Annotated in this window: 54 protein-coding genes (1 of these 54 running past the window's edge); 34 read left to right on the plus strand and 20 right to left on the minus strand. The window is 61.5% G+C overall.

Translation table 11 applies throughout. The features are described from left to right. Positions 1–33 precede the first annotated feature (33 nt). Complete coding sequence (locus tag FHT70_RS02000; protein WP_183698551.1) at positions 34–1,149, plus strand: ABC transporter ATP-binding protein; 1,116 nt, start codon at positions 34–36, stop codon at positions 1,147–1,149. Between the two features lie 65 nt (positions 1,150–1,214). On the opposite strand, the gene FHT70_RS02005 is transcribed toward FHT70_RS02000, so the two are convergent. The 3 genes from FHT70_RS02005 to FHT70_RS02015 all read right to left on the minus strand — a co-directional run bounded on the left by FHT70_RS02005 (position 1,215) and on the right by FHT70_RS02015 (position 5,676). Continuing rightward, on the minus strand, positions 1,215–3,461 hold the full coding sequence (locus FHT70_RS02005) for a glycoside hydrolase family 2 protein (RefSeq protein WP_183698553.1): 2,247 nt from the start codon (positions 3,459–3,461) through the stop codon (positions 1,215–1,217). A 199-nt stretch (positions 3,462–3,660) separates the two neighbouring features. Further along, positions 3,661–4,659, minus strand: a complete 999-nt coding sequence (locus tag FHT70_RS02010; protein ID WP_097597142.1) for a LacI family DNA-binding transcriptional regulator — start codon at positions 4,657–4,659, stop codon at positions 3,661–3,663. 9 nt (positions 4,660–4,668) lie between these two features. After that, positions 4,669–5,676, minus strand: coding sequence for a Gfo/Idh/MocA family oxidoreductase (locus tag FHT70_RS02015; protein ID WP_097597143.1), 1,008 nt, complete (start codon positions 5,674–5,676; stop codon positions 4,669–4,671). 202 nt (positions 5,677–5,878) lie between these two features. On the opposite strand from FHT70_RS02015, the gene FHT70_RS02020 reads away from it, so the two are divergent. The 5 genes from FHT70_RS02020 (at position 5,879) to FHT70_RS02040 (ending at position 10,907) form a co-directional block, all read left to right on the plus strand. Next, positions 5,879–7,171 carry an extracellular solute-binding protein gene (locus FHT70_RS02020; RefSeq protein WP_183698555.1) on the plus strand — a complete coding sequence of 431 codons (1,293 nt, stop codon included), beginning with the start codon at positions 5,879–5,881 and terminating at the stop codon, positions 7,169–7,171. Between the two features lie 80 nt (positions 7,172–7,251). Next, entirely contained in the window at positions 7,252–8,139 is an 888-nt protein-coding gene (locus tag FHT70_RS02025; protein WP_097597145.1) for a sugar ABC transporter permease, read from the plus strand. Between the two features lies 1 nt (position 8,140). After that, positions 8,141–9,052 (plus strand): carbohydrate ABC transporter permease, encoded by a 912-nt coding sequence (locus FHT70_RS02030; protein ID WP_097597146.1) that lies wholly within the window; start codon positions 8,141–8,143, stop codon positions 9,050–9,052. A gap of 18 nt (positions 9,053–9,070) precedes the next feature. Further along, on the plus strand, positions 9,071–10,153 hold the full coding sequence (gene ugpC / locus FHT70_RS02035) for a sn-glycerol-3-phosphate ABC transporter ATP-binding protein UgpC (RefSeq protein WP_183698557.1): 1,083 nt from the start codon (positions 9,071–9,073) through the stop codon (positions 10,151–10,153). Between the two features lie 16 nt (positions 10,154–10,169). Continuing rightward, complete coding sequence (locus tag FHT70_RS02040; protein ID WP_183698559.1) at positions 10,170–10,907, plus strand: ThuA domain-containing protein; 738 nt, start codon at positions 10,170–10,172, stop codon at positions 10,905–10,907. A 40-nt stretch (positions 10,908–10,947) separates the two neighbouring features. Here the strand turns inward: FHT70_RS02040 and FHT70_RS02045 are convergent, their stop codons facing one another. From FHT70_RS02045 to FHT70_RS02055, 3 genes are all read right to left on the minus strand, one after another. Next, entirely contained in the window at positions 10,948–11,859 is a 912-nt protein-coding gene (locus FHT70_RS02045; RefSeq protein ID WP_183698560.1) for an SMP-30/gluconolactonase/LRE family protein, read from the minus strand. Positions 11,860–11,954: 95 nt separating this feature from the next. Continuing rightward, the gene (locus tag FHT70_RS02050) at positions 11,955–12,776 is read right to left on the minus strand and encodes an SDR family oxidoreductase (RefSeq protein WP_183698562.1); all 822 of its coding nucleotides are present in this window, start codon (positions 12,774–12,776) and stop codon (positions 11,955–11,957) included. Between the two features lie 153 nt (positions 12,777–12,929). After that, on the minus strand, positions 12,930–14,114 hold the full coding sequence (locus tag FHT70_RS02055) for a phytanoyl-CoA dioxygenase family protein (protein WP_183698564.1): 1,185 nt from the start codon (positions 14,112–14,114) through the stop codon (positions 12,930–12,932). A 92-nt stretch (positions 14,115–14,206) separates the two neighbouring features. Between FHT70_RS02055 and FHT70_RS02060 the strand changes: the two genes are divergently transcribed. Beyond that, entirely contained in the window at positions 14,207–15,229 is a 1,023-nt protein-coding gene (locus FHT70_RS02060; RefSeq protein ID WP_183698566.1) for a LacI family DNA-binding transcriptional regulator, read from the plus strand. Positions 15,230–15,293: 64 nt separating this feature from the next. Continuing rightward, positions 15,294–16,511: an adenylate/guanylate cyclase domain-containing protein gene (locus FHT70_RS02065; RefSeq protein WP_183698568.1), complete on the plus strand. Its 1,218-nt coding sequence runs from the start codon at positions 15,294–15,296 to the stop codon at positions 16,509–16,511. A 23-nt stretch (positions 16,512–16,534) separates the two neighbouring features. On the opposite strand, the gene FHT70_RS02070 is transcribed toward FHT70_RS02065, so the two are convergent. The 4 genes from FHT70_RS02070 to FHT70_RS02085 form a co-directional block, all read right to left on the minus strand. Beyond that, complete coding sequence (locus FHT70_RS02070) at positions 16,535–17,314, minus strand: SDR family NAD(P)-dependent oxidoreductase (protein WP_183698571.1); 780 nt, start codon at positions 17,312–17,314, stop codon at positions 16,535–16,537. Positions 17,315–17,390: 76 nt separating this feature from the next. Further along, on the minus strand, positions 17,391–17,786 hold the full coding sequence (locus FHT70_RS02075; protein WP_085779568.1) for a DoxX family protein: 396 nt from the start codon (positions 17,784–17,786) through the stop codon (positions 17,391–17,393). Positions 17,787–17,883: 97 nt separating this feature from the next. Beyond that, positions 17,884–19,032 (minus strand): galactonate dehydratase, encoded by a 1,149-nt coding sequence (gene dgoD / locus FHT70_RS02080; RefSeq protein WP_183698573.1) that lies wholly within the window; start codon positions 19,030–19,032, stop codon positions 17,884–17,886. 64 nt (positions 19,033–19,096) lie between these two features. Next, complete coding sequence (locus FHT70_RS02085) at positions 19,097–19,858, minus strand: FadR/GntR family transcriptional regulator (RefSeq protein WP_183698575.1); 762 nt, start codon at positions 19,856–19,858, stop codon at positions 19,097–19,099. A 201-nt stretch (positions 19,859–20,059) separates the two neighbouring features. On the opposite strand from FHT70_RS02085, the gene FHT70_RS02090 reads away from it, so the two are divergent. The 10 genes from FHT70_RS02090 (at position 20,060) to FHT70_RS02135 (ending at position 33,089) form a co-directional block, all read left to right on the plus strand. Continuing rightward, positions 20,060–21,043 (plus strand): arabinose ABC transporter substrate-binding protein, encoded by a 984-nt coding sequence (locus FHT70_RS02090; RefSeq protein WP_183698577.1) that lies wholly within the window; start codon positions 20,060–20,062, stop codon positions 21,041–21,043. 68 nt (positions 21,044–21,111) lie between these two features. Next, entirely contained in the window at positions 21,112–22,617 is a 1,506-nt protein-coding gene (gene araG, locus FHT70_RS02095) for an L-arabinose ABC transporter ATP-binding protein AraG (protein ID WP_183698964.1), read from the plus strand. A gap of 17 nt (positions 22,618–22,634) precedes the next feature. Then, a complete protein-coding gene (araH, locus tag FHT70_RS02100) occupies positions 22,635–23,585 on the plus strand; it encodes an L-arabinose ABC transporter permease AraH (RefSeq protein ID WP_183698579.1) in 951 nt (316 codons plus the stop codon). Continuing rightward, positions 23,582–24,472: an aldose 1-epimerase gene (locus FHT70_RS02105; RefSeq protein WP_183698581.1), complete on the plus strand. Its 891-nt coding sequence runs from the start codon at positions 23,582–23,584 to the stop codon at positions 24,470–24,472. The genes araH and FHT70_RS02105 overlap by 4 nt, the downstream gene beginning before the upstream one ends. After that, positions 24,473–25,252, plus strand: coding sequence for an SDR family oxidoreductase (locus tag FHT70_RS02110; protein WP_183698583.1), 780 nt, complete (start codon positions 24,473–24,475; stop codon positions 25,250–25,252). Between the two features lie 147 nt (positions 25,253–25,399). Continuing rightward, positions 25,400–25,831, plus strand: a complete 432-nt coding sequence (locus tag FHT70_RS02115) for an OsmC family protein (RefSeq protein ID WP_085779561.1) — start codon at positions 25,400–25,402, stop codon at positions 25,829–25,831. Positions 25,832–26,030: 199 nt separating this feature from the next. Beyond that, entirely contained in the window at positions 26,031–26,639 is a 609-nt protein-coding gene (locus FHT70_RS02120; RefSeq protein WP_097597161.1) for a TetR family transcriptional regulator, read from the plus strand. Between the two features lie 49 nt (positions 26,640–26,688). Further along, positions 26,689–27,828, plus strand: coding sequence for an efflux RND transporter periplasmic adaptor subunit (locus tag FHT70_RS02125; protein WP_097597162.1), 1,140 nt, complete (start codon positions 26,689–26,691; stop codon positions 27,826–27,828). Between the two features lie 26 nt (positions 27,829–27,854). Beyond that, a complete protein-coding gene (locus tag FHT70_RS02130; protein WP_097597163.1) occupies positions 27,855–30,998 on the plus strand; it encodes an efflux RND transporter permease subunit in 3,144 nt (1,047 codons plus the stop codon). A 180-nt stretch (positions 30,999–31,178) separates the two neighbouring features. After that, positions 31,179–33,089, plus strand: coding sequence for a family 20 glycosylhydrolase (locus FHT70_RS02135; RefSeq protein WP_183698585.1), 1,911 nt, complete (start codon positions 31,179–31,181; stop codon positions 33,087–33,089). Here FHT70_RS02135 and FHT70_RS02140 read toward each other — a convergent pair. Then, entirely contained in the window at positions 33,086–34,003 is a 918-nt protein-coding gene (locus FHT70_RS02140; RefSeq protein WP_183698586.1) for an ROK family protein, read from the minus strand. The genes FHT70_RS02135 and FHT70_RS02140 overlap by 4 nt on opposite strands. A gap of 306 nt (positions 34,004–34,309) precedes the next feature. On the opposite strand from FHT70_RS02140, the gene FHT70_RS02145 reads away from it, so the two are divergent. From FHT70_RS02145 to FHT70_RS02185, 9 genes are all read left to right on the plus strand, one after another. Next, a complete protein-coding gene (locus FHT70_RS02145) occupies positions 34,310–34,888 on the plus strand; it encodes an exopolysaccharide biosynthesis protein (RefSeq protein ID WP_176536217.1) in 579 nt (192 codons plus the stop codon). 115 nt (positions 34,889–35,003) lie between these two features. After that, positions 35,004–35,957, plus strand: coding sequence for a sugar-binding transcriptional regulator (locus tag FHT70_RS02150; protein ID WP_183698588.1), 954 nt, complete (start codon positions 35,004–35,006; stop codon positions 35,955–35,957). Positions 35,958–36,102: 145 nt separating this feature from the next. Beyond that, positions 36,103–37,413 carry a sugar ABC transporter substrate-binding protein gene (locus tag FHT70_RS02155; protein ID WP_085779553.1) on the plus strand — a complete coding sequence of 437 codons (1,311 nt, stop codon included), beginning with the start codon at positions 36,103–36,105 and terminating at the stop codon, positions 37,411–37,413. 134 nt (positions 37,414–37,547) lie between these two features. Continuing rightward, the gene (locus FHT70_RS02160) at positions 37,548–38,420 is read left to right on the plus strand and encodes a sugar ABC transporter permease (protein ID WP_085780200.1); all 873 of its coding nucleotides are present in this window, start codon (positions 37,548–37,550) and stop codon (positions 38,418–38,420) included. Position 38,421: 1 nt separating this feature from the next. Then, positions 38,422–39,252, plus strand: coding sequence for a carbohydrate ABC transporter permease (locus tag FHT70_RS02165; protein WP_085779552.1), 831 nt, complete (start codon positions 38,422–38,424; stop codon positions 39,250–39,252). Positions 39,253–39,268: 16 nt separating this feature from the next. After that, complete coding sequence (locus FHT70_RS02170; RefSeq protein WP_183698590.1) at positions 39,269–40,267, plus strand: ABC transporter ATP-binding protein; 999 nt, start codon at positions 39,269–39,271, stop codon at positions 40,265–40,267. An 82-nt stretch (positions 40,268–40,349) separates the two neighbouring features. Continuing rightward, a complete protein-coding gene (locus tag FHT70_RS02175; protein ID WP_183698592.1) occupies positions 40,350–41,831 on the plus strand; it encodes a mannitol dehydrogenase family protein in 1,482 nt (493 codons plus the stop codon). A gap of 100 nt (positions 41,832–41,931) precedes the next feature. Further along, positions 41,932–42,621: an HAD family hydrolase gene (locus FHT70_RS02180; RefSeq protein ID WP_097597432.1), complete on the plus strand. Its 690-nt coding sequence runs from the start codon at positions 41,932–41,934 to the stop codon at positions 42,619–42,621. After that, entirely contained in the window at positions 42,621–44,204 is a 1,584-nt protein-coding gene (locus FHT70_RS02185; RefSeq protein ID WP_183698594.1) for an FGGY-family carbohydrate kinase, read from the plus strand. The genes FHT70_RS02180 and FHT70_RS02185 overlap by 1 nt, the downstream gene beginning before the upstream one ends. A gap of 10 nt (positions 44,205–44,214) precedes the next feature. On the opposite strand, the gene FHT70_RS02190 is transcribed toward FHT70_RS02185, so the two are convergent. Continuing rightward, on the minus strand, positions 44,215–45,069 hold the full coding sequence (locus tag FHT70_RS02190) for a MurR/RpiR family transcriptional regulator (RefSeq protein ID WP_085779547.1): 855 nt from the start codon (positions 45,067–45,069) through the stop codon (positions 44,215–44,217). Positions 45,070–45,303: 234 nt separating this feature from the next. Between FHT70_RS02190 and FHT70_RS02195 the strand changes: the two genes are divergently transcribed. After that, positions 45,304–46,017, plus strand: coding sequence for a sulfate transporter family protein (locus tag FHT70_RS02195; RefSeq protein ID WP_183698596.1), 714 nt, complete (start codon positions 45,304–45,306; stop codon positions 46,015–46,017). Positions 46,018–46,020: 3 nt separating this feature from the next. On the opposite strand, the gene FHT70_RS02200 is transcribed toward FHT70_RS02195, so the two are convergent. Continuing rightward, on the minus strand, positions 46,021–46,446 hold the full coding sequence (locus FHT70_RS02200) for a VOC family protein (RefSeq protein ID WP_183698598.1): 426 nt from the start codon (positions 46,444–46,446) through the stop codon (positions 46,021–46,023). 77 nt (positions 46,447–46,523) lie between these two features. On the opposite strand from FHT70_RS02200, the gene FHT70_RS02205 reads away from it, so the two are divergent. Further along, positions 46,524–47,102 (plus strand): TetR/AcrR family transcriptional regulator, encoded by a 579-nt coding sequence (locus FHT70_RS02205; protein WP_183698600.1) that lies wholly within the window; start codon positions 46,524–46,526, stop codon positions 47,100–47,102. Here the strand turns inward: FHT70_RS02205 and nth are convergent. Then, the gene (nth, locus tag FHT70_RS02210) at positions 47,067–47,864 is read right to left on the minus strand and encodes an endonuclease III (protein WP_183698602.1); all 798 of its coding nucleotides are present in this window, start codon (positions 47,862–47,864) and stop codon (positions 47,067–47,069) included. The genes FHT70_RS02205 and nth overlap by 36 nt on opposite strands. Here nth and FHT70_RS02215 point away from each other — a divergent pair. Both FHT70_RS02215 and FHT70_RS02220 read left to right on the plus strand, forming a co-directional pair. Continuing rightward, on the plus strand, positions 47,863–48,360 hold the full coding sequence (locus FHT70_RS02215; RefSeq protein ID WP_183698966.1) for a DUF2244 domain-containing protein: 498 nt from the start codon (positions 47,863–47,865) through the stop codon (positions 48,358–48,360). The two genes, nth and FHT70_RS02215, sit on opposite strands and share 2 nt — an antisense overlap. 79 nt (positions 48,361–48,439) lie before the next feature. Then, positions 48,440–49,312, plus strand: coding sequence for a bifunctional helix-turn-helix domain-containing protein/methylated-DNA--[protein]-cysteine S-methyltransferase (locus FHT70_RS02220; RefSeq protein WP_183698604.1), 873 nt, complete (start codon positions 48,440–48,442; stop codon positions 49,310–49,312). A gap of 52 nt (positions 49,313–49,364) precedes the next feature. Here the strand turns inward: FHT70_RS02220 and FHT70_RS02225 are convergent, their stop codons facing one another. Beyond that, positions 49,365–50,348, minus strand: a complete 984-nt coding sequence (locus tag FHT70_RS02225; protein ID WP_183698606.1) for a sugar-binding transcriptional regulator — start codon at positions 50,346–50,348, stop codon at positions 49,365–49,367. 426 nt (positions 50,349–50,774) lie between these two features. Between FHT70_RS02225 and tal the strand changes: the two genes are divergently transcribed. The 3 genes from tal to FHT70_RS02240 all read left to right on the plus strand — a co-directional run bounded on the left by tal (position 50,775) and on the right by FHT70_RS02240 (position 53,058). Further along, the gene (gene tal / locus FHT70_RS02230; protein ID WP_085779539.1) at positions 50,775–51,740 is read left to right on the plus strand and encodes a transaldolase; all 966 of its coding nucleotides are present in this window, start codon (positions 50,775–50,777) and stop codon (positions 51,738–51,740) included. Between the two features lie 93 nt (positions 51,741–51,833). Further along, positions 51,834–52,502, plus strand: a complete 669-nt coding sequence (locus tag FHT70_RS02235) for a DUF1345 domain-containing protein (protein ID WP_183698608.1) — start codon at positions 51,834–51,836, stop codon at positions 52,500–52,502. A gap of 109 nt (positions 52,503–52,611) precedes the next feature. Further along, complete coding sequence (locus FHT70_RS02240) at positions 52,612–53,058, plus strand: DoxX family protein (protein ID WP_183698610.1); 447 nt, start codon at positions 52,612–52,614, stop codon at positions 53,056–53,058. 84 nt (positions 53,059–53,142) lie between these two features. On the opposite strand, the gene FHT70_RS02245 is transcribed toward FHT70_RS02240, so the two are convergent. The 5 genes from FHT70_RS02245 to FHT70_RS02265 all read right to left on the minus strand — a co-directional run. Further along, positions 53,143–53,316, minus strand: a complete 174-nt coding sequence (locus FHT70_RS02245; RefSeq protein ID WP_004678026.1) for a DUF1328 domain-containing protein — start codon at positions 53,314–53,316, stop codon at positions 53,143–53,145. Between the two features lie 121 nt (positions 53,317–53,437). Then, on the minus strand, positions 53,438–54,865 hold the full coding sequence (locus FHT70_RS02250) for a gamma-aminobutyraldehyde dehydrogenase (protein ID WP_183698612.1): 1,428 nt from the start codon (positions 54,863–54,865) through the stop codon (positions 53,438–53,440). Between the two features lie 13 nt (positions 54,866–54,878). Next, positions 54,879–55,691 carry an ABC transporter permease gene (locus tag FHT70_RS02255; protein WP_183698614.1) on the minus strand — a complete coding sequence of 271 codons (813 nt, stop codon included), beginning with the start codon at positions 55,689–55,691 and terminating at the stop codon, positions 54,879–54,881. Then, complete coding sequence (locus tag FHT70_RS02260; RefSeq protein ID WP_183698616.1) at positions 55,681–56,643, minus strand: ABC transporter permease; 963 nt, start codon at positions 56,641–56,643, stop codon at positions 55,681–55,683. The genes FHT70_RS02255 and FHT70_RS02260 overlap by 11 nt, the downstream gene beginning before the upstream one ends. Beyond that, positions 56,640–57,059: the 3' end of an ABC transporter ATP-binding protein gene (locus tag FHT70_RS02265; RefSeq protein ID WP_183698618.1), read on the minus strand. 567 nt of this gene lie beyond the right edge of the window; the window shows 420 of its 987 coding nt (coding positions 568–987); its start codon lies off the right edge, out of view; its stop codon occupies positions 56,640–56,642. Before FHT70_RS02265 ends, FHT70_RS02260 begins: the two co-directional genes overlap by 4 nt.

A 57,059-nucleotide genomic window follows, 5' to 3' on the forward strand; every position in this document is an offset into this window, starting at 1 on the left:
GGCCTGATGGCGGGCGCAGTCAAAGGGTAAGTCATGGCCTTCCTGGAAATCTCCGGTCTCAGAAAGCGCTTCGGCGCCGTCGACATCCTCAAGGGCATCGATCTCGAACTCGAAAAGGGCGGCTTCCTCGTGCTGGTCGGCCCGTCCGGCTGCGGCAAGTCGACCCTGCTCAACACCATTGCCGGGCTGGAGACGATCACGTCGGGCGATATCCGCATCGACGGGCGCGCCGTCAACGGCCTGCATCCCTCCAAGCGCGACATCGCCATGGTGTTCCAGTCCTATGCGCTCTATCCGAACATGACGGTGGCGGGCAACATCGCCTTCGGCATGGAGATGCGCGGCGTGCCGCCGGAGGAGCGCAAGCAGGCGATCGACAAGGTCGCCAAGGTGCTGCAGATCGGCCATCTGCTCGACCGCAAGCCGAGCCAGCTGTCGGGCGGCCAGCGCCAGCGCGTCGCCATGGGACGGGCGCTGGTGCGCGATCCCAAGCTCTTCCTGTTCGACGAGCCGCTCTCCAATCTCGACGCGAAACTCCGCGTCGACATGCGCATCGAGATCAAGCGGCTGCATCAGGCGACCGGCAAGACCATCGTCTATGTCACCCACGACCAGATCGAGGCGATGACGCTCGCCACCCGCATCGCCGTGATGAAGGACGGCATCGTCCAGCAGTTCGGCACGCCGGCGGAGATCTACAACAATCCCGCCAACATGTTCGTCGCCGACTTCATGGGCTCGCCGGCGATGAACCTGGTGAAGGCCTCGGTCGAGAACGGCGCCGGCGGCCTTGCGGTCTCGCTCGAGCGGCCGAACGCCGACCCGCTCAAACTTCCCGTCACGACGACCGGCAACGGCCTTTCCTCCTATGCCGGCCGCCAGGTGATCTTCGGCATCCGCCCGGAGGCGCTGACCGACCCCGATGGCGCCGACCGCAATGCCCGTTCGCTCACCGAAGGCGACTGCCTGATCGAGGTCGTGGAACCGGCCGGCTCCGACACCTTCGCCGTCACCAAGCTCGGCGGCAAGGAAGTCGTCGCCCGCCTGCGCGCCGATGCCGGCATCGCACCCGGCCAGCACACACGCCTCGCCTTCAACCTCGACAAGGCTGTCTTCTTCGATCCGGAAACGCAAGCGCGGATCGCATAAGGTGGAGCGCCGTGCGTCCGATAAGACGCGCCAAGGGCGCTCCATCTCGATTTTCGGGTTATGCGTTAGGCGACGGCCGTTAGGTTGAGGGTCACCGGCGCGAAACGTGAGGAGACCGCTTCGACGGTGATTTCTCCCACCAGCCCCGTCGCCTCCAGCCAGAAGCCTGATGTGCCGCCCTGCAGCGGCACATTGGTTGGGCCGACGATCTTTGCGGGGCCATGCACCTTCAGCGAAATGCTGTCGTTCATGAACGGCAGGCGATTACCGCACTGATCGAGGGCACGGATGATGACACGCGTGCTGTCACGTTCGCGGGCTTTCAGCGTGCCGGCGTCGGCCACGATTTCCAGCGTCGTCGGCAAGGGATCGGCCGCCAGCCTCAGGCTGGCCACGGGCGTGCCGTTGATATAGCCGGTGAGGGTGCCGTCGATCCATTCGAGTCCCCAGGTGCCGAGCTCATCTGATGTGAAGTGCCGGTGGTCGAGCACAACAGGCGGATGCGGCAGGTGCGGGTAATTCTCCCGATCCGGACCGATACGTTTGCTGAGCCCGCCATATTGCAGTTCCACCTCGTCGCAATTGGTCAGGATGATCAGCGGCAGCACGCCGCCGATATTGCGCTCGCCGCGCGCCCAGAAGGTAACGGGCTTCATGACGATCTCTTCGGAAGGATCGCATTGGCTGATATAGGCATAGGCCGCGAATTTCGGTTCGCGGAACATGTCCATGACGCCGTGATAGCAAATGCGATCGCCGGAGCCGAAATCCTTGTGGGTATTGTAATCGAACATGCACCAGCCGATGGCGCCGGAAATATCCGGATCGCCGTAGGCGGCATTCAGCACTTCGAGGTGACGGCGCACATGCTCGGCCTGGCGCTGTTCCTGATCGTAGATCTTGGTTGGGTGCATATGACCGTTGAACTCGGTGATGAGGTACGGCACCTTATGTGACAGCCCGGTATTTTCCTCCTGGGTGCGGAGCGCGGTGCGCGGGCGGTTGGAGCCCGGCAGTTCCTCGTTGCCGAGGATGAAGTCGTTCATCGTGTAGACGTCTTCGAGCAGCTCGCTTTCGGTGATGTAACGCACGCCGCCGGTCTGACGGGTGCTGTCGAGCTCACGGGCCAAGCGGTTGGTCTCAACGTAGAAGTCGTGGCTATCCTGCGACTCGTTGATGCGCACGCCCCAGATGATGATCGAGGGATGGTTCCAGTCGCGCTCAATCATGCGGCGGACGTTCTCGATCGATTCCTTCTGCCAGTCGGCATCGCCGATATGCTGCCAGCCGGGGATTTCCTCGAAGGCCAGGAGGCCAATTGTATCGCAACGGTCGAGGAACCATTTTGACTGCGGGTAATGCGAGGTGCGGACGATATTGCACTTCAGCACGCTCTTCATGATGTCGGCGTCGCGTTCCTGGGCGGAACGGCCGGCGGCGTAACCGACATAGGGGAATGCCTGATGGCGGTTGAGGCCGCGCAATTTCAGCGGCTTGCCATTGAGGCGGAAACCTTCGGGGGTGAATTCGGCGGTACGGAAGCCGAAACGGGTAGATAGACGGTCGGAGCCGTGCTCGGTCCTGATTTCGACGGAGATTTCGTAGAGCGCTGGATTGCCAATGTCCCAGAGCGCGATGCCGGTGAGGCTGCCGAAGGAAAGTCGGGTTTGCTCGCCGATCGTTTCGGTTGCGGCGGTGGCGATCACGGCGCCGTCGGCCTGCTTCAGCGTGGCGGTGACCGTTGCAGAGAAATTGCGGCCTTCGGGATTGGCAATATCGACGCGGACGGTCGCGGATTTCTCAGGGGCGAGAACGTCTGATGTTTCGATCTTGAGATTGCGGATCGAGACCGGGTCGGTGACCTTCAGCCAGACGTCGCGGTAGATGCCGGCATAGGTCAGGTAATCGATGCGGCCGCCGAAGGGTGGAATGGCAGGATTTTCGCTGCCGTCGATTTTCACGGTCACGAGGTTTTCGCCCTTGACCAGCCTGCCGGTAAGGCGGGCCTCGAAGGGAGTATAGCCGTCCTTGTGGGCGATGATCTCCTCGCCGTTCAGATAGACGACGCTATCCGCCATCGCGGCGTCGAAGATCAGCGAAACCTCGCGGCCCTCGAATTCCGGCAGCCAGCGCAGCACCTTCTGATAGGTGAAGGCGCGCTGATAGCTCTTTTCATCGAAATAGTTAAAGGGCAGTTCGACGGCGGTGTGGGGCAGGCTGACCGACTTGGCGGCATCGAAGTTTTCGAGCAGGCGCTGGCCGAAGCCCTCGTGGAAACTCCAGCCTTCATTGAAGGAAACGACGGAACGCATATCAGGCTCTCCCGGTCGTGGCATCAGGAGCCGTGCGGCGCCCTTCCGCGCGTGAGAATCGGGTCATCGGATATTCCTCCTTGATGCAATAAGGCGCAACGTTCAGGCGCTTCACGTCGAATCTATTCATGCGATGCGCTTTAGCTTTTTTCGGCGATGCCGTCATCCGGAACCGCCTCATCCGTCCCGATGGCGAGCATCAGGCAGTCGAGCCCCAGCGGGGGGTGCAGGTGAGCGTGATACTGTGCGGGCCTTCGATCCCGGCGTCGTGGCGTTCGATCAGTTCGACCACCGCATCGATGAAAGCGGTGTGGTCGAGGCTCAGCGTCGTGAGGTCGTTGCAATCCCACGCGGCCATGGCGATGCCATCCTGGCCAACGATGGCGATATCATCAGGCGTGATTTTGCCAAGCACGCGGCGCGCGGCATCGCGCGCGCCGATCGCCATGACGTCGTTGCCGCAGATGATGGCGCCGACCTTGTCTCGGTGCATCAGGAGCACGGCTTCCTTGAAGCCGGAATCATAGGAATAATCGCCGACGGCCTGCGCTTCGAAGGCAAGGCCGCGTTTGGCGAGCGCCTCGGCGAACCATCCGCGCCTCAGCTTGTCGATCCAGCTCGAATTGGTGCCGGAGAGATAGGCGAAGCGCTTCTTACCGTCCCGGACGATCTTGTCGATGATTTCGTCGGCGGCGTTGGAGCCGTCGATGCGGATGCTGGAGACGTTTTCGTTTTCGAGCGGCTCGAAGGAGACGATGATCGGTTTCGTCGTGTGGAAAATATCGACGGCATCCTGCATCGACACCATGTCGGAAAAGATGACGACGTGATCGACCTGATAGGTAGAGGCAAGCCGCATCAGCTGCAGCCGGTCGGAATGGTCGGCGCAGCAGAGGATGATCGGCAGCAACTGCCGCGCCTGCAGGCGGTGGACAAGAAGCTGCTGCTCCTCGGCCTCGCAGGGGTTGCCGATGGCGTTGACGACAAGGGCGACGAGACGCGATCGCTGATTGTTCAGCGAACGGGCGATGGCGTTGGGCTGATAGCCATATTCACGGGCGACGGCGAGAATGCGGTCGCGCGTCGCGCGACCGATGCGCGAATCCGGCGAGAAGGCACGGGAGATGGTGGCGGAGGAGACGCCGGCGAGTTTCGCCAGCTCTTTCGAGGTAATCCGCCGTTTGTTCGTTCCGCTCATCTTCGCCTGTCAGGCGGCGATCCTGACGGACGCGCCGCCGGCCGCTGCTGATTCCTTGATTGCATCCCACAGCCTAGCGAATCTAAGGCCCATTTCAACGGAGCCGGAGTTTTCCATTGTCCCCTCGCGAATGGCGAGGAAATTCTTCATGGGATTGCCGAGAATTTCGGCCTCCTCGCGCGGCTCGGCGGTGCGGCCGGCGCTGATCTCGCGCCAGCCGCCCCAGGCATCAATGCGCACGATCGCCTTCGAGTAAAAGAAGGTGATGTGGGAGGCGCAGTTGGGCGGGCCTTCGCCGGCGGCCGTCAGCGTCGCCAGCGCGCCGTTCTTCAACCGGGCGGAGACGGCGGTGGCGATGTCGACCTCTTTGCCGTGATTGTTCATGTAAGCCGAAACTCTGTCGAAGTCGGAATTGGCGAGCAGGCACACGGTGTTCATCATATGGGCGCCGGTGTCGAACATGAAGCCGCCGCCTGATATCTCCGGCTGTTGTTTCCAGTGGCCGGCGTAATTGGACGCCCAGCTTTCCCAGATCATGCCCGATATGGCGATCAACTCCCCGAATTCGCCGGCAAGCGCCCGCCGGCGCGTGTCGAGCACCAGCGGCGACAGCCCGCCCTGGAAGGCGGTGACGATGGTAACGCCGCTTTTTTTCTGCGCGGCGATCAGCCGCTCGGCCTCGGCGACGGTCGTCACCATCGGCTTCTCCAGGAAGAGGTCGAGGCCCGCCTCGGCGACGGCGGTCGCCTGTTCGGCATGGAAGGCGTGGGGGGTGGAGACATAGACAATGTCAAGTTCCTCCCTCATCTCGGTCAGCATCGTCCGGTAGTCCTGAAAGCTTCTCGGCTCGGGCGCGCCAGCCGCGAGACAGACATCGATCAGGCGCTGGCGCGACGTTGCCGTGGTGTCTGCCAGTGCTGCGAACTCGATCTCCGGCATCCGTGCCCAACTCGCGGCATATTCCGCCGCCTTCAACCCGGCGCCGATGACGCCGAGGCGCAATTTTTTCCCAGACATGAAAATTCCTCCCTGAAGTGCCGTGCACACGATTACACAAACTGATCGACAGAGGCAAGCCATGCATATCTGCGTTAAATCAATGGTTTAATGTTTCGATTCGAATCTTTTCAAAATCCACCTTGTCAGTGATTGGAATGCGTGTACATTTCGTGCGGCCGGTGCTGGAGGGCGCCGTGTGCCCAAAAAGGGAGGACTTCCGTTGAAGAAAAGGGTTCTTGGTGGCCTGTGCGCCATTCTGCTGAGCGCGGTTTCTACGCTGGCGCAGGCTGAAACAATCCGCATTGCAAATCATGGTCAGGCCGGCATCGACGCGATGAAGTCGACGGTCGAGCGGATCGAGAAGGAATATGGGGTCACCGTCGAGGTGGTCGAGTATCCGGCCCCCGACAAGGACTACCTGACCAAGCTGCTGACGGAGCTAGGGGCCGGCAATGCGCCCGACCTGTTCTCCATTCCGACGACGGCAGCCGTCGCCGACATGGTGGAGGCCGGCTATCTCGCGCCTGTTACCAAGGAGTTCAAGGCCTGGGAAGGCTACGCCGGCCTCTATGACGTCGCCAAGGCGCTTGCCGTCAGCCCGGATGGCGAAACCTATGTGATGCCTTTCATGCTCGGCATCCAGGAAATCTATTACCGCAAGGATGTTCTCGAGAAGGCCGGCATCTCCACCGAACAGCCGAAAACCTGGCGGGAGCTTCTCGACCGCGCCGCCGAAATCAAGCAGAAGACTGGCGCCTACGGCCTGCTCTTCCCGGCGGGCGTTTCCTGGGGAAGCGGCGCCTTCGACGAGGGCTTCCAGCACCTGCTGGTCGGCTCCAAGACACCGCAGCTTGCCGGTGCCGATGGCAAACTCGATCTCGATGGCGAGGGCATCAAGGATGTCTTCGGCGTCTACAAGGAACTGATCGACAAGGATCTGATGCCGACGCAGCCGCTGCTCGGACCCGAGCCCTGGGTCGTGCCGAAATACCAGATGTTCCCGGAAGGCAAGCTCGCCGCGACCACCTGCGGCTCCTGGTGCTACATTTTTGACTGGGGCCGTGAAAGCAAGAACCCGATCCCCGAGGTGACGAAGGTGGTCGGCACCTGGACGGTTCCCGGCCAGAGCAGCGGCCAGTACGTGCTCGCCAATCTCGCTGCGCCGTGGGCCGTGAATGCCAAATCGGCCAACACCGAGCTTGCGATCAAGGCGCTGATGGAGATCGGCTCCATCGAAACGCAGGTGTCCTATGCCGCCCGCATCGGCAACATTCCGGCTAGCAAGGACGCTGCGAAGAATGCTGACTTCCAGAAGCTGACGGAACTGGTTCCGATCCATGCGGCGGCCGAGAACGGCGTGTTCCTGAAGCAAGCGTCCGGATTCGGCACCGTGGCGGAAGGTGTCGCGCGCGCCACCGAAGCGCTGCTGCGCAAGGAAACCGACGCCGCCGGCGCCCAGAAGATCCTTGTCGACTACGTCAAGGAAACGCTCGGCGACGACATGGTCAAGTAAGGCTCGTCTCTCTGCCTTCTCCCGGGGCGCGGCGTCCATCGCCGCGTTTCGCGGTTCGTTCGATCAGTTTGTGAGCTTCTATGGCCCGAAACTCTCATGAAAATCGCGCCGAGCGGCAATGGCTGCTGATCCTGCTGCCTTCGCTCGTGCTGCTTCTGGCCTTCGTCATCTATCCGGCCATCTATTCCGTCTATCTGAGTTTCACCAACGAGGCGCTGACCGGCGCGGCGGCACTTCGGCCGCGTTTCGTCGGCTTCAGGAACTATGCCAGGCTTTTCAACGACGCGAAGTTCTGGAACGCGCTGTTCGTCACTTTCGTCTTCGTCATCGGGTCGGCCGTCATCGGGCAATTCGTGCTCGGCCTGATCGCGGCAATGGCGCTGCGCCGGCCGATCCGCTTCCGCAGGCTCTTCTCGTCGATCATCCTGCTGCCGAACGCAGCTCCTGAGGTTGTCGCCGGCTTCATGTGGATCTCGATGCTGGCGGGCGGCGACAACGCCACCCTCAGCCGGATCGTCAGCTTCTTCGGCGTCACTCCAGCCGACTGGCTGCAGGTCTTTCCGCTGTCGATGATCATCATCGTCAATACCTGGCGCGGCATCGCCACGGCGATGATCCTGCTGACGGCTGGCCTCAGCACCATTCCGGCCGAGATCTACGAGGCAGCGCGCATGGACGGGGCGACACCCTCGCAGATGTTCCGCCGCATCACGCTGCCGCTGATGATGCCGACGATCCTGCTTTACATGCTGATTTCGGCCGTTTCCACCATCGCCGTCTTCGGCCTCGTCTATGCGCTGACGCGCGGCGGGCCGGGCGGGGCGACCGAGGTCGTCAGCATCTATATCTACAACCAGTCCTTCACGGCGTTCCAGCTGGGATATGGCGCCGCGGTCGCCGTCGTCGCGCTGGTGATCTCGCTGATCCTCGGCATTGCCTATGTCCGGGCCATGAAGGTGGAGGTCTGACATGGCCGTCGTTTCCGCGAGCGAGAGCGCAAACAAGGTCCGTTCCGATCTCATTGCCTACGCGACCTTGTCGCTGATCTCGATCTTCTGCGCCGTGCCGTTCTTCTGGGTGCTGATTGCCTCGTTCGACGGCAATGCGCAGCTTTTTCTCCATTGGCCAGAGCAATGGACCTTCGCCAACTATGTCAGGGTCTTCACCAAGGAGGACGGAGCGAAGTGGTTGTTCAACTCGCTCTTCGTGGTCGGCAGCGCCACTTTGCTCGTCATGGTGCTTTCAGGGCTTGGCGGCTATGCGCTGTCGCGCACCAGGGCCTGGTGGAAGCTGCCTTTCCTCTACGCGATCCTGCTCATTCGGGTGTTGCCGCCGACGGCGCTCGTCGTGCCACTCTACAAGTTCCTGCTGACGCTGAACAATGCCGAAGCGGCGGTGCTACGGCCGATCTTCGGCAGCTATGCCCGCGACATCATGCGCTGGACCGGCTTCATCGACGGTTATCTCGGGCTGATCCTGGTGCTCGCGACGATGCAATTGCCGCTGGCGCTCTGGATCATGAAGACCTTCTTCGACGGGCTGCCCAGGGATTACGAAGAGGCGGCGCTGATGGACGGGGCGACGCTCATTCAGCGCATCCGCCGGGTGCTGATCCCGCTGGCGCTGCCGGGATTGGCGGCCGCAGGGCTCTTCGCCTTCATGTCGGCCTGGGGCGATTTCCTGCTACCGCTGATCTTCCTGTCGTCGCCGGAGCTGCAGACGCTGCCGCTCGGTCTCTTCCGCGCCTTCCTGCGCATCAATGAGATCGACTACGGCCTGCTGACGGCGCTCGGCTTCATCTACCTGCTGCCTGCCGTCGTCGCCTTCGGCTTTGCGCGGCGCTTCCTCGTCCAGACGTTCTCGGGCGGCGTGAAGGGTTGAGATCAGAAAGAGAAACCGATGATCAATCTCAGAAACGTTCGCAAATCCTACGGCGCGCTCGAGGTCATTAAAGGCGTCGACATCACGGTGGAAGACGGGCAATTCGCCGTTTTCGTCGGTCCGTCCGGATGTGGCAAGTCGACGCTGCTGCGCGTGATCGCCGGCCTTGAAGGCATCGACGATGGCGACCTCGTCCTCAACGGCAAGCGCATCAACGACGTGCCGCCGGACAAGCGCGGGATCGCCATGGTATTCCAGTCCTATGCGCTCTATCCGCATATGAGCGTCGCCGAAAACATCGGTTTCTCGCTCAGCCTCAAAAAGGTGCCGGAGGCCGAGATACGCCGGCAGGTTGAGGGGGTGGCTGAGATCCTACAGCTCACCGACTATCTCGACCGCCGCCCGGCTGCCCTTTCCGGCGGCCAGCGCCAGCGCGTGGCGATCGGCCGGGCCATCATCAAGAAGCCGGCGCTGATCCTGTTCGACGAGCCGCTGTCGAACCTCGATTCCGCACTCAGGGTGCAGATGCGCGCCGAGCTGCAGCGCTTGCATCGCGAGCTGAAGGCGACCGTCGTCTACGTCACCCACGATCAGGTGGAGGCGATGACGATGGCCGACCGTATCGTGGTGCTGAACAAGGGTGTCGTCGCCCAGCAGGGCGCGCCGATGGCGCTCTATCATCAGCCGGATAACGAGTTCGTGGCGACCTTCATCGGTTCGCCGAAGATGAATGTGCTGCCGATGACGGCGACGCGCCGGGATGCCGGCAAGGTACATCTGGAAAGCCCGCTCGGCCTCGCGATCGATCTCTCGGATGCGAACGGTTCTGTGCCGCAGGGCGAAGCCAAGCTCGGCATCCGGCCCGAACACCTGAAACTCGCGTCAAATGGGCAGGGCGATTTCTCTGCCGAGGTCGTCATCGTCGAGCGGCTTGGTGTGGAAACCTATCTGACTGTTGGTTCGCAGCAGCAGCCGATCGTCGTGCGGGCCGAGGGCGACATGACGATCCGCCCCGGCGACCGTGTCTCGCTCACAGTCGAGCGCGCGGCCTGCCATCTGTTTGATTCCACCGGTCGGGTCGTCCGTCCGGCCATAGCCTGAAACATCGAGGAATGACATGACGATCAAGGTCACGATCTGGAACGAAGGACGCCACGAGCAGCTTCACAAGGAGGTCCAGGATATCTATCCGGATCGCATCGACGGCGCGATCGCCGCCGGCATCGCCCATCCGGACTTCGCAATCCGCCGCGGCACGCTCGATGATCCTGAAGAAGGACTGTCGGACTCGGTGCTCAACGATACCGACGTGCTGCTCTGGTGGGGGCATATGGCGCATGAGGAGGTCAGCGACGGGCTGATCGACCGTGTGCAGCAGCGCGTGCTAAAGGGCATGGGCCTGCTGGTGCTGCATTCCGGCCACCATTCGAAGCTCTTCCGCCGGCTGATGGGCACCAATGCCAACCTTTCCTGGCGCGAGACGCCGGACGGCGATCTGGAACGCGTCTGGGTGGTCAATCCCTCGCATCCGATCGCCGAGGGCCTGCCGCCCTATTTCGAGGTCAATGCCTCGGAAATGTACGGCGAACCCTTCGACATCCCTCAGCCGGACGAGCTGGTGTTCGTATCCTGGTATTCGGGCGGCGAGGTGTTCCGCAGCGGCTGCACCTTCCAGCGCGGGCGGGGCCGAATCTTCTTCTTCAGCCCCGGCCATGAGACCTACCCGATATATCACGACAAGACCGTTCACAAGGTGATCTCGAACGGCATTCGCTGGGCGCAGCAGAAACACACCGACGGCCGGATCCTGGAGAACTGGCACCGGGCCGAGCCGCTGCATGACCGGCCGCGGTGAAGGCCTAACGCCGCCCGACAGTTCGGCGGCGCGCCGATCCTTACGGATATTGTGCGCCGGTTGTCTTGGTATAGATCGAATAGACCGAGCGCGTCGCGGTGATGAAGAGACGGTTCTTCTTCGGACCGCCGAAGGTGAGATTGGACACCGTCTGCGGCACCAGGATCTTGCCGAGCAAGGTGCCGTCAGGCGAAAAGCAGTGGACGCCGTCGGACGCACTCGTCCACAGATTGCCGCCGACATCGAAGCGAAAGCCGTCGGGATTGCCGGCATCGAGGCTGCAGAAATAGCGGCTGTTTTCGAGCCTTCTGCCATCGATGACGTCGAAAACTCTTATGTGGCGCGGCACTTCATGTTTGGCCGAGCCGGAATCGGCAATGTAGAGCTTCGTCTCGTCGGACGAAAAGGCAAGGCCGTTCGGCTGGATGAAATCCTCCACGACCGCCTCTATCGCGCCGCTTGCCGGGTCGATGCGGTAGACGTTGCGGGTCGGCTGCTCAGGTTCGGCCTTGTGACCCTCGTAGTCCGAGAGAATGCCGTAGGTCGGATCGGTGAACCAGATCCCGCCGTCTGAGTGGACGACTACGTCGTTCGGCGAGTTCAATCTCTTGCCCTTGTAGCTGTCGGCGAGAACGGTGATGCTGCCGTCCATTTCCGTGCGGGTGACCCGGCGGCCGCCATGTTCGCAGGAGATGAGCCGGCCCTGTCTGTCGCGGGTATTGCCGTTGACATAGTTTGAGGGCGAGCGGAAGACGGAGACCGTCCCATCCGGTGTCCAGCGCATCATGCGTTCGTTCGGGATATCGCTCCAGAGAAGGCAGTTCAGGTCGGAAAACCAGACCGGGCCCTCCGTCCAGCGGCAGCCGGAATAAAGCTCATCGAGGGCGGCGCTGCCGATAACCAGAGCGGCGAAACGTTCATCGCGGACCTCATAAAGCGGATTGTCAGCCACGCCAGTTCCTCCCTGAATGCTGCTGTCTTTCTCCTAGCGACAAATCCTCCCAGCGACCAGAGCGCGGCACGGGAAATGTGAGGGCGCGGGTTTTCTCAGAGAGCGGCGACCGGATGCGGCGAGCCGTCGTAAGCACCCCAGATCGATTGATCGAAACAGATGACTGAGCCGGTCATCAGGCCGGATTCCGCCGATGACAGGTAGGCGCAGGCGCGCGCCACCTCGTGTGGATCGACGAGCCGGCCGAAGGGCTGATTCGCCGCTGCCTTCTCCAGCCAGTCGGCAGGTGCATCGTGATATTCGCGCTGGATGCGATCCTCGCCTTCGGAGGCCATCCAGCCGATGTTGAGGCCGTTGACGCGGATGCGGTTGCGCAGCAGCGCATAAGCGGTGTTCTTCGTCAGCGTTTCCAGCGCGCCCTTGGAAGCGCAGTAGGCGGCGATGAAGGGCTGGCCGGCTTTAGCCGACATCGAGCCTATATTGACGATCGTGCCTTCGATCTTTTCGCGGCGCATGACCTTCACTGTTTCCTGCATCAGGAAAAACGGCGCCCGCACATTGACGGCAAACATGGCGTCGAAGAGTTCGGGGCTGGTGTCGAGGATGGTGCCGCGATCGGTAATGGCGGCGGCATTGACCAGCGCGTCGACACGACCGAAGGCCTTGTCGCATGCGTGGACGACGTGGCTCGCATCCTCGACTTTGGCGAGGTCAGCCTTGACGTAAACGACCTTCACGCCGGTCGCAGCCGAAATCTCCGCCGCCCTTGCCTTGCCCTTGGCTTCGTTGCGGCCACAGATGATGATGCCTTCCGCGCCGCGTTCGGCGAAGAGACGGGCAATGGTGGCACCCAAGCCTTGCGTGCCGCCGGTGACGATGGCGATCTTGCCGTCAAGGCGGCCATGATCCGTGCTCATGTAATTCCTCCTTAGTGATGATGTGCGAATGCCTCCCGCGATGCGGGAGGCTCTTAGATTGGTGCCGTGTGGCCCCCTCATCCGCCCTACGGGCACCTTCTACCCTCGGGGAGAAGGTGCCGGCAGGCGGATGAGGGGGCCTCTATTTCTACTTCAGCTCAACTTCTTCCGCGCCTGCTCGGCAAGCGCTACCTTGAAGATCTCGTCGCTCCAGCCTTCCCGCAGCGCCTCATGCATCAGCTGCGCCTGCGTCTTCGGCGCCAGCCCGCCGAGCGGCGGGTCGCGGTCGAGATTGGTGGGGAAGGAATAACCTTCGGCGCAGGCGGCGACGGCGTTCGCGATTTCGTCGGACGAGAGCCGGTCTTGCAATGCCTTCAGGGCGGGGAAGAGCGTGGCGCTCATCCTCTCGCGATTGACGGTCTCCATGGCCCGTCCAAAGGCGGAGGAGACCTGCAGGAGGTTGGCGACACGCTTTATGTCGGCCGAACGGTTGGTGCCAGCGGCGTGGAAGAGGGCGGGATTGAAGAAGACGACGTCGCCTTTTTCGAGCGGCAGCTGGACGTGGTTGGCCTCGAAGTAATCCCGGAACTCCTGGCGCTTCAGCGCCAGATAACCCGGTACATAGGTCTGACTGTGCGGCAGGAAGAGCGTCGGACCGCTTTCGAGCGGCATGTCGCAGTGCGCGACCGCGCCCTGCAGCGTCAGAACAGGCGAGAGCCGGTGAATATGCGCCGGAAACTGCTCGATAACCTTCGATGACTGGAAGCCGAGATGATAGTCGCGATGGGCCGACTGCGCCGCACCGCCCGGATTGACGCGGTTGACCTGCGCCGTCATCTGATAGCTCGGCCCGAGCCAGGCTTCGCTTGCGAGCGTGATAACGGCGTTGCCGTAATATTTGGCGAAATTTTCCGGATCGGCGAGGCAGTGTTTTTCCAGCGAATTCCAGATGCGATCGTTGGCGCCGGGCTTGGCGAAATGATCGCCGCCGCCGGTCGAGGTGCGGTGCTGTTCCTCGATGATGGCATCGAAAATCGCGCTGGCGCGGTCGATGATGCCGATGTCTTGATAAGCATGTTTGAAAACGACGACGCCTGGGCCTTCGCCGAAGGCTTCGCAGATTTCGGCCAGCACGAGGCGTTTGCCTTCGCCGGTTGCCGCCGCCGTTACCTTGCGGCTGTCATAGATCAGCACGTTCTTCTCGACGGCAGACGCTGTGGGGTAATCGGCAAGCGCGGTAGTCTTTTCCGCAAGGCGGCGAAAATCGTCGAGATCGCAGGCATCTTCGCTGAGCCAGACTCGGTCGGCGCGCAGTTTCTGCTGATTGTCGGTCTTCATGATGGCTCCTCCTCTTTCGATGAAGGCACTATACGCTGCGATGCCGGGTGATGTAGATCAGAAATCCATCAAAAAACCATCAAGCGGATTCCATGGCCCATCCCTTTCTCGTCAAGGACATCGCCTTCCAGGCGGGACTGAGCACCGCCACCGTCGACCAGGTGCTGAACGGCCGGCCGGGTGTGCGTCAGCAGACGGCAATGCGGGTGAGGGCGGCGATCGCCGAGCTGGAAAAACAGCAGGCCGGCGCGATGGGCAGTGGGCGAACGCTGGCGATCGATATCGTCATGGAGACGCCGCAGCGGTTCAGCGATGCAGTGCGCGCCGCTTTCGAGGCCGAGATGGCGGCCTTCCTGCCCGGCGTTTTCCGCTGCCGTTTCCATTTTGCCGAGATGATGAAGCCGGCCGAACTGGTGCAGATTCTCGATCGTATCCGGCTGCGCGGCACGCATGGCATCGTACTCAAGGCGCCTGACGTTGCCGAGGTGGCCGCGGCCGTCGCGCGGGCGGATGCGGCCGGCATTCCGGTGGTGACGCTGGTGACCGATCTGCCGAATTCGTCCCGCATCGCTTACGCCGGCGCCGACAACCGGGCTGCGGGAGAGACCGCCGCCTATCTGATCGGCGAATTCCTCGGAACTGCCGGAGGCAAGGTGCTGGTGACGCTGTCGAGCGGGCGGTTCCGCGGCGAGGAGGAGCGCGAAATCGGCTTTCGCCGCGTCATCCGCGCCCATTATCCCGCAATCGGCATTGCCGAAATCAGCGAAGGGCACGGCACCGATACCGCCACGGGAACGCTTGCGGCGGCAGCACTTGCGGCTGATCCAGCCATCAATGCCGTCTATTCGATCGGCGGCGGCAATCGCGCGGTGCTGGCGGCCTTCGATGCGGCAGAGCGTCACGTCCGCGTCTTCATCGCCCACGATCTCGATGCCGATAACCGCGCCCTGCTTGCCGCAGGCCGTATCGGCTTCGTGCTGCATCACGATCTCAGAACCGATGCCCGCTCGGCCTTCAGGGCAATCATGAGGCGGGCACAAGCGGGGCGGGCCGTTCCGGCTTCACTTTCTTCCGTCGAAATCGTCACGCCCTATAATATGCCTATGCCCGGTTGAGCCAATTGACTTCCTTCCACGCTGAGTTCGGGCTACAGCTTCGGAACGGACAAAGGTGAGCGGCATGGATTACAGCGACGTCAGCACGATTGCGGCCTGGGTTACGGAGCAGGGACTGAAGGGCGCTTCGGAAGCGGAGCTCATGACCGGCTTCTGCGCGGCCTGCCGCGATGCCGGCCTGCCGCTCGACCGCGGCATGGCGCTAATGGACACGCTGCACCCCGTGCATGAGGGCAGGGCCTTCCGCTGGGACAGCGTGGAAGAGATCGAAACCGAATTCGAGTATGGCCCGACGGGCTCGGGCGAAGCGGCTGCGACCTGGCAGCGCTCGGCCTTCTATTATCTTTGGTCGGGCAACGAGCGGGAGGTCCGCCGACGCATCGGCTTCGGCGATCCGATCGATTTCACCATGCTCGACAAGATCGCCGAAGCTGGTAACACCGATTTTGTAGCAATGATGCATCGTTTCAGCGAAGCCGGCACGATCGGTGAGATGGATTGCTTCTTTTCGCATTTCGCAACCAAGCATCCCGAGGGTTTCTCGGAGCAGGATATCGCCATTCTGCGCAAGCTCGTGCCGGTTCTCGGACTGGCGATCAAGTGCATTGCGCTCGGGCGCATCGCCCGCACCATCGCGGAAGTCTATCTCGGCGAGGATGCGGCGCGGCAGGTGATGGAAGGCAAGATCAGCCGCGGTAAATCGGAGCGGATTTCGGCTGCGCTGTGGTTTTCCGATCTGTTGAACTACACCAAGATTTCGGATCGCGTGCCGCCGGAGGAAATCATACCGCTGCTCAACGATTACAGCGAGGTAGCGATCTCGGCGATCCATGAGGCGGGCGGCAATGTGCTGAAGCTGATCGGCGATGGTGTACTCGCCATCTTCAAAGGCGAAGTGCCGGCCGAGACCTGCCGGGCGGCGCTGAGGGCGGAATCGCTGCTGCGGGAAAAACTCACTGAGCTGAATGCCGCACGCGCCACCGACGGCCGGCCGACGACCGATGTCTATATCGGTCTGCATATCGGCGACGTCTTCTACGGCAATATCGGCAGCCAGGACCGGCTGGACTTCACCGTCATCGGTCCAGCCGTCAACGAGGTCAGCCGGATTGCCTCCATGTGCCGCTCGGTCGACCTTAACCTGCTGATCTCCTCCGATTTCGCCGCGGCCATACCGGCGGAAGAGCGTGCCGCGCTTGCCTGCGTCGGACGTTATGCGCTGCGCGGCGTGCAGCGTGCGCAGGAACTCTACACGCTCGACAGCGCCCGGCTAAACGACTGACATTTTCACGAAACCTTCGAGGCTTACCGCAACAGGCCCTGGCCGCCGTCGATCCAGATCGGCGTGCCGGTGATGTGCCGGGCGCGATCGGAGGCAAGGAAGAGGATGGTTTCGGCAACATCCTCGCTTTTGCCTGCCTTTCCGCCGGCAATCGGGATATCGCCCTGCGGCCAGATGACCGGCACCTCCGTCTCCTCGCGACGGCGGCTGTCGGTATTGGCGCTGATGTTGGTCTCGATCTCGCCAGGGCAGACGGCATTGACGCGGATGCCGTGCCGGCCGAGTTCCAGGGCGAGCTGCTGCACCATGGCGACCTGGCCGGCCTTGGTTGCCGTGTAGGCGGTGGCACCCGGCGTCGTAAAGGTGCGGGTGCCGTTGATCGAGGAGACGACGACGATCGAACCGCCACGGCGCTTCAGGTGCGGAACCGTCAGGTGCATGGTCAGGTAGGTGCCGCGCAGATTGACGGCGATGGTCTTGTCCCATTCATCCGGCTTCAGATCGTCGATGGGCGCCCAAACCCCATTGATGCCCGCATTGGCAATGACGATGTCGAGGCCGCCGAAGGTGTCGGTGAGCTTCTTCACCGCGGCTCTCATTTGCGCTTCGTCGCTGGTGTCGGCCGTCAAGGCGATCGACTGACCGCCGGCGGCTTTGATCTCGGCGCAGGTTTTTTCGACTTCGTCGGCGGTGCGGCTCAGTGCTGCAATTCTTGCTCCCTCGGCAGCAAGCCTTAACGCAGCCGCTTTGCCGATACCGGAACCGGCACCCGTCACCAGTGCGATCTTTCCCTCAAGCTCCATGGTCGGCCTCCTTTACCTTCTGCCGATAGGCAATGTTCGACGCGACCGTTGGTTCCCGGCAGCAGCGGACGCAGGGCTATCTCAGGAGCGCTTGCCGCAAGGCCCATTTTTCCGGCCCATGGACGGCGGCGAAGAGCAGGCCGGCGAGGAAGGTAAAGTGATCGACGAAGAAGCCGAATTCGGCCTGGTTCTGCTGCCAATGGGACGGTCCGTGGAAGGCGAAGGCAAGGAAGATCACGTAGATGCCTGCCAGCAGGCTCGCCTCGGTGAAAAAGGCACCTGATATGAAGGCAAGGGCCAAGGCGATCTCGAAGAAGGCAGCGACCCAGGTGAGGAAGGTCGCCATCGGAAAGCCGGCGGCAGCGATATAGCCCGCCGTGGCGCCGATATCAGCGAACTTGAAGCCTGCTGCCATGAAGAAAATGAAACTGAAGATGATGCGGGCGACGATGACTGCAATTGCTCTGGCCATTCCGAAATCTCCTCTTTGAGTTTCCATTATGACGGATGAGGCGCCCAATCTCCGACAGGGCGATTAAAAAAGGGCCGCTTGCGTGACCCTTCCACTCTCACCACTCGGCAAAGCTCCCGTCGGCGTGCCGCCAGATCGGGTTGCGCCAGCGATGGCCCTCCTTGGCGCGCTCGATGACATAGGCCTCGTCGACTTCGATGCCGAGGCCCGGCCCCTGCGGGATGGAAACGAACCCATCGGCATATTGGAACACCTCCTTGTTGGAGATGTAGTCGAGGATATCGTTGCCGGTATTGTAATGAATGCCGAGGCTCTGTTCCTGGATGAAGGCATTGTAGCTGACCGCATCGACTTGAAGACAGGCAGCGAGCGCGATCGGGCCAAGCGGGCAATGCGGCGCCAGCGCGACGTCATACGCTTCGGCCATCGCCGCGATCTTGCGGCATTCGGTGATGCCGCCGGCGTGGGAAAGATCCGGCTGGATAATGTCGACATAGCCGTCGGAAAGGACTTGCTTGAAATCCCAGCGCGAATAGAGCCGCTCACCAAGCGCGATCGGTGTCGAGGTATGATTGACGATATCGCGCAGCGCTTCCTTGTTTTCGGACAGCACCGGTTCCTCGATGAACATCAGCTTGTAGGGCTCGAGCTCCTTGGCGAGAATCTTTGCCATCGGTTTGTGGACGCGGCCGTGGAAATCGACGCCGATGCCGATATGCGGGCCGATCGCCTCGCGGATGGCGGCGATGGTCTCGACCGCCCTTTCCACTTTCTCGTTGGTATCGACGATCTGCATTTCCTCGCAGCCGTTGAGCTTGATCGCCTTGAAGCCCCTGGCGACCACGTCTTTGGCGTTGTTGGCAACGTCGGAAGGACGGTCGCCGCCGATCCAGGAGTAAACCTTGATGCGATCGCGCAGCTGGCCGCCGAGCAGCGAATGGATCGGCTGGCCGAGCGCCTTGCCCTTGATGTCCCAGAGCGCCTGGTCGATGCCTGAGATCGCGCTCATATGGGCCGCGCCGCCGCGATAGAAGCCGCCGCGATACATCACCGTCCAGTGGTCCTCGATCAGGAAGGGATTCTTGCCGATCAGATAATCTTCCAGTTCGTGGACGGCGGCCTCGACGGTCAGCGCGCGGCCCTCGACGACCGGTTCGCCCCAGCCGACGATGCCCTCATCGGTCTCGATCTTCAGAAACAGCCAGCGCGGCGGAACGATATAGGTGCTGAGTTTGGTGATCTTCATCTTAGGTCTCAATCTCTTCTCGGATTGGCGATGGGACAGCGTGTCCACGGCCTCTCGTAATCGATCATTTCGTCCTGCCGATCGCCTTCTCGGCGGCAGCAAGGTCGCGAACCGCAAGGTCGAGCATGCGATTTGCGCATTCCCTCGCGCCTGTTTTGTCGCGCATACGCAACGCCTCAACTAGCTCGCCGTGAACGAGCACCGCATCCTCGCGATTCTCGACGGCGATGTTGGAAGCGTGCAGCGCGTATTTCAGGGCGGCGTGGATGGCGCTCGACAGACGGCGGAACACCTGGTTGTGGCTGGCGGTGAGCAGCACCGTATGAAACATCACGTCGGCGTCGGTGAAGCTTTCCGGATCGCCTGCGCTGTCGCGCATCTGCCGCCAGGCCTTGTCGAGATCGGCGATCTCCTGGGCGCTGGCACGTTCGGCGGCATATTCGGCGGCGGCCGGTTCGATGGTGCGGCGCGCTTCGAGGATGCAGCCGAGCAGGTCGAAGTCCCTGATGTAAGGTCCCATCCAGTCGAGCACTTCGGCGTCCAGGATGTTCCATTCATCCCGGTCGCAAACGGTCGTCCCGACCCGCGGCTTGCCGCGGACGAGCCCCTTGGATTCAAGGACTTTCAACGATTCGCGGATCACGGTGCGGCTGACTCCATAGAGTTCGCAGAGGTCGTTCTCGCGGGGCAACGGCGAGCCCGAGGGATAGCGATCCGCGCAGATGTGCTGAGCGATCGCTGCCGTGACGTTGCGGCGTACGCGGGGCCGGCGTTCGTTGCCGGAGCTTTCCGTTCGGCCCTGTTCCTCGGTCGGTTCCAACTTCACCTCTCCGCGCTCTCTCCCGGGTTGCAACCGAACCTAACTATCCGAATTCGATCCAATTTGCGACGGCTCCATCCGAGTCCCTCACTACCCTATTATTCCAATCATCATACATTGGCAATTGACTGGTATGATGATTTAACATAATTCATTGGAGGCTGCCTGGGAGGCAGTTGCTCGATTTCAGAGTTTAGGGAGAGAGATATGCGCTTGTTCAAAGCAGCCATCCTGGCTGGCGCTTTCGCCATTCTGGCGGCCGGCTCGGCATTTTCCGCAGACGTCAAGATCGGTTTCATCGTCAAGCAGCCGGAAGAGCCGTGGTTTCAGGACGAATGGAAATTCGCCGACCAGGCGGCCAAGGAAAAAGGCTTCACCGTCGTCAAGATCGGCGCCGAAGACGGCGAGAAGGTTCAATCGGCGATCGATAACCTCGGCGCGCAGGGCGCTCAGGGCTTCATCATCTGCACGCCTGACGTGAAGCTCGGCCCCGGCATCGTCGCCAAGGCCGAAGCCAACCAGCTGAAACTGATGACGGTCGACGACCGTCTCGTCAGCGCCGACGGCAAGCCGCTGGAAGAGGTGCCGCATATGGGTATCTCGGCCACCAAGATCGGCGAAACCGTTGGCCAGGCGATCGTCGATGAAATCAAGAAGCGCGGCTGGGACATGAAGAATGTCGGCGCGATCCGGGTCTCGTACGATCAACTTCCGACCGCCGTCGACCGCGTCGAGGGTGCGATCTCGGTACTGAAATCCGCCGGTTTCCCGGCTGAGAACATCTATGATGCGCCGCAGGCGAAGACGGATACCGAGGCAGCGCTCAACGCCGCGACCACCGTTCTCAACAAGCATGCCGACGTCAAATATTGGGTCGCTTTCGGCCTCAACGACGAAGCCGTTCTCGGCGCCGTTCGCGCTTCGGAATCGGTTGGCATTCCGGCGACAAACGTTATTGGCGTCGGCATCGGCGGTGCAGAATCGGCGATCAACGAGTTCAAGAAGCCGGCAGCGACGGGCTTCTTCGGAACAGTTATCATCTCGCCGAAACGTCACGGCTATGAGACGGCGCTGAACATGTACGACTGGATCGCCAACGGTAAAGAGCCGGAAAAGCTGACGCTGACGTCAGGTTCGCTGGCGCTACGCGGCGATTACGAGAAGGTCCGCAAGGAACTCGGCATCGAGTGATCATCGCTCAAGATGAGACGTCTCCGGCGCGGCGTAAGCGTGCCGCCGGAACCTTCGGTGGGGTGATGATGGCTTTTCTCGAATTCAAACATATCTCCAAGGGCTATCCCGGCGTGCAGGCACTGTCGGACGTCTCGTTTGCCGTCGCGAAGGGCGCCGTCCACGGCCTGATGGGCGAGAACGGCGCGGGCAAATCGACGCTGATCCGCGTGCTGTCGGGCGATCAGGCCGCCGACACCGGCAATATTCTCATCGACGGCGAGGAACAGAAATATGCCTCGGTTCGCGACGCCTTCCACGCCGGCGTCATCGTCATCCATCAGGAACTGCAGCTCGTTCCGGAGCTGACGGTGGCTGAAAATCTCTGGCTCGGGCGTTTTCCCGCCAAGGGCGGGGTGATCCAGGCCAAAACCCTGATCGAGACGGTGCGGTCGAAGCTCGATGAAATCGGCATCGATGTCGATCCGGCGGCCAAGGTCGCTTCACTTTCGATCGGCGCGCGGCAGATGGTCGAGATCGCAAAGGCCGTCATGCTCGAGGCGCGGGTGATCGCGCTCGATGAGCCGACCTCCTCGCTCTCCTCGCGCGAAAGCGAAATCCTGTTTTCACTGATCGAAAGATTGAAAGCGAAGGGAGCGGTCATCCTCTATGTTTCGCACCGTCTCGACGAAATCTTCCGGCTTTGCGACAGCCTGACGGTGCTGCGCGACGGCAAGCTTGCTGCCCATCATCCTGAGATCGCCGCCACGACACGCCAACAGATCATCTCTGAGATGGTCGGCCGCGAGATCAGTGATATCTGGGGTTGGCGCGAGCGTCCGCTCGGCGACATTCGACTGGAGGTCACGGGCCTCTCGGGGGCCAAGCTTCGCCATCCCATCAGCTTTTCAGTTCGCCGAGGGGAGATCCTCGGCTTCTTCGGCCTGATCGGCGCCGGCCGCAGCGAGATGGCGCGGCTGCTCTACGGCGCCGATGCGAGGCATCAGGGCCAGGTGACGATCGATAGCGTCGCCGTTTCGCCGAACGATCCGAAAGCGGCGATCGACGCCGGCATGGTGCTTTGCCCGGAGGATCGTAAATCCGACGGCATCGTTCAGGGGCGGTCGATCGAGGAGAATATTGCGATCTCGTCGCGCCGGCATTTCTCTCCCTTCGGGGTTCTGAACCCGAAGAAGGAGGCGGCGCTGGCCGATCAGTTCATCGCCCGGCTGCGGGTGCGCACGCCATCGCGCAAGCAGGACATCATCAATCTTTCGGGCGGCAACCAGCAGAAGGTCATTCTGGGCAGGTGGCTTTCCGAACAGGGCATCAAGGTTCTGGTGATCGATGAGCCAACGCGCGGCATCGATGTCGGGGCGAAGTCGGAAATCTATGAAATCCTTTATGAGCTGGCGGCCGACGGCATGGCGATCGTGGTGATCTCAAGCGAGCTGCCCGAGGTCATGGGAATCTCCGATCGCATCATGGTGATGTGTCAGGGCAGGGTGGCGGCCAATGTCGCCCGCCCGGATTTCGACGAGCGCGGCATCCTGACGGCGGCACTCCCCGACAAGAATGCCGCAGGCATCATGTAAGACTGGGAACACGGACGATGACTTCGTTGAAAAAAATCCTTCTGGGGGAGCAGGGGCTGGTGGTGATTTTCGCCGCCGCCTTCGTGATCGTCTCGCTCTTCGTTCCGAACTTCCTGACCGAGCGAAACATGCTTGGGCTGCTGCAATCGGTCGTCACGATCGGCATCGTCGCATGCACGATGATGTTCTGCCTGGCTTCCCGGGACTTCGACCTTTCCGTCGGATCGATCGTCGCTTTCTCCGGCATGGCTGCGGTGATGGTCTCGAACGCGACAGGCTCCATTCCCGTCGGGTTGCTGGCAGCCCTGCTCTGCGGCGCCGTCGTTGGCCTGGTCAACGGTATCGTCATCGCCCGGTTCCGCATCAATGCGCTGATCACGACGCTTGCGACTATGCAGATCGTGCGCGGGCTGGCGCTGATCGCGTCGGATGGCCGCGCCGTCGGCATCAACGATCCCGCCTTCTATCAGCTTGCCCTGTCGCGTTTCCTCACCGTGCCGACTCCGATCTGGATCATGCTCATCCTTTTCTTCTTCTTCGGCTTCGTGCTCAACCGCACCGTTTTCGGTAAGAACACGCTGGCGATCGGCGGCAATCCCGAAGCTTCGCGGCTTGCCGGCGTCAACGTCGTCAATATGCGCATCTGGATCTTTGCGCTGCAGGGTCTTGTCTGCGGCATTGCTGGCATCCTGCTCGCCTCGCGCATCACTTCCGGCCAGCCGAATGCGGCGACGGGGCTCGAGCTCTCGGTGATCTCGGCCTGCGTCCTCGGCGGCGTTTCGCTTGCCGGCGGCCGGGCGGCAATGAGCGGCGTCATCGTCGGCGTGCTAATCATGGGCATTGCCGAAAACGTTATGAATCTGATGAATATCCAGGCATTCTATCAGTATGTCGTGCGCGGGCTGATCCTGCTGATCGCAGTGCTGCTCGACAATTTGAGATCTTCGGCTGCGGGACGACGCGGATGAGCAAAGGGCATGTCGGGGACGACATCGATCTGGGCCGCGGTGATCTCTCCGTCAGGATCAGCCGCCGGGGCGCGGCCCTCACCGCCGCAACATTCCGGGGCAAGCCTTTCCTCGTTTCGACAGGTGGCCAGGATGGGACCTTCGCGAGTTTTCCCATGGTTCCGTTCGGCAACCGCGTGGAAGGCAATGCCATGACCTTTGGCGGACGCAACTATGCCTTCCAGCGAAATTGCCACGATCCGCTCTACCTGCATGGCGATGGCTGGATCAGCCTATGGGAGCTGGAAGAATCCAGCTCCGAGCACGCGCAGCTCCGCTTTTGGCGCGATGCCGACAGGATCTCGCCCTATGCCTATCTCACCCGGCAAGAGATCCGCCTCAGCGGCAATCGGCTAGCGCTGACGCTCTCGGTGGAGAACAGGGGAGAGGCGGTCCTGCCCTTCGGGCTGGGGCAGCATCCCTTCTTCACACGGACGCCGGAAACACGATTGACGATCGCAGCCGACCGCTTCTGGAGCGAAGGGCCGGACCATCTCCCTGATGCACCTGGTCCGGTACCCGCTAAATTCGATTTCACTTCCGGTGCGCTGTTGCCGTGGCAGTGGATGAACAACGCCTTCGAAGGATGGAACGGACGGGCAGCCATCGCTTGGCCGGAACTTGGAATCCAGGCGACGCTGGAAGCCGATGATGCGCTCAATCGCTTCATGCTGTACATGCGGCTCGACCGGACAGATTTCTTCTGCCTGGAACCGATGAGCCACCTGCCGAATGGGCATCATCTGCCGGATTTCGGAGGGCTCAAACCTCTTGAGCCGGGCGAGGCTCTTTCAGGCAGGGTCACGATCGATCTGTCGGCGCTGCCGGTTCAGCCGGAGGGAAGATAGATGGGTGATCGCCTGCAGGGCAAAAATATTCTGATCACCGGCGCTGCGCAGGGTATCGGCCTTGCGATCGCCAAGGCTTTCATCAGGGAGAATGCCGCGGTCTATCTCGTCGATCGCGATGGAGCGCTGCTGGCGCATGCAGCGGGAGAACTCGCCAGCACGGGCGGCCGGGTTGGTTATCTGCCGGCCGACATTACTGATGCCGGAACAATCACCAAGGCGGTTGCTCAGGCAAATGACGAGATCGGGCCATTGAATGCGCTCGTCAACAATGCCGGGGTCAATGTCTTTGCCGAACCGCTCCACACGACCGACGAGGAGTGGAGCCGCTGCTTCGATATCAATCTCAAGGGAGCATGGAATTGCTGCAAGGCGGTGCTGCCCGGCTTCATCGAGCGCGGCGACGGCGTCATCCTCAACATCGCCTCCACGCACGCCTTCACGATCATTCCGCATACGTTTCCCTATCCGCTGGCAAAACATGCTCTGCTCGGCATGACGAAATCCCTCGCCCTGGAGTACGCGGCCCGCAGTATCCGGGTGAACGCGCTGGCGCCGGGCTATGTCTCGACACAGAAAGTCATCGACTACTGGAACAGCTTCCCCGATCCGGAGGCAGCGAAAGCCGAGACGATGAAGCTCCACCCCGGCGGGCGCATCGCAACGCCTGAGGAGATCGCCATGGCGGCGGTGTTCATGATCTCCGACGAATGCCCGTCCATGAACGCCACCTGCCTGACGATCGACGGCGGTCTCAGCGTGCAGCAGCATCCCGCCTGAAAGGCTTTCTATTTCGTCGATTTTTACGAGCCTGTCGTCTTCTCAGGACAGAGCGTTATATTGTCCCACCGGGAGGCTATCCAATCTCCCTCAGGCATGGAGCGGCGCCCTGCCGCTTCCTCAAAACCATCGAAACAGGAGGACGGCATGCAGATCAATCGCACGGCTTCGGCTCATTGGAGCGGCGGCCTCAAGGACGGCAAGGGCTTGATCTCGACCCAGAGTGGCGCCCTGACAGACTATCCCTACGGCTTTGCCAGCCGCTTCGAAGGCATTCCCGGCACCAACCCGGAAGAGCTGATCGGCGCTGCCCATGCCGGCTGCTTCACCATGGCGCTGTCGCTCATCCTCGGCGAAGCCGGCTTCACCGCCGAGCATATGGAAACCTCGGCCAAGGTGACGCTCGAAAGCGTCGAGGGTGGCTTCGCCGTCACTGCCATCCATCTCTCACTTTCCGGCCGCGTCCCCGGTGCAGATGAGGCGACCTTCACCGAACTGGCCAACAAGGCGAAAGCCGGCTGCCCGATTTCCAAGGCGCTCGCCGCCGTTCCGATCACGCTCGACGTCAAGCTCGCCTGATTTTTTTCTGCTATTGCCGCGAAGTGCCGCGCGTCTGATGTCGCGGCACTTTTCAATCGTGGCTCGCGCTCATCATCACCTCGTTTCGAAATTTATCACACCGCTCGCGTTACGCAGGCGGCATTGACAAGTGACGTTTGATATTTTACGACTGACGAAATTCGAAAATCGTCAGTCGTTACTTGAGGTCTCGAAGTTCATGAACGACATTGCGGAAAATACGCTCGACGTCACGCGGCAGGAGAATATCATGCGGATACTCGACGCGGCCGAGCGGCTGTTCCGTCACTACGGCTACAGTAAAACGACGGTGGCAGACATCGCCCGCGATCTCGGCATGTCGCCGGCCAATATTTATCGATTCTTCGCTTCGAAGGTGGAGATCCATCAGGCGCTCTGCGGACGCATGCTCGCCACTTGCTATCAGCTCGCTTACGACATCCGCCACCAGCCGCTCAGCGCCAGCGAACGGCTGCGCCTTTATGTCGAGACCCAGTATCAATGGACGATGGATACGATGCTCGACGAGATGAAGGTGCACGAGATGATCGTGGTCGCGATCGAGCGCGACTGGCATGTCATCGAGAAACATATCGATCGCGTCCATGATCTGATTGCTGAAATCATCGCCGAAGGCATCGCCTCCGGCGAGTTCGCCGAGCACGATCCGGTGGTCGCCTCGCGCTGCTTCGGCGCGGCGACGGTCAATCTCTGTCATCCCCAGATGGTGGCGCAATGTCTCGCGAAGACCAACCGCGCTGCCGTCGACGAACTGATCGATTACGCCATCAGGGCGCTCAAGAAATAATCGACGGCAGCCGTCGTCGGTCCCCCGAAACATTCCAGGAGTGCGGAAGATGTTTTCGCTCAACACCCTCAGCAACCGCATGCCGTCCGTCGCGAACCTCGCGCTCATCGGCGTCATCGGGATCGGCCTGTCCGCCTGCTCGGAAGAAAAAGCTGAGGTCAAGGAAGTTATTCGGCCGGTGAAGGTCGTGGAGATCGCCAAAGCCGACGATACCCGCAAGCTCGATTATTCGGGGTCTGTCAAGGCGCGCACGGAGATGAACCTCGGGTTTCGGGTGGCCGGCAAGATCACCGAGCGTCTCGTCGATATCGGCGACCGGGTGACGCCGGGTGACGTTCTCGCCCGCATCGATGCCACGGACTATCAGCTCGCGGTCAAGACGGCGGAGGCCAATCTCGCCGCGGCCGAAAGGGGCGTCGAAACCGCCGATCTCGCCAACAAGCGCGCCGAGCAGTTGTTCGACAAGAGCGTCGCCCCGAAGTCGCAGCTCGAACAGGCAGCACTCAGCCATGACCAGGCGATCTCGCAGCGCGACGCAGCGCTCTCGGCGCTGGATCAGGCGAAGAACCAGGTGAGCTATACCGAGCTCAAGGCCGGCCAGAATGGGATAGTGACATCGATCAATGCCGATATCGGCCAGGTCGTTGGCTCCGGCAGCCCCGTTTTGACCGTTGCCGTCGATGGTGAAAAGGAAGTGCAGATCGCGGTTCCGGAAAACGACATTGCCGAATTCAAGCCCGGCAAAACGGTCAAGGCCAGTTTCTGGGCTGATGCCAGGCTGGTGCTCGACGGCAAGGTGCGCGAGGTTTCCGGCAGCGCCGACCAGCAGTCGCGCACCTTTGCGGTTCGCGTGAGCCTGCCGAACGATCCGCGGGTGTTGCTAGGCATGACCGCGACCATCGAAGCCGATGTCAACAACGGCAACAGCTATGTCTCGATCCCGCTCACTGCGCTGGCCGAAAAGGACGGCCAGCAGATGGTCTGGACGGTCGACCGTGACACGGCGACGGTGCATGGCCGCATCATCGAAGTCGCCGATTTCACCGGCGACGGCGTGCATGTGACCCAAGGCCTCGATAGCGGCGATCTCGTCGTTGCCGCCGGCACCCAATTCATGAGCGAGAACCTGAAGGTGAAGGTGCCGAACCAGCAGTCGGCCCAGGCCGATACCGACCAGGCCGTTCGCTAATCGCGCTTCAACAGGGAACCAGGACCATGGACGCCACCGCGGAAAAACGGCCCTTCAATCTGTCGCGCTGGGCGATCGGACATCCGAGCATCGCCCGCTTCCTCTTCGGCCTGATCATCATCACCGGCGTGCTCGGCCTGATGCGCATGGGCCAGCGCGAGGATCCCGAATTTACTTTCCGCGTCATGGTCGTCCAGGCGATCTGGCCAGGCGCTTCCATTCAGGAAATGGAAGATCAGGTCGTCAACAAGATCGAGCGCAAGCTGCAGGAAACCCCGCATCTCGACTGGGTCAAGTCCTATACGCGGGCGGGCAGCGCCATCATCACGCTTCAGGTCAAGGGTGATACGAATTCGAAGGACGTGGCCGATGCCTTCTACCAGGTGCGCAAGAAGGTCGGTGATATCTCCAGCGAGCTGCCGCAAGGTCTGCTCGGCCCCTATTTCAACGATGAGTTCGGCGATACCTTCATCACCCTGCATTCGATCAGCGGCGAGGGTTATACCTATCCGGAACTGAAGAAGTTCGCGATCCAGGCGCGCGACATGCTGCTGACGACACCGGGCGTCGAGAAGGCGGTCATCATCGGCGACCAGCCTGAGAAGATTTATATCGACGTCTCTTCCAAGGCGCTCGCCGAGCGCGGCCTGACGATCCTCGACCTGCAGAACGCCATCAAGGGTCAGAACAATGTCGATCCGGCGGGCTCGGTCGATACCGGCCTGCGTTCGGTACGCATCTCTGTCGAAGGCGACGTGAAGAAGGCGGCCGATATCCGTGAGCTCAGCCTTCGCGCAGGCGCCCAGGTGACACGCCTCGGCGATATCGCCACCGTCAGTTCCGGGCTCGAAGATCCCTACCAGCGCAAGTACCGGTTCAACGGCCATGACAGCGTCCAGGTCGGCGTCGTCATGGCCAAGGGCTTCAACGTCACCGATGTCGGCAAGGATGTGGAGGCGACCTATCAGCGCTTCGAGGAATCGCTGCCTTACGGCGTCGCCGTCGATCAGATCGCCAACCAGCCCGACGTGGTAACGGATGCGATCGGCGAATTCATGCATGCACTCGGCGAAGCCCTCATCATCGTGCTCGTCGTCTCGTTCCTGTCGATTGGCTGGCGCTCGGGCCTCGTCATCGCCATCGCCATTCCGCTGGTGCTCGCCGCCACTTTCGCGCTGATGTACGAACTCGGCATCGACCTGCAGCGCATCTCGCTCGGCGCCCTGATCATCGCGCTCGGCCTGCTGGTCGACGATGCGATGATCGTCGTCGAGATGATGGAGCGGAAGCTGGAGGAGGGACTGGTCAAGATCGAGGCGGCAAGCTTTGCCTATTCCTCAACCGCCTTCCCGATGCTGACGGGGACGCTGATCACCACGGCCGGCTTCATTCCCGTTGGTTTCGCCGCATCGACGGCCGGCGAATATGTCCGCTCGCTGTTCTACGTCGTCGGCATCGCGCTTGTTACCTCGTGGTTCGTCGCGGTCTATTTTACGCCGTGGCTCGGTTACATGATCCTCAAGCAGCGCCATCACGCCGGCGAGCATCATGATGCCTTCGACACCCCCTTTTATCGCCGGCTGCGCGGCACCGTCGGCTGGGCGGTTCGCCATCGGGTGATCGTGCTGCTGTTGACGCTCGGAACCTTCGTCACCAGCCTCTGGGCCTTCCAGTTCATTCCGCAGAATTTCTTCCCGCAATCCTCGCGGCCGGAAATCCTGGTCGATCTCTGGCTGCCCGAAGGCACCAGCATTCGGGAAGTCGAAGTGCAGGCGAAGGCGCTCGAAGCGAAGATGATGGATGATCCCGACAAGCGGTTCATCGCCACCTATATCGGCGAAGGCGCACCGCGTTTCTTCCTGCCGCTCGACCAGCAGCTGCGCAACCCGAACTTCGCCCAGCTGCTGGTTATGGCGAAGGACGAACCGGCGCGCGAACGGCTGATCGTCAAGCTGCGCACCATTCTTGCCGAAGACTTCCCATCGATCCGCGGCAAGGTCGACCGCCTCTTCCTCGGCCCGCCCACAGGCTGGCCGGTGCAGATGCGCATCATGGGGCCTGACCGTCAGGAGGTGCGAGCGATCGCCGATCAGGTGAAGGCGCGCTTTACGGCCAACCCGATGCTCGGCGCCATCCATGACGACTGGCTGGAGCCGGTGCCGGCGATGAAGCTGGTGATCGACCAGGACCGCGCCCGGGCGCTTGGCGTGACCTCGCAGCGCGTGCGCCAGATGCTGCAGACCGCCATGTCCGGGGCTCCGCTCGACGATTTCCGCGACGGCGAGGAGACGGTCTCGATCGTTGCCCGCGAGCCGGATGCCAGCCGCTCGCTGCTGTCGGCGGTCAATTCCGTCTACGTGCCAACGGATTTCGGCGACTTCGTTCCGGTCTCGCAGGTCGCCAAGGTCGTGCCCGTCATGGAGCAGGGCATCGAATGGCGGCGCGACCGGCTGCCGACGATCACGGTGCGCGCGACGCTGCCGGACGGCGTGCAGCCGAATGACGTGGTCATGAAGATGTATGCCGACATGAAGGACCTGCGCGACAGCCTGCCGGCCGGCTACAACGTCGAGATCCAGGGCGGTGCCGAGGATGCGGCGGAAAGCCAGATGTCGATTGCCGCCAAGGCGCCGATCATGCTCGCCGTCATCATCGTGCTGCTGATGGTGCAGCTGCAGCATTTCGGCAAGGCGATGCTGGTGCTTGCCACCGGCCCGCTCGGCATCATCGGGGCGGCCGCCGCCTTGCTGATCAGCGGCGCGCCCTTCGGCTTTGTGGCGATTCTCGGTGTCATCGCGCTGCTCGGCATTATCATGCGCAATTCGATCATTCTGGTCGATCAGATCGATCAGGACATCAAGGCTGGTATGCACCGGCAGGAGGCGATCGTCGGTGCGGCCGTGCGGCGTTTCCGGCCGATCATGCTGACGGCGCTGACCGCCGTGCTGGCGTTGATCCCGATCTCGCGCGGCGTCTTCTGGGGTCCGCTCGCCTTCGCCATGATGGGCGGCATCTTGGTTGCGACAGTGCTCACCATTCTGGTTCTGCCCGCCGGTTACGCCCTTTTCTTCGGCCGGGAGCCGAAGGCAAAGGACGAGCCAGGCCGGGATGCCGACGCCATCCAGGAAGAGGCGGATGACAGACATCCGCCGGCGTTGGCAGCCGAGTGAGGACGGCGCGGCGAAAGCCGCGCCGTTTTCCTTGCAGGCCGCAATCTCACGATTCGCATCACTGCCCGCTTCGTCTCGACTCGCGCCGATTCCATTGCCACCTCGAAAAAGCTAAGCTTTTGAAAGCTGCCGGGGCACAAGCCGTCATCCCGGCCGTCCATTGACAGGGGAAGCGCGACCATGGCCGATTATCGTCTGGAAACAAGCTGGCATCCGGTCGAAGGCAGTTTCGGGCGCTTGATCTTCACGCTCTTCAATCTTTCAGCCGAGCCGCTTTCCAGTTTCTCGCTCGCCTATACGTCGGAGACACGGGTTGCCGAAAAACACGTCTGCGATGGCGGCAGCCTGAAGCGACAAGTCGCGCATCTCCATGAATTCCGGCCGCCCGACGGGCTGAGTGTGCCGCCGGGCGGCCACTGGCGGTTCACTGTCGAGGGACTGACCCGAGAGCCGAAACATGTGACATCGGGGGTCAAATCGGCCTATCTGACACTTGGCGACGGGCGCCACATTGCTGTCGCCTTCGGCGATCTGATTCTCGAAGACCGCGATGGCGGAATTGCGCCGCCGCTTCTGCCGCCGGGCCGGGTAGAGGAGCCTTATTCGCTGCTGCCCTGGCCGCTGGCGCTCGCGTTGAAGGCGGGAGAACTGCCGCTCGTCCTTTATCCGGCCGAGAGGACACGGCCCGAGGCGGTCAAGGCGTTGTCTCTGGTTCTTTCGCTTTACCAGCGGCTTTATCCGGCCGAAAATGTGCCATTCTCGCTCTGCGCCGTAAAGGGCGGGCGGGCTATTCGTTTCGTTACCGAATCATCGATCGCTGCGTTCGCCTATGAAATACGATTTACCGCGCATGAGGTCGTGCTCTCCAGCGCGGATGCGGCGGGTCGGCACTATGGCCTGATCAGTCTGGCGCAAATCATGCACGGCGCGCGTGCCAATCGGGAGAGCTTCAGATTTCCGAATTTCGGCACGATCGCCGACCAGCCTCGTTATGACTGGCGCGGCTGCCATCTCGATGTGGCCAGACAGTTCTATCCGGTGGCTGACGTCATGCGGCTGATCGATATCCTCGCCTGGAACAAGCTCAACATCTTCCATTGGCACCTGACAGACGACGAAACCTGGCGGCTGGAGATCAAGGCCTATCCCCAGCTTACGGAGATCGGCGCGCTGCGCGGGCCGGACGAGGTGCTTGTGCCGCAGCTTGGTGACGGGGCGGAACCGCGCTCCGGCCATTACACGCAGGAGGATGTCAGGCGGATCGTCGCGCATGCTGCGTCGCTTCATATAGAAGTAGTGCCGGAAATCGATGTTCCCGGCCATAGCACCGCGACGCTGTTGTCACTGCCCGAACTCGTCGACGGGCAGGAGGCGCCGGACAGCTATCGCGCCGTGCAGGGTTATCCCAATAATGCCCTCAACCCGGCGGTCGAATTCACCTATGAGTTTCTCGGGAAGGTGTTCGACGAGATGGTCACGCTGTTCCCCGGTGAATATATCCATATCGGCGGCGACGAGGTCGCAAGCGGCGCCTGGCTTTCCTCGCCGCTTTGCAACGCGCTGATGGAACGGGAGAAAATTGCCGGCACAGCGGAGCTGCAATCCTTTTTGCTGAAACGGATCAAGGCCATGTTGTCGGAGCGCGGCAGAAAGCTCGCCGGCTGGAACGAAGTCTCGCATGGCGGCGGCGTCGATCGCGACGGCACTTTGCTGATGGCCTGGGAAAAGCCCGCTGTCGGCATCGAGCTTGCGCAGCAAGGTTACGATGTGGTGATGACGCCGGGCCAAGCCTATTATCTCGACATGGCGCAAGCGGAAGCCTGGTGTGAGCCCGGCGCGAGCTGGGCTGGCCATGCGCCGCCGGAGCACACCTATGCTTACGAGGCCGAGGGCGAGTTGCCGGATGCGCTGCGGGAGAAGCTGCGCGGCGTCCAGGCTTGCATCTGGACTGAAAACTTCCTCTCTCGCGCCTATTTCAACCGGCTGGTCTTCCCGCGCCTTCCGGCCGTCGCCGAAGCCGGGTGGACGCCATTGGAACGCAAAGACTGGGACCGGTTCGCAGCGATCGTGCGGATGTGGCCGGTGCTTTAAGACGTGATTGCTTCCGCCTTAAGCCCCAACAGCGCTGCGCCGATCAGGCCGGGTTCGATGCGGCATTCACTCGGCACCACCAGCGGACGGTCGAATTTGCGCAGGATGCGGGTACGCACGGCCTTGTCTAGCTCGGCAAGCAAGGGCTCGACATTGGAAAGTCCGCCGCCGACCGGAACGATGGTGGCGCCGGTGATGTTGATCGTCAGGGCGAGCGGTGATGCAACCAGATCGATATAGACGTCGATGGTGCGTGTCGCCTTCTCCTCCCCTCGTCGCCACTGACCGATGATCTCTTCGCTTGAGAGTTTGAGATCATGCAGCGTCTTATGCAGGCGCTCCAGCCCGCGGGCGCCGCCGACAGTGTCGACACAGCCCTTCTGGCCGCAGCCACAGGAATAGGCGGGAATGGCGACGGGCGGATTGCCGGCCGCCGAGGCGATGATCGGGCCATGACCCCATTCACCGGCAAAGCCTCCGGCCTCATTGACGAGGCGCCCGTCGGCGACCAGACCGCCGCCGACGCCGGTGCCGAGGATGGCACCGAAGACGATGCGGTGGCCGCGGCCGGCGCCGAGACCGGCTTCAGCCATGGCGAAACAGTCGGCGTCATTGGCGATCAGCACCGGCAAGCCGAGTTCGGCTTCGAGATCGGCCGCGAGCGTGCGGCCGTGGATGCAGGGAATGTTGGCGCAGGTCAGCCGCTGGGTATCGGGATCGACGACGCCAGCGATCGAGAGGGCAATACGGCTCGGGCGTTCGCCGGTTTCGGCGATGATATCGCACAGGGTCTCGACAAAAGCGCCAAAATCATCCTTCGGCGTCGGACGGCGGCCAAGGGGAACGATGTCTGTCTCGGAGCGGGCGATGCCGCCCTTGATGGCGGAACCGCCGATGTCGAATGAAATGATCATTGCCTGCCTGCCGTTTCTCTAGCCTTCAGCGTCTGCTCGCACTGTTGGCAGGGAATTACAAGCCTTGATGCATCTGCCTGCCACGCGCTTGCGGCGCAAAAAAGCGGCGGTCGAATGTAAATGGCCGCCGACAGGTCTTCTCATTGATTTCCTGTCCCTTAAGTCATTCAATTGGCATATTGCGCGGCCAAGATCGGGCTTGGCATTCCATCATCTAACGGTATCATGACCTTCGAAAACGCCGATCCCCACAGACGCCGAAGACCACGTCCGCCCCGCCCAAAAGGCCGCCGCCTCTCAGCTGTCCTGCGGCAGTTGGCAGGCGATCAAAGCCGGGAGTGGATTTCGATCGGCGATCTGTTCGAGACGATGGGTGACAGGGCGATCAGTGCTCTGATGTTGATCTTCGCGCTGCCGAACGCTTTTCCCACCCCGCCCGGCACATCGGCCGTGCTTGGCGCGCCGCTGGTTTTTCTGGCGGCCCAATTGACCTTCGGGCTAAAACCCTGGCTGCCGAAGGCGATCGCAAACCGCTCGATGCGGCGGGAGGATTTCGAGACTATCGTCGGCCGCATCCATCGCTGGCTCGCCTGGGCGGAGCGCATGCTGAAGCCGCGACTTGCCATCTTCGCCGAACCGCCGGCGGAATATTTCGCCGGCCTCGCCTGTCTGCTGCTTTCGATCGTGCTGGTTCTGCCGGTGCCGCTCGGCAATATCCTGCCGGCAATCACCATTTCGGTGTTCGCGTTCGGCATTATGGGCCGTGACGGGCTTTTCGCGCTCATTGGCTTTATCATGACGACCGTGTCGCTCGTCATTGCCGGCAGCGTGATTTACGGTCTCGCGAAGGCGTCGATTTATTTCGTCATGCAATGGTTCGCCTGAGCGGTTGCGTCAACAGGCTCGACATTTTCGGGAATTTTGTTTTGAACTGGCGTGGATAGAGACTCACATCATGCCGGCGGCGGCAAGCCGGCTCATTTTGCGCGGTAGGCAGTAGATGGCAAAAAGATCCGAGACCCCTGCACGGCTCGACGATGCAGCCCGTGCCGGTTGGCTTTATTATGTCGCCGGACGCACGCAGGATGAAATCGCCGCCACGATGGGCATTTCACGGCAATCGGCGCAGCGGCTGGTGTCGCTTGCTGTCGCCGAGCGTCTGATCAAAGTGCGGCTCGACCATCCGATCGCCGCCTGCCTCGAGCTTGCCAACCAGCTGCGGCGAAAATTCGGGCTGAAACATGTGGAAGTGGTGCCGAGCGATGCGGGTTCCTCGTCGACCACCATCGGCATCGCCGAGGCGGGTGCGGCCGAGATCGAGCGCTGGCTGAAGCGGCCGGAACCGATCGTGCTGGCGGTTGGCACCGGCCGCACGCTGAAGGCGGCGGTCGACCAGCTTCCGGCGATCGAATGTCCCAATCACCGGATCGTCTCGCTGACCGGCAATATCGCGCCGGACGGTTCGGCCGCCTATTACAACGTCATCTTCAGCATGGCGGACGCAGTCAAGGCGCGGCACTATCCGATGCCGCTGCCGGTGCTCGTCACCTCGGCCGAAGAACGGGAGCTGCTACATGGGCAGCAACTGGTGCGCTCGACGCTCGACATGAGCGCGCAGGCAGACGTCACCTTCGTCGGCATCGGCGAGCTCGGCATCGACGGGCCGCTCTGCGTCGATGGCTTTCTTGAAAAGGACGAGATGATGGAACTGATGCGTGGAGGCGCCGTCGGTGAAATCTGCGGCTGGATCTTCGATGTCGACGGCAAACTGCTCGACAACCCGATCAACGAGCGTGTCGCCTCGGCGCCGATCCCGTCCCGCGAGGCTTCGATGGTCATCGGGCTCGCCAAAGGCAAGCGAAAATATAAGGCTATCAGAGCCGCCGTAGTCGGCCATCAAATCAATGCTCTGATCACCGATGAAGAGACCGCTGAGTTTTTGCTCAATAGCTGAGCAAAAAATATAGCAATTAAATCAAGGACAAGACCACTGCCTTCGGCATCGCAGCAACGATTGTCGATTGACTTTTTTAACGCAGTGATGAGTAATTGCTCATGAGCAAAGCGAATGCTCACATCTCGTCTTCTGGGAGGAAGATATGACATTGAGAACTTTCCTGCTGGGCGCCTGCTCAGCATTGGCGTTTGCCGGCATGGCTTCAGCCGAGACGCTGACAATTGCGACCGTCAACAACGGCGACATGATCCGGATGCAGAAGCTGACGGACGACTTCAAGGCAAAGAATCCCGGCATAGACCTTGAATGGGTCACCCTCGAAGAAAACGTGCTGCGCCAGAAGGTCACGACCGACATCGCGACCAAGGGCGGCCAGTACGACGTTCTGACGATCGGCACCTATGAAGTTCCGATCTGGGCGAAGCAGGGCTGGCTGCTGCCGCTCGACAATCTCGGCGACGCCTATGACGTCAACGACCTGCTGCCGGCCATCCGCAGCGGCATCAGCATGGACGGCAAACTCTATGCCGCGCCGTTCTATGGCGAAAGCTCCATGGTCATGTACCGCAAAGACCTTTTCGACGCCGCTGGCCTGAAGATGCCCGACGCGCCGACCTGGGACTTCATCGCGGACGCCGCGAAGAAGGTCACCAACAAGGACAAGGAAATCTACGGCATCTGCCTGCGCGGCAAAGCTGGCTGGGGCGAAAACATGGCCTTCCTGACGGCTATGTCGAACTCCTTCGGTGCGCGCTGGTTCGATGAGAAGTGGAAGCCGCAGTTCGATCAGCCCGAGTGGAAGGACACGCTGACCTTCTACGTCAACCTGATGAAGGAAGCCGGCCCTCCGGGCGCCTCCTCCAACGGCTTCAATGAAAACCTGGCGCTCTTCCAGACCGGCAAGTGCGGCATGTGGATCGACGCGACGGTTGCCGCTTCCTTCGTCTCCGATCCGAAGCAGTCGCAGGTCGCCGACAAGGTCGGCTTCGCGCTCGCTCCGGACAAGGGCCTCGGCAAGCGCGGCAACTGGCTCTGGGCCTGGAACCTCGCCATTCCGGCAGGCTCGCAGAAGGTCGAGGCCGCCGAGAAGTTTGTCGCCTGGGCAACGAGCAAGGAGTACACCAACCTGGTTGCCGAGAAGGAAGGCTGGCTGAACGCACCTCCCGGCACCCGCACCTCGCTTTATGCGAATGCGGAGTATCAGAAGGCTGCTCCCTTCGCCAAGATGACCCTCGATTCGATCAACTCGGCCGACCCGACCAAGCCGACCGTCAAGCCGGTCCCTTATGTCGGCGTCCAGTTCGTGGCGATCCCGGAATTCCAGGGCATCGGCACGGCGGTGGGCCAGCAGTTCTCGGCAGCCCTTGCCGGCCAGATTTCGGTCGATCAGGCTTTGAAGAGCGCACAGCAGCTGGCGACCCGCGAAATGACCAAAGCCGGCTACATCAAATAACCTCCTGAGAAGAGGCGGATCCTTGACAATCCGCCCCTCTGGGCCGCCGATTGCCCAAACCGCATCGGCGGCCTCTTTTCCAGATCAAGCTGCATTGCGGCCGCTCCCCGCTTCACTTCAGATCGGTGATTGCCATGGCAACAACACATACTCGCTCCGCGGCGCGCCTGATGATTGCGCCCTCCGTGCTGTTCCTCTTTGCGTGGATGATCGTCCCGCTTGCGATGACGATCTATTTCTCTCTGCTGAACTATAATCTGCTCAGCCCTGGCATGGAGAGCTTCGTCGGCCTGCTGAACTACGAATATTTCCTGTCAGATCCGGCCTTCATCGCCGCGCTGATCAATACGCTGCTGCTTGTTGCCGGCGTTCTCGTCGTCACCGTCGTCGGCGGCATCGCCTTCGCGCTGCTGCTCGACCAACCGATGTACGGCCAGGGCATCGTGCGCATCCTTGTCATCGCGCCGTTCTTCGTCATGCCGACAGTGGCAGCACTCGTCTGGAAGAACATGTTCATGAACCCGGTCAACGGCTTGTTTGCGCATCTTGCGAAAGCGCTTGGCCTGCAGCCGATCGACTGGCTGGCGAATGCGCCGCTCCTGTCCGTCATCCTCATCGTCGCCTGGCAGTGGCTGCCCTTTGCCACCCTCATCCTGTTGACGGCGCTGCAGTCGCTCGACGAGGAGCAGAAGGAGGCGGCCGAAATGGACGGCGCCGGGGCGATCTCGAAATTCATCTACATCATCCTGCCGCACATGGCGCGTGCCATCACCGTGGTGATCCTGATCCAGACGATCTTCCTGCTCTCGGTCTTCGCCGAAATCCTCGTCACCACCAATGGCGGGCCGGGCACCGACAGCACCAACCTCACCTATCTCGTCTATGCGCAGGCTCTGCTGCAGTTCGATATCGGCGGCGCTTCTGCAGGCGGCATCGTCGCGGTCGTGCTTGCCAATATTGTCGCGATCTTCCTCGTCCGCCTCGTCGGCAAGAATCTGGAGGCTTGAGATGGCCAGAAAAGTCACAACTCAGCGCAAGCTCATCGTGACGGCGGTCGCCTGGACGCTCGGCATCCTGATCTTCTTCCCGATCCTCTGGACGTTCCTGACCAGCTTCAAGTCGGAAGCCGACGCCATCGCCTCGCCGCCGCAGTTCCTGTTCTTCCACTGGACCGCGGAGAACTATGCGGAAGTGCAGAGCCGGTCGAACTATCTCAGCCACTTCATGAACTCGGTGGTCATTTCCTTCGGCTCGACGCTGATCGGCCTGATCATCGCCATTCCGGCCGCCTGGGCGATGGCGTTCGCGCCCACCAAGCGGACGAAGGACGTGCTGATGTGGATGCTCTCGACCAAGATGATGCCGCCTGTGGGCGCGCTGATCCCCATCTATCTGATGTTCCGCAATTCCGGTCTGCTCGACACGCGCATCGGGCTGGTGATCGTGCTGACGCTGATCAATCTGCCGATCATCGTCTGGATGCTCTACACCTACTTCAAGGAAATTCCCGGTGAGATCCTCGAAGCGGCCCGCATGGACGGCGCCTCGCTGATGAAGGAGATCGTCTACGTGCTGACGCCGATGGCGGTGCCGGGCATTGCCTCGACGCTGCTTCTGAACATCATCCTTGCCTGGAACGAGGCCTTCTGGACGCTCAACCTCACCGCCTCGAAGGCGGCACCGCTGACGGCCTTCATCGCCTCCTATTCCAGCCCCGAAGGCTTGTTCTATGCCAAGCTCTCGGCGGCCTCGACCATGGCGATCGCGCCGATCCTGATCCTCGGCTGGTTCAGCCAGAAGCAACTCGTCCGCGGCCTGACCTTCGGCGCAGTGAAATAAGAAAAGGGAGACAAACATGGGCAGCATTACCCTTCAGAAGGTTTCCAAGGTCTTCGGCGAAGCCAAGGTCATCCCTTCGATCGATCTCGATATCAACGACGGCGAGTTCGTCGTCTTCGTCGGTCCATCCGGCTGCGGCAAGTCCACGCTGCTCAGGCTGATCGCCGGTCTTGAGGATGTCTCCGGCGGCAAGATCGTCATCGACGGCAAGGACGCCACCGAGAAGGCGCCGTCGGAGCGCGGCCTTGCCATGGTGTTCCAGTCCTACGCGCTCTATCCGCATATGAGCGTGCGCAACAACATCGCCTTCCCGCTGAAGATGGCGGGCGTCGACAAGGCGGAAATCGACCGTAAGGTGACGGATGCGGCACGAGTGCTGAACCTCACCGACTATCTCGAGCGCAAGCCGCGCCAGCTTTCCGGCGGTCAGCGCCAGCGCGTCGCGATCGGTCGCGCCATCGTGCGCCAGCCTTCAGCCTTTCTCTTCGATGAACCGCTGTCGAATCTCGACGCGGCTCTGCGCGTCAATATGCGCCTCGAAATCAGCGAGTTGCATCAGCAGCTGAAGACGACGATGATCTATGTCACCCATGACCAGGTCGAGGCCATGACCATGGCCGACAAGATCGTCGTGCTGAACCGCGGCAATATCGAGCAGGTCGGCTCGCCGCTCGAACTCTACAGCCGCCCGCGCAATCTTTTCGTCGCCGGCTTCATCGGCTCGCCGAAGATGAATTTCATCAAGGGCCAGAACGCCGCCGAGCTCGGCGCGCACACGCTCGGCATCCGTCCCGAACACATGCTGCTGTCGATGGAGAGCGGCGATTGGAAGGGCAGGGTCGTCGTTGCCGAGCATCTCGGTTCCGACACCTTCCTGCACATAGATGTCGAGGGGATCGGGATGGTGACGGCGCGCGGCAGTGGCGATTTTGCCGCGCAAGCGGGCGATCCGGTCTATCTGACGCCGGACCGGTCACGCATTCATAAATTCAACGAGGGCGGCCTTGCCATCTGAGCAGGCGGCCGGCTGGGGGCAGGCATGTGAGCCGGGCGATGGCGCTCGGCCGTCTCGGCAAGACCTTCAAGAGGACTGAAACATGACGTGCAAATTATCGCTGGCAACGCTTTCGGACGCGGCGCGCACTGCCGCCATCCCTTCCTACGACAGGGCGTCGCTGAAAGCCGGCATCGTGCACTTCGGCGTCGGCAATTTCCACCGCGCGCATCAGGCGATCTATCTCGACGATCTCTTCAACCAGGGCGCCGATCACGACTGGGCAATTGTCGGTGCCGGCGTTCTGCCATCGGATGCCGCCATGCGCGAGAAGCTTGCGGCGCAGGATTTCTTGACGACGGTGGTGGAGCAGGACAACAACAAGACGGCGGCGCGTGTCACCGCACCGATGATCGACATTCTGCCGGTCGGCGATCCTGCCGCCATCATCGCCAGGCTTGCCGATCCCGAGATACGCATCGTCTCGCTGACGATCACCGAGGGCGGTTATTTCATCGATGCTTCAGGCACGTTCAATCCGGCCCATCCTGCTATCGCCGCCGATGGACAAAATCCCGGTGCGCCGAAGACGGTTTTCGGTCTGATCGTCGCTGGCCTCAAGGCGCGCAAGGACAAGGGCATCGGACCTTTCACCGTGATGTCCTGCGACAACATTCCCCATAATGGCGTCGTCACCGCCAATGCCGTGATCGGCACTGCAGCACTTTCGGATGCCGCCCTTGCCGACTGGATCAGGGCTAATGTTGCCTTTCCAAACGCGATGGTCGACCGAATTACGCCGGCGACCGGCCAGCGGGAGATCGATTTCCTCAGGGACAATTTCGGCATTGAGGATAATTGGCCGGTTTATTGCGAAGAATTCAAGCAGTGGGTGCTCGAAGACAAGTTCACGGCCGGCCGCCCGGCCTTGGAAAAGGTCGGCGTCACCTTCGTTCCTGATGTCACGCCTTACGAGCATATGAAGATCCGTATCCTGAACGGCGGGCATGCCGCGATCGCCTATCCGGCGGCGCTGATGGACATTCATTTCGTGCATGATGCCATGGAAGATCCGCTGATCCGGGCGTTCCTGGCCAAGCTGGAGACAGACGAAATCATTCCGATCGTGCCGCCGGTGCCAAACACCTCGCTGACGGATTATTTTGCCCTCATCGAACATCGGCTTCTCAATCCGAAGATCGCCGATACCATCCCGCGTCTGGCGCAGGATGGCTCGAATCGCCAACCGAAATTCATCCTGCCGTCGACGCTCGACAATCTGCGCCAGGGCAGAGATGTCATCGGCCTGGCGCTGGTTTCGGCGCTTTGGTGCCGTTATTTCGCCGGCAAGACCGACAGCGGCAAGGATATCGTCTTCAACGACGCCAGCGCCGAGCGCCTGCACACAGCGGCGCTGAAGGCCAAGGCCGATCCGTCCGCCTTCCTCGGCTTCGATGATATTTTCGGCGAGGTGGCGAAATCGGATCTTTTCCGCAAACGTTTTGCTCATGCTGTTAAAACCTTGTGGGAAAAGGGCACGCGGGAAACGCTGCAGCTCTATCTCGACGGCAAGCTCGCAGTGTAAGGGGAATGCGGATGGCGGCATCGGCTGGCGCCATCCATCCCGCCTTGCGGGCGACGCGGGACGATCATGCGTCCGAATTGAAGTCAGGTTGGGTTTTTTCATGGCTGATGCTGAACCACGGCTGGTCATTTTCGATTGCGACGGCGTGCTCGTCGACAGCGAACCGATCTCGATCAGCGTGCTCGTCAGGGCGATGAGTGATCTCGGCGTTTCGATTACCGAAGACCAGGCCTATGAGCGCTTCCTCGGACGCAGCCTGGCAACCCTCATCGATACGCTGGAAACCGAGTTCAATATTCACGCCGGCGAAGAATTCCTGGAGCGCATTCGCACTGATCTCTACGCGCGGTTTCGCACCGAGCTGAAGCCGATAGACGGCATCGCGGCGACGATCGACGGGCTCGGCATTCCCTGTTGTGTCGCTTCATCAAGTCAGATGGAGCGAATCCGGTTGTCGCTGTCCGTCACCGGACTTCTCGACAGGCTGCCCGACATCTTCAGCGCGACGATGGTCAAGCGCGGGAAACCGGCGCCCGATCTCTTCCTCCACGCGGCACGGCAAATGCATGTCGAGCCGGGATCCTGCCTCGTCATCGAGGACAGTCCGGCCGGCATTGCTGCCGCCAAGGCGGCGGGCATGACGGTCTTTGCCTTCACCGGCGGATCGCATGCGAATTTCGCCGGATACCGCGCCGAACTCGACCGGCTTTCGCCTGATGTCGTGTTTGACGCCATGCCGGAATTGATACACCTTGTCCGCAACCATAAGCTGGACGGGACTGCAATTTGATGCGTGATCATGTGGTTGCGGTGGATGTCGGCACCGGCAGCGCGCGCGCCGGCGTCTTCGATGCCGGCGGCCATCTGCTGGCCAAGGCTGAACATCCGATTGTCATGAACCGGCCGCGTGAAAACCACGCCGAGCACGATTCCGAAGACATCTGGTCGGCCGCCTGCACCGCGGTGCGCAAGGCGATGGAGCAATCCGGTATTGCCGCCGCCTCGGTCGGAGCAATCGGCTTCGACGCTACCTGTTCCCTCGTGGTCCGCGACGTCGACGGCCGGCCGATCAGCGTGTCCACAACCGGCGAGCGGCGTTTCGACACCATCGTGTGGCTCGATCATCGCGCGCTGAAGGAAGCCGACTTCTGCACGGCGACGGAGCACAGTGTGCTTGAACATTCCGGCCACGTCATGTCGCCGGAAATGGAAATGCCGAAGCTGATGTGGCTGAAGAAGAAGCTGCCGGCGACGTGGGAAAGGGCGGGCTATTTCTTCGACCTTGCTGATTTCATGACCTGGAAATCAACTGGGTCGACCGCCCGTTCTCGTTGCACGCTGACGGCAAAATGGAATTATCTCGCCCATCTCGAAAAGGGATGGCAGCAGGATTTCCTGCAGCGGATCGGGCTCGATGATCTTCAGACTCGCGGCCGGCTGCCGGATGAGACTGTGCCGGTCGGCGGCAGTATAGGCCGGCTGACCGCTGATGCGGCCGAGGCGCTCGGGCTGACTAGGGAGTGCCATGTCTCCGCGGGAATGATCGACGCTTATGCCGGCGCGCTTGGGGCGCTCGGCGGTTATGCCGCCGATCCCGTAACACGTGAGCGCCAGCTGGCACTGATCGCCGGCACGTCGAGCTGCGTCGTCGCCTTCTCGCGGGAGTGCAAGCCAAGCCACGGCATGTGGGGGCCTTATTATGAGGTTGTCTTCCCGCAGTCCTGGCTGGTGGAAGCGGGGCAATCGGCGACCGGTGCGCTGCTCGACCATATCGTGCGCATGCATGCGGCCGGCGGTGAGCCGACAGCGGCATTGCACCAGAAGATCGTCGCGCGCATCGCCGAATTGCGGGCAGAGGAGGGCGACGCTTTCGGCGAGCGTATTTTTGTGCTGCCGGACTTTCACGGCAATCGCTCGCCGCTTGCCGATCCGCATGCCGTCGGCGTGATCAGCGGGCTGACGCTCGACACTTCCTTCGACGGGCTTTGCGCGCTCTATTGGCGGTCTGCCGTCGCGATCGCTCTCGGCATCCGCCATATCCTGGAGACGATGAAGGACTACGGCTACGTGCCCGATACGCTGCATATCGCCGGCGGACACGTGAAGAACCCGGTGCTGATGGAACTCTATAGCGACGCCACCGGCTGCAAGGTCGTGTTGCCGAAGATGAACGAGGCGGTGCTGCTCGGTACGGCGATTGCGGCATCCGTCGCCTGCGGCCTGCACGAGGATTTGGCGGCAGCCGGCGAGGCGATGTATCGGGGCGGCGTCGAACGGCTTCCCGACAAAGCGAAACAGGCGCTTTACGACCGCGATTATCGCCGTCTTCTGGCCATGCATCGGCACCGTTCCGAGCTGGAAGCGATGTTCTGAAAGCTCACATCTAGTGGTTCGCGGTTTCACCGAGGACGGTCGCAAATTCCAGCATGCGGCGGCGGCGCAGCGCTGCCTCCTCTCCGACTTCGAGAATGACGGATTCCGAAAGGCAATCGAGCAGCGCGATCAGCGGCGGAAGGTTGTCGAGATCGGGAGCGCGTGCCGGCGGCAAGGACAGCATGACGTTTGACTGATCTGCCATCCAGTCTGCTTGCTGAGGCGAAATCAGCACGACCTTGTAGCCGTAGCGGCGCGCGGTTCTGGCAAGCAGCCGTGCCTTGGCGAAACGGCGGCAGTCGATGATGACGAGCAAAGCGTCGTCGACGGCCTGCCGGGCGAAGAGTTCGGCAAAACGGTTGTCGGTGGCATCGAGCGTGCGGACGCCATCGCGGGCCTGCGTCAGCCGCTGGGAGAAATGATTGGCAAGGCTTGCGAGCCGCGCATGCGTGGCGATCGATACTTCGCGGGCCGTGCTGATCAGGCGGACGGCTTCGGCCCAAAGCGGCTGCGCCGTCAGATGATAGATGTGATGCAGGGCCTGGATCTGCTCGGCAACCAGCACGGCAAGCGGCTTGCCCTCCGCGGCGTCCGCATGCAGTTCGCTCATGGCGCTCTGCAACTGCGCCGGCGATGTCGTCACGGTCTCGCGAATTTCCACCTTGACGCTGTCCAAACCCTGATAGCCGAGCGCGCGCAGGAAGCGCCCGACGGTCATCGGCGAGAGGTCCAGCCTGTCGGCGACAGATGCTGCCGTCTCAAACGGCAGGTCGTTCAGGTGCTCGGAGAAATATTTCGCAATTCGACGCTCGGCCGGTGTGCCGCTTTTTACGTATTGCCTGAGTTTGTGTACAAAGTCTTCCACATCAGCCTCCCCGTATTTCCTCAGAGGCGTTCCGTGGATGCGCTATCGCAATCCCTTGTCTTGGCAACTATTGTCGGAAGCTGCTTCTCAGGCCCATGCGTATTTCTGCGTCTCATAATATTATATTCGTTCTAATATTGCGACAAGTTTCTATTAAAGCCTGCAATTTTATTCTCTCTTGTCGGTAGCATTCGCCTTTCCTACATCTCTTGCGCAACCGGAGACGCTGAAGAAATGATTCTTGATGCCGCACGCCTTTCGCTCGCCAATCTGTTCGCGCCGGAGACTCGCTTGGTCTTCTGGAAGGTGCTCGGCGTGACGCTTCTCGTGCTCGTCGGCCTCTGGTTCGCACTACGCGGGGCCTTCATGGCCTTCCTCTTTCCCTGGATCACCAGCTTCTTTCCCGATATGCCGGATTGGGCGGGATGGTTTGCTCTGGTCTTCGCAATCCTTGCCGGGGTCGGCCTTGCGCTCGTGCTGGCGTTGCTGCTTTCGCCCGTCACGGCGCTTATTGCGGGCCTTTTCCTGGACGATGTCGCCGACGTTATCGAAAAACGTGACTATCCCGGCGACGCGCCGGGCGCCGCCATGCCGCTCGGCCCGGCGATGGCGAGCTCGATCAAATTCCTGGGGGTGGTGATCCTCGGCAATATCGTGGCGTTGTTGTTGCTGTTCATTCCCGGCGTCAATCTGGTCGCTTTCTTTCTGGTGAACGGCTATTTGCTCGGACGGGAATTCTTTGAATTCGCCGCCATGCGCTTCCGTTCGCCGCATGAAGCGCGGCTCTTCCGTGCCAAACATGCGCCGACGGTCTTTCTCGGCGGGCTGGTGATCGCGCTCTTTCTGGCGATCCCCGCGGTCAACCTGCTGACGCCTCTCTTTGCCGCGGGCATGATGGTGCATCTGCACAAGCTGATATCGGCAAGGGACGCCGGTTTTCGCGCCTGAGGATCAACCCGGTAAGGCTGATGTCTCGTACATTGGCGCAAATTCGGCGCTCGGCGGGATCGGCGTGATGATGTCGATCAGCACGCCGTTCGGATCGGCGGTGATGAAATGCCGCTGGCCGAAATCCTCGTCGCGGATCTCCTGCAGGATCGGGAGGTTTGCGCTGTTGCAGGCCGCGTAGACCGCATCGACATCGGCAACCTCGAAATTGAGGAGCAGTCCGGACACTTTGCCGCGAGCCGCAGCCGGGATGGTTTCGTGGCTGCCGTCGAGGATTGCGAGCGCGACATGCTCCGCCTCGGTCGATTGCAGATGAACGTACCACTCGCTCTCGAACAACGCCCCGAAGCCGAAATGCGCGCAATAGAAGCGGGCGGAACCGGCAACGTCGTCGGTCATGATGACAGGATAATAGCTCGTCGATTTCATCCTTTTCCTCCATAGATACCGACAGACTGTATGTTTTTATTCTTAACATACACTCTGTTTGTATGTAAATGGGGGAAATGAGCCGCAGCAATCGCGAAAGAACGCAACAGACAAGAGGGGCGCTGATCGATGCCGGACGACGCCTCTTCGTCGATAAAGGGTATGCCGAAACGGCGACGCCGGAGATCGCAGCGGCGGCGGGTGTGACACGCGGAGCGCTCTATCATCATTTCGAAGACAAGAAGGCGCTCTTTCGCGCGGTTGTCGAAGTCGAGGCGCGCGCAGTCGCCGAAGCAATCGGGGCATCTTCGGCGTCCGATGATACGCCGCGCGACGCGCTGATTGCCGGCGTTTCGGCCTATTTCGACGCAATGATGGCGGAGGGCCGCACGCGGCTGCTATTGATCGACGCTCCTGCCGTTCTCGGTCTGCCGGCGAGCCAGGCGATCGATGCCGACAACGCGGAAAGGACATTGCGGACAGGACTTGCAGCCATGCTTCCGAGAGCTGGCGCTACGCTTGAGCCTCTGACATTGCTGCTATCGGCGGGCTTCGACCGCGCGGCAATTGCGATCGAGGCGGGCGCCGAACGGCGGAGTTACGAGCGGGCGATCACTGTTCTACTCGACAGCCTCGCCGATCACCTGCGGCGGTAGCTCGACCAGCGGGGCCGGCACATCCGAACTCTTCTCCGGCGATTTGCAAATATCGGCGATGACGCAGCGCTCGCATTCGGGGCGGCGTGCCTTGCAGGTGTAGCGCCCGTGCAGGATCAGCCAGTGATGGGCGTGATAGAGGTAGTGTTTCGGCACCACTTTCATCAATCGTGCTTCGACTTCATCAGGCGTCTTGCCGGGAGCAAGCCTGATGCGATTGGCGATCCGGAAGATGTGCGTATCGACGGCCATGGTGGCCTGGCCAAAGGCCATCGACAGCACGACATTGGCAGTCTTGCGGCCGACACCCGGCAGGCGCACCAGTTCCTCGCGCGTTTCCGGCACCTTGCCGGCGAAGTCGTCGACCAGCATTTGCGAGAGCGCGATGACGTTTTTCGTCTTGTTGCGGTAAAGGCCGATTGTCTTGATGTAATCGCGAAGCTTGTCCTCGCCGAGATCGAGCATTTTCTGCGGCGTATCGGCCACCTTGAAAAGCGCTCGCGTCGCCTTGTTGACACCGGCATCCGTGGCCTGGGCGGAGAGAGCCACCGCCACGACGAGGGTGAAAGGGTTGGTATGCTCCAGCTCGCCCCGCGGCTCGGGTCGCTGCACCGAAAAGCGACGGAAGATTTCCTCGCGCTCGGCCTGCGAATAGGCGGTTTTCACCGCCGCCGCCGGTTTGCGGCGGGTGATCACATTCGTGCCTTGCGGCGGGGATTTGAGTTTCGGATTCGCCATGGAAACTCTATACTCAGCGGCCATGATGGAAAGCAACGCCAACAGCTCTAGCGAGCAGCCTGTTTTCGCCGCCGAGCTCTTCCCCCACCGGTCGCTCGGCCGCCGCGGCTTCAAGGTGCTGCTCATCCTGTCCGGCGCCGTCTGCTTCCTCTATGGGATGTTCTTCATCGCCACCGGCGCCTGGCCGATCGGCTTCTTCTTCGGATTGGATTTTGTGCTTCTCTACGGCGGCTTCTGGCTGAATTACCGGTCCGGGCGGGTGCGCGAACAGGTCACCGTGTCGCGCACCGACGTATCGGTGCGCAAGTTTGCCCCATCGGGGCGGATGGTAGAGCATCATTTCAACCCGTTCTGGGCGCGTTTCCTCGTTCGGAGGCATCAGGAGATCGGCATCCTCTCGATGCATATTTTCGGCGAGGGCCGGCGCACGGATATCGGCTCCTTCCTCAATCCGGATGATCGCGAGAGCTTCGCAAAGGCCTTCAAAGGCGCGCTCGCCACAGTCAAACAGCGTATCTGAGCGTAGTGGACGAGCGCGCAAGAATCGGGTGGTTTGCCCCGGCCCTATTGATTATCTCCTTGTTACAAGGAGAAAGACCATGGATATGATCGCGAACCTGCAGACCGACATCACGCCTGACGGCCCCGATTACGATATCGTCCGTCGGGTCATCGAACTCATCACCGAGGATTATCGCGACCAGCCGTCGCTGGAGGCGATCGCCGCTAGGCTCAACCAGTCGCCGACGCAGCTGCAGAAGACCTTCACCCGCTGGGCCGGCCTCTCGCCGAAAGGTTTCCTGCAGGCGGTGACGCTCGACCACGCCAAGCGGCTGCTGCGCAAGGAAGACATGCCGTTGCTCGAGACGTCGATCGAAGTCGGCCTCTCCGGGCCGAGCCGCCTTCACGACCTTTTCGTGACCCATGAGGCGATGTCACCCGGCGAATGGAAGGCAAAAGGGGGCGGCCTCACCATCCGCTACGGTTTCCACATCTGCCCCTTCGGCGTGGCGCTGATCATGGTGACCGATCGCGGTCTTGCCGGCCTTGCCTTCAGCGATTCCGGCGGGGAACGGGCTTGCCTCGAGGACATGACCTGCCGCTGGCCGAATGCCGAATACATCGAAGACCTGCAGGCGACGGTGCCCTATGCCGCCCGCATCTTCCAACCCGGAAAATGGTCTTCCGAGCAGCCGCTTCGCGTCGTGCTGATCGGGACGGACTTCCAGGTGCGCGTCTGGCAGAGCCTCATGAAGATACCGTTCGGCAAGGCGGTCACCTATTCCGACATCGCCAACGATATTGGCCGGCCGACGGCGCAGCGCGCAGTGGGCGCGGCGGTCGGGGCAAATCCGATCTCCTTCGTGGTGCCTTGCCACCGGGCGCTCGGCAAGAACGGTGCGCTGACGGGCTACCACTGGGGCCTCACCCGCAAACGGGCGATGCTCGGTTGGGAATCGGCGCATGCGTAAAGCATGCCCAGCAAAAAGCACGGCATGCCAATCTCCGAGATCGCGGCGCCTTTTAGGCCTGTTCGGCAAGTTCCAGCAATGCTTGCGCCGCACCTTCATCGGTGATCAGCGTGTTGCAGCCGATGCGCTTGATCGTGGCGCGGATGGCGGTGGCCCGGTGGGCGCCGCCGGAGGAAAGCACGATGTGCTTGGCCTCTTTCAGCATGTCGAGGTCGACGGACATCACGCGCTGGTTGATCGAGTGATCGACCGAATTGCCGTCCTTGTCGAGGAAATTGAACATGGTGTCGCAGACGCAGCCGGCATTGATCAGTTCTTGCAACTCGGCCTTCGATATCCAGCCTTCCGATAGCGAGGTCGAGTGCGGCCCGATATCACCGCAGCTGACGATCGCGAGATCGAGGTTCTCGGCGAGGCGGTAGATCGTGTCCAACCCGCATTTGTCGATCAGATTGCGTTTGGTTTCGATGGAATCGACGAGAAGCGGCGCCAGGAACATGTAACATTCGGCGCCGAGCTGGTTGGCCAGCCGCCAAGTGTAATCGATCGGATTCGTCTGATGCACGGCAACGATGCCGCCGAGCAGCGAAACGACCTTACAATTGGCGCGGCGTGGCGGCCGGAAGCTCGCCAGCGAGGCGGTCATGGTGCGGCCCCAGCCGACACCGATCGTATAGTCGTCGGGAATGGCTTCGGAGAGGAACTGGCCAAGCGCCAAGCCGACGTTCTTTGCCAGTGAATCGACATCGCCATGAACCGGCGCAGGCACGACGATCGCTTCGTCGAGGCCATAGGCACGCTCCAGCTTGACCGAAAGCTCGACGCAATCGCCGATCGAACCGTTGATCCAGATCTGGACTTCGCTGCGTTTCATCGACTCGTCGAGCAGGCGGATCACCGTCGTCCGGCTGATGCCGAGCTGTTCGGCGACGTCTTTCTGGGTCAGGCCCTCATTGTAATAGAGCCATGCAGCCCTCAGCCGCAGCGAGGATGCCTCGGAATAGGCGGTATGGGTGCCGCGTTTGAGCTTGACCACGTCTCCTCCCGCAGGATTTTCGCCTAAATCCCTGATGGGACGAAAGGCTGCGCCTATGCGTTTGCTGCCGGGATAATGACGGGTGTGACACTTATGTCAATCAGAATGCACAAATGTCCTTGACTTTTCCTTGCGCGAACGGCGATAGTCCTCGCGACACAAAGTCGTCCCTGTCAGTCCGAGGAGGACATAGTGCGGGCATGCCGAAAGTCACGACCGGCCTTTGCGCCGCAGGCGGTATCGCCTGCGTTCGAGCAGCCGTTCGCATGCGGCCGGAACACGTCGACTGTCCCTCACGTTTATGAATCATCCGTGACGGAAGCGCGTATATTCGCCCGCAGCATGCAAAACATCTGTCCCTAGATCATCTCTTTGCCGGGCGGAAGTCGCGCCGGTCCGCTTTGAATTCAATAAGGATCACCAACCATGACATCCAAGCTTGACCAACTCCGCGAGATTACCACCGTCGTCGCCGATACAGGCGATATTCAGGCAGTCGCCCGCCTGAAGCCGGTCGACTGCACGACCAATCCATCCATCGTCCTAAAGGCGCTCGGTACCGAAATGTTCGCAGACGACATGAAGGAAGCGATCGCCTGGGGCAAGAAGCTCGGCGGCGATGCAAATGTTGCCGCTGCAGCCGTTGCCGACCGCCTTGCCATCTCGGTCGGCGCCGCCCTGGTGAAGCTCGTTCCCGGCCGCGTTTCGACGGAAGTCGATGCCGACCTGTCCTTCGATACCGAAGCATCGCTGAACAAGGCACGCAGCATCATTGCCGCCTACAAGGAACGCGGCATCGAGAAAGACCGTATCCTGATCAAGCTCGCGTCTACCTGGGAAGGCATTCGCGCAGCGGAAATCCTGCAGAAGGAGGGCATCGACTGCAATCTGACGTTGCTCTTCTCCAAGGCGCAGGCGATCGCCTGCGCCGATGCCAAGGTTTTCCTGATTTCGCCCTTCGTCGGCCGTATCCTCGACTGGTACAAGAAGTCGACGGGCAAGGATTTCACTGCCGAGGAGGATCCGGGCGTCATCTCCGTCCGTGACATCTACAACTACTACAAGGCCAACGACATCAAGACGGTCGTCATGGGCGCCTCCTTCCGCAATACCGGCGAGATCGAAGCGCTGGCCGGTTGCGATCGCCTGACCATCGCTCCGAACCTGCTCGACGAGCTTTCGAACGACCAAGGCAAGCTCGAGCGCAAGCTGTCGCCTGAAACGGTCAGGCCGGCTGCCAAAATCGCCGTCGACGAAAAGACCTTCCGCTGGATGATGAACGAAGACGCGATGGCGACGGAAAAGCTCGCGGAAGGCATCCGCGCCTTCGCCAAGGACCTGTCGACGCTGCGCACCATGGTGCAGAAGGAACTGCAGCTCGCTGCCGCCTGATAGAGCACGCCAACGATCGAAGGCGCGGATGCCGGGCTGGCAACCGCGCCATTTTCATGCTCTTATCAATGACATATGCTGTCGGAGACCGATATGGCGGACGAGGAACCGGCAAGGTCGCCTGTGGCACTTGCCCGCAAGCACGCAAGCTTCATCATTGCCGCTGTTGCCGGACTGGTGGTCTTCTTGGCTCTGACCTCGCGGGAGGTCAGTGCCGGCAATATCCTGTTCGGCTGGAATATCAGCGCCATTGTTTTTGTCGCGCTCAGCTGGCGCAAGATGCTGCGGGCGACGGTCGAATCGATCCGGAAACGCGCCGCCGATCTCGATTTTTCGGATACCGTTTTGCTGGCCCTTTCAATCGGTGCTGCGCTTGCGAGCATCGTCGGCATCGGCACCGAGCTTCATTCGATCAAGGAGGCGCCACCTGATGTTGCGCTGTCGCGAGCGGGTGCCGCGGTGCTGACGATTCTGATCTCGTGGATTTTTCTGCATACGCTTTTCACCATCCACTATGCCCATTATTTCTATGGCGGGGCGGACGAAGAGAGCGGCCTCAAATTCCCCGACGGCATCGAAGAGCCCGGCTATTGGGACTTCCTCTATTTCTCCTTCACCGTCGGCGTTGCCGCGCAGACCGCGGATGTCGCGGTCAGTTCGACCAGCATGCGCAAGCTAACACTGCTGCATGCCGTGCTGTCGTTCCTGTTCAACACGACGATCCTGGCGCTGGCGATCAATGTCGGTGCAAGCCTGTTATAATGCGCCGTAGCCGGCGACCGGGAGAATCCAGCCCATAACACCCGGGAGACGGGACGGAATTAACGCAGGGGCCACACGACCGGTCCACCTGCTCTGCAAAGCGGAGGGTATGATGAAAAGCGTCGCAAGCCGGTTCCGATCAGCCGACCTCGTTCTACTTCTGGGCAGGCTTCTGCTGGCGCTGATTTTTCTGCACGAAGGCTCGTCTCTTGCGGCAGATCTCGGGTCGACCATCGACACCTTCGCGAACTTAGGGCTGTCGGCGCCGGTAGCCTTGGCCACCATCGCTCTTCAAATCGGCGCCGGCATTTCCGTTGCGGCGGGTTTCCTCGGTCGGCTGGGTGCCACGGCGCTGGCGCTCTTCTGCCTGGCGACCGCCTTTCTCTTTCATACGAACTTTACCAGCCAAAACGAACTCTTGCATTTCGAGAAGGACCTGGCGATTGCCGGCGGCATGTTCGTCCTCGCCGCTTCCGGAGCGGGTTCGGTATCGGTCGACAATCTGCTGAAAAGGCGGGCTAGCAGCCTTCATCCCTGGCTGAGGGCCATGCTGTAGCCAATTGCTGCAGGCTTTTGCGCGCCATGAACATTCCGCGGCTCTTCCGAGCCGCGGAATTGCTCCGGATTGGGCGGCGCCCGCTTACAAGACCGCCTGGCCGGCCATCAGCGCCAGAACCAGGAAGATCAGGAAGATCACCAGTGCAATACCGAAGAGCACGCGGGCGATGGTCGCGGTGGCGGCGGAGACGCCGGAGAAGCCAAAGAAGCCGGCGATGATCGAAATCACGAAGAATATCAGAGCCCATTTCAGCATGACATCATCCTTTGCGTTTGTCTGAAAAGACGCGGCAACCGGGAAATTGTTCCATGTCGCGCGAAATTGGACGATGTTCCTGCTGTCGGCGTGGCTTCTATATCCTTGCCGTTTTCGCCGGTCAGCCGTGATTGATCATCACATGGCGAACGGCGGTATAATCCTCCAGCGCATAGACGGACATGTCCTTGCCGTAACCCGACTGTTTGAGGCCACCATGCGGCATCTCGTTGACCAGCATGAAATGCGTGTTGATCCAGGTGCAGCCATATTGCAGGCGGCCGGCGGTCTTCATGCCGCGGCCAATATCCCTGGTCCAGACCGAGGAGGCGAGGCCGTAATCGCTGTCGTTCGCCCAAGCGATGGCATCGTCAGCGTCGGAGAAGCGGGTGACGGAGACGACCGGGCCGAAGACCTCGCGGCGGACGATCTCGTCGTCCTGCAAGGCGCCCGCAATGACGGTCGGCGTGAAGAAGAAGCCTTTGTCGCCGGAGACCTTGCCGCCGGTGGTGATTTCCATGTGCTTGTGCTCGGAAGCGCGGGCGACGAAGCTTTCGACGCGGTCACGCTGGCGCCTGGAGATCAGCGGACCGATCTCGTTTTCGGTATCGTCCGCCTGGTTGAAACGGATGCTTGAGACGGCCGAAGAGAGATCGGCAACGAAATTGTCGTAGACCTTGGCGTCGGCATAGATGCGGCAGGCCGCGGTGCAGTCCTGACCGGCATTGTAATAACCGAAGGTGCGGATGCCTGACACGACGGCATCGATATCGGCATCGTCGAAGACGATGACCGGGGCCTTGCCGCCGAGTTCCAGATGCGTGCGCTTGACGGTCTTGGCGGCGGCCTGCAGCACCTTCTTGCCGGTGGCGACATCGCCCGTGATCGAGATCATGTTGACCTTGGCGTGGTTGATCAGCGCATTGCCGACGCTTTCGCCGCGGCCGAGGATGACGTTGACCACGCCTTCGGGAAGGATGTCGGAAAGCAGCTTCGCCATCTTCAGCGCTGTCAGCGGCGTCTGTTCCGAGGGTTTGAAGACGACGGTGTTGCCGCCCGCGATTGCCGGCGCCAGCTTCCAGGCCATCATCATCAACGGATAGTTCCACGGCGCGATCGAGCCGACGATGCCGATCGGATCACGGCGGATCATCGAGGTGTGGCCGGGCAAGTATTCGCCGGCGGCCGGTCCGTGCAGGTTGCGCACTGCCCCCGCGAAGAAGCGGTAACAATCGACGATTGCCGGGATTTCATCGTTCAGTACTGAATTGATCGGCTTGCCGCAGTTCAGCGCTTCCAGCGCGGCGAAACCGGCGGCGTCCTTCTCGATAGCGTCGGCGATCTTCAGCAGGTAACTCGAGCGTTCGGAAGGCGTCGTCTGCGACCAGCTCTTGAAGGCTTTTTCGGCGGCATCGACGGCGGCATCGACCTGGGAGAGCGAGGCCTCGGGAAGGTCGATCACCGTCTCTCCGGTCCTCGGGTTCAGGATGTGCTCTTCCGTCTCCGTGCCTTTTTCGAAGCGGGAACCGATCAACATTTGCGTATCCATGATGTTCTCCCTGTTATTTGCCGGCACCGGCGATCTGGTCGCCGTCGCGGGTGAGGTAATAGGCTGCCAGGATCGGCAGGAAGGTGACGAGCACCACGACCATGGCGACCACATTGGTGACGGGGCGCTGGCGCGGGCGGATGAGTTCTTCGAGCATCCAGATCGGCAGCGTCGATTGCTGGCCGCCGGTGAAGGTGGTGACGATGACCTCATCGAAGGACAGGGCAAAAGCGAGCATGCCGCCGGCAAGCAGGGCGGTGCCGATATTCGGCAGGATGACATGGCGGAAGGTCTGGAAGCCGTCGGCGCCGAGATCCATCGAAGCTTCGATCAGCGAGCCGGAGGTGCGGCGGAAGCGGGCGACGGCGTTGTTGTAGACGACCACCACGCAGAAGGTGGCGTGGCCGAGCACGATGGTCCAGACCGAGAACGGGATGTCGAAGAGGCTGAAGGCGGAGCGCAGCGCAATGCCGGTGATGATGCCGGGAAGCGCGATCGGCAGGATGACCAGCAGCGAGATCGCCTCGCGGCCGAAGAACTTCGTCTGGCTGACGGCAGCGGCACAGAGCGTGCCGAGGATCAGCGCGATCGCGGTGGCGATGACGGCGACCTGCACGGAAAGGCCGAGCGCCGACCAGACGTCGGGCCGGTTCCAAGCAACGGCGAACCATTGCAGCGTCAACCCGGGTGGCGGCCACTGATAGCTCTTCTCCTCCGTCGTGAAGGCATAGACGAAGATCAGCAGGATCGGCAGGTGCAGGAAAAGCAGCCCGCCGGCGGCGGCGATCTTCAAGGGCAGCGGCGATGTCTTGAGATCAGAGCGCATCGAAGGCCCCCAGTCTTTTGGCGAGCGACAGATAAAGCGCCATGATGACGATCGGCACGACCGAGAAGGCAGCCGCCAGCGGCACGTTGCCAGCCGTCCCCTGCTGCGCATAGACGGCCTGGCCGATGAACAGCCTGGAAGAGCCGATGATCTGCGGGATGATGTAATCGCCGAGTGTCAGCGAAAAGGTAAAAATCGAACCGGCGACGATGCCGGGGAGTGCCAGGGGCAGCAGCACGGTGCGGAATGTCTGGCGCGGGGTGGCGCCGAGATCCGCCGAGGCCTCAATCAGGTTGCCGGGCACACGCTCGAGGGCCGCCTGAGTCGGCAAGATCATGTAGGGCAGCCAGATATAGACGAAGACGATGAAGGTGCCGAGGTAGCTGACCGAAAGCGAATTGCCGCCGACGACGGGCAGGTTCAGGACGCCGTCGAGAAGCCAGGAGAGATGGAGCTGTTCGAAGATCCACGTCAGGATGCCTTCTTTAGCGAGGATCAGCTTCCAGGCGTAGATCTTGACGAGATAACTCGACCAGAGCGGCAGCATGACGCCGAGATAAAACAGCACCTTCCATTTGCCCCGCGCATAACGGGCGGCGTAGTAGGCTATCGGGAAGGCGATGAGTGCGGAAGCGACGGTGACCAGCACCGCCATTACGACGGTGCGGATAATGATGTCGAAATTCGTCGGGCTCAGAAGCTGGGCGTAGGTCGACAGCGTGAATTCGTAGTTCACCAGTCCGGAAAAATCGTCGATCGAGAAGAAACTCTGCAGAAGCAGGGCGATGAGCGAGCCGATATAGATGATGCCGAGCCAGAGCAGGGGCGGTGTCAGCATCAGGAACAGCAAAAGCTTCGGGTGCCGCCAGAAGGCATCCGACAGCCGGCCGAAGACGCCACTGCGTCCCGGAAGGATCGATGTCTTGCCGTCGGAGATGATGAGTGCCGTCATGCAGCATCGTCCATGTAGTGGATGTCGGCGGGCTGCCAGGCAAGCCGGATGCCGGCGCCGATATCCGGCACAGGCATGCCTGCCGGAAGCGTGACATGCAGCCGGCTGCCCTGCAGGTCGACGCTGAGACGGGTGGCGGCGCCGAGGAAGCTCGCATGCTCGACCTTCGCCTCGATGCCGTCGCTTGCCAGCCGGATCGCCTCGGGGCGCAGGCTCGCCCAGCGTTTCTCGCCGCCGATCGCGGCCATCAGATCAGGCGCGATTACATTGGACGAGCCGACGAAATCGGCGACGAAACGGGTCTTCGGGCAGCGGTAGATATCCTGCGGCGTGCCGTGCTGGACGATATTGCCATTGTTGAAGACCGCGACGCGATCAGCCATGGACAGCGCCTCGCCCTGATCATGGGTGACGAA

It is taken from the genome of Rhizobium sp. BK049 (assembly GCF_014193135.1).
Classification (GTDB): Bacteria; Pseudomonadota; Alphaproteobacteria; order Rhizobiales; family Rhizobiaceae; genus Rhizobium.

Bases quoted from the DNA above. Each gene is read 5' to 3' on its own strand.
- FHT70_RS02010 (WP_097597142.1), bottom strand. From the start codon at position 4,659: ATGAGCGGAACGAACAAACGGCGGATTACCTCGAAAGAGCTGGCGAAA.
- FHT70_RS02175 (WP_183698592.1), top strand. From the start codon at position 40,350: ATGACGTGCAAATTATCGCTGGCAACGCTTTCGGACGCGGCGCGCACT.
- FHT70_RS02200 (WP_183698598.1), bottom strand. From the start codon at position 46,446: ATGAAATCGACGAGCTATTATCCTGTCATCATGACCGACGACGTTGCC.
- FHT70_RS02165 (WP_085779552.1), top strand. From the start codon at position 38,422: ATGGCCAGAAAAGTCACAACTCAGCGCAAGCTCATCGTGACGGCGGTC.
- FHT70_RS02150 (WP_183698588.1), top strand. From the start codon at position 35,004: ATGGCAAAAAGATCCGAGACCCCTGCACGGCTCGACGATGCAGCCCGT.
- FHT70_RS02130 (WP_097597163.1), top strand. From the start codon at position 27,855: ATGGACGCCACCGCGGAAAAACGGCCCTTCAATCTGTCGCGCTGGGCG.
- FHT70_RS02240 (WP_183698610.1), top strand. From the start codon at position 52,612: ATGATGAAAAGCGTCGCAAGCCGGTTCCGATCAGCCGACCTCGTTCTA.
- araH (WP_183698579.1), top strand. From the start codon at position 22,635: ATGACTTCGTTGAAAAAAATCCTTCTGGGGGAGCAGGGGCTGGTGGTG.
- nth (WP_183698602.1), bottom strand. From the start codon at position 47,864: ATGGCCGCTGAGTATAGAGTTTCCATGGCGAATCCGAAACTCAAATCC.
- FHT70_RS02170 (WP_183698590.1), top strand. From the start codon at position 39,269: ATGGGCAGCATTACCCTTCAGAAGGTTTCCAAGGTCTTCGGCGAAGCC.
- FHT70_RS02075 (WP_085779568.1), bottom strand. From the start codon at position 17,786: ATGGCCAGAGCAATTGCAGTCATCGTCGCCCGCATCATCTTCAGTTTC.
- FHT70_RS02060 (WP_183698566.1), top strand. From the start codon at position 14,207: ATGGCCCATCCCTTTCTCGTCAAGGACATCGCCTTCCAGGCGGGACTG.
- FHT70_RS02070 (WP_183698571.1), bottom strand. From the start codon at position 17,314: ATGGAGCTTGAGGGAAAGATCGCACTGGTGACGGGTGCCGGTTCCGGT.
- FHT70_RS02000 (WP_183698551.1), top strand. From the start codon at position 34: ATGGCCTTCCTGGAAATCTCCGGTCTCAGAAAGCGCTTCGGCGCCGTC.
- FHT70_RS02215 (WP_183698966.1), top strand. From the start codon at position 47,863: ATGATGGAAAGCAACGCCAACAGCTCTAGCGAGCAGCCTGTTTTCGCC.
- FHT70_RS02120 (WP_097597161.1), top strand. From the start codon at position 26,031: ATGAACGACATTGCGGAAAATACGCTCGACGTCACGCGGCAGGAGAAT.
- FHT70_RS02105 (WP_183698581.1), top strand. From the start codon at position 23,582: ATGAGCAAAGGGCATGTCGGGGACGACATCGATCTGGGCCGCGGTGAT.
- FHT70_RS02195 (WP_183698596.1), top strand. From the start codon at position 45,304: ATGATTCTTGATGCCGCACGCCTTTCGCTCGCCAATCTGTTCGCGCCG.
- FHT70_RS02065 (WP_183698568.1), top strand. From the start codon at position 15,294: ATGGATTACAGCGACGTCAGCACGATTGCGGCCTGGGTTACGGAGCAG.
- FHT70_RS02115 (WP_085779561.1), top strand. From the start codon at position 25,400: ATGCAGATCAATCGCACGGCTTCGGCTCATTGGAGCGGCGGCCTCAAG.
- FHT70_RS02025 (WP_097597145.1), top strand. From the start codon at position 7,252: ATGGCCCGAAACTCTCATGAAAATCGCGCCGAGCGGCAATGGCTGCTG.
- FHT70_RS02155 (WP_085779553.1), top strand. From the start codon at position 36,103: ATGACATTGAGAACTTTCCTGCTGGGCGCCTGCTCAGCATTGGCGTTT.
- FHT70_RS02180 (WP_097597432.1), top strand. From the start codon at position 41,932: ATGGCTGATGCTGAACCACGGCTGGTCATTTTCGATTGCGACGGCGTG.
- FHT70_RS02055 (WP_183698564.1), bottom strand. From the start codon at position 14,114: ATGAAGACCGACAATCAGCAGAAACTGCGCGCCGACCGAGTCTGGCTC.
- FHT70_RS02125 (WP_097597162.1), top strand. From the start codon at position 26,689: ATGTTTTCGCTCAACACCCTCAGCAACCGCATGCCGTCCGTCGCGAAC.
- tal (WP_085779539.1), top strand. From the start codon at position 50,775: ATGACATCCAAGCTTGACCAACTCCGCGAGATTACCACCGTCGTCGCC.
- dgoD (WP_183698573.1), bottom strand. From the start codon at position 19,032: ATGAAGATCACCAAACTCAGCACCTATATCGTTCCGCCGCGCTGGCTG.
- FHT70_RS02050 (WP_183698562.1), bottom strand. From the start codon at position 12,776: ATGAGCACGGATCATGGCCGCCTTGACGGCAAGATCGCCATCGTCACC.
- FHT70_RS02160 (WP_085780200.1), top strand. From the start codon at position 37,548: ATGGCAACAACACATACTCGCTCCGCGGCGCGCCTGATGATTGCGCCC.
- FHT70_RS02040 (WP_183698559.1), top strand. From the start codon at position 10,170: ATGACGATCAAGGTCACGATCTGGAACGAAGGACGCCACGAGCAGCTT.
- araG (WP_183698964.1), top strand. From the start codon at position 21,112: ATGGCTTTTCTCGAATTCAAACATATCTCCAAGGGCTATCCCGGCGTG.
- FHT70_RS02185 (WP_183698594.1), top strand. From the start codon at position 42,621: ATGCGTGATCATGTGGTTGCGGTGGATGTCGGCACCGGCAGCGCGCGC.
- FHT70_RS02090 (WP_183698577.1), top strand. From the start codon at position 20,060: ATGCGCTTGTTCAAAGCAGCCATCCTGGCTGGCGCTTTCGCCATTCTG.
- FHT70_RS02245 (WP_004678026.1), bottom strand. From the start codon at position 53,316: ATGCTGAAATGGGCTCTGATATTCTTCGTGATTTCGATCATCGCCGGC.
- FHT70_RS02235 (WP_183698608.1), top strand. From the start codon at position 51,834: ATGGCGGACGAGGAACCGGCAAGGTCGCCTGTGGCACTTGCCCGCAAG.
- FHT70_RS02110 (WP_183698583.1), top strand. From the start codon at position 24,473: ATGGGTGATCGCCTGCAGGGCAAAAATATTCTGATCACCGGCGCTGCG.
- FHT70_RS02250 (WP_183698612.1), bottom strand. From the start codon at position 54,865: ATGGATACGCAAATGTTGATCGGTTCCCGCTTCGAAAAAGGCACGGAG.
- FHT70_RS02030 (WP_097597146.1), top strand. From the start codon at position 8,141: ATGGCCGTCGTTTCCGCGAGCGAGAGCGCAAACAAGGTCCGTTCCGAT.
- FHT70_RS02005 (WP_183698553.1), bottom strand. From the start codon at position 3,461: ATGCGTTCCGTCGTTTCCTTCAATGAAGGCTGGAGTTTCCACGAGGGC.
- FHT70_RS02260 (WP_183698616.1), bottom strand. From the start codon at position 56,643: ATGACGGCACTCATCATCTCCGACGGCAAGACATCGATCCTTCCGGGA.
- FHT70_RS02140 (WP_183698586.1), bottom strand. From the start codon at position 34,003: ATGATCATTTCATTCGACATCGGCGGTTCCGCCATCAAGGGCGGCATC.
- FHT70_RS02255 (WP_183698614.1), bottom strand. From the start codon at position 55,691: ATGCGCTCTGATCTCAAGACATCGCCGCTGCCCTTGAAGATCGCCGCC.
- ugpC (WP_183698557.1), top strand. From the start codon at position 9,071: ATGATCAATCTCAGAAACGTTCGCAAATCCTACGGCGCGCTCGAGGTC.
- FHT70_RS02220 (WP_183698604.1), top strand. From the start codon at position 48,440: ATGGATATGATCGCGAACCTGCAGACCGACATCACGCCTGACGGCCCC.
- FHT70_RS02205 (WP_183698600.1), top strand. From the start codon at position 46,524: ATGAGCCGCAGCAATCGCGAAAGAACGCAACAGACAAGAGGGGCGCTG.
- FHT70_RS02135 (WP_183698585.1), top strand. From the start codon at position 31,179: ATGGCCGATTATCGTCTGGAAACAAGCTGGCATCCGGTCGAAGGCAGT.
- FHT70_RS02015 (WP_097597143.1), bottom strand. From the start codon at position 5,676: ATGTCTGGGAAAAAATTGCGCCTCGGCGTCATCGGCGCCGGGTTGAAG.